This window comes from Vibrio sp. N418, assembly GCF_000222565.1.
Taxonomy (GTDB): Bacteria; Pseudomonadota; Gammaproteobacteria; order Enterobacterales; family Vibrionaceae; genus Vibrio; species Vibrio scophthalmi.
Genome location: NZ_AFWD01000099.1, coordinates 1 through 43,071, shown reverse-complemented (window position 1 = coordinate 43,071; position 43,071 = coordinate 1). Strand labels below are relative to the sequence as shown.

Sequence of the window (43,071 nt, the reverse complement as noted above, 5' to 3'; positions counted from 1 at the left end):
GCTCAGCCACGTTGATCGCCACCCCTCTTAATACTCTAATGGTATTGGACAACGGCAAGAATGATCGTCTAGGTGAACTAAAAGGCAAGAAGATTGGTATTGCCATTGCCGGCAATGAAGAAGCGACTATCGGTACCATGCTCGCGCAGGAAAACGTCAAACTTTCAGAGGTGGAAATCATCAATATAGGCTGGGCACTTTCTTCCTCGTTAGCCTCTGGAAAAGTCGATGCCATTTGGGGCGGTTTGCGTAATTTTGAAACCAATCAGCTTGCACTTGAGGGCTACCAAGCCAAAGCATTTTACCCCGAAGAGCACGGTGTACCGACTTATGATGAATTGGTGTTTGTCGCCAATGCCAACACCTACGACAAAGAGGCAATCAAGGCCTTCAACCAAGCGCTGGCAAAGGCAACCACCTACATTGTGAATCACCCAAAACAGTCATGGAATGAATTTGTCGCTTACGCCCCCGACACACTAAACAACGAGCTAAACCAGCGAGCTTGGAATGACACCTTGACGCGCTTTGCGTTGCGTCCGTCGGCAGTCGACTTAAAACGTTATGATGATTATGCCAAATTCATGTACTCACAAAACATCATTCAAACACTGCCTAAAGCCAAAGATTACGTACCGAGCTTTGACTAAACAGGGGATAAAAAATAATGAAGTATCAAGACTTAATCGCCGCAAGCCAGCAAGATTGGCAACAATACACCGAACATGAATTTGTGCAGCAACTGGCACAAGGAACCTTAGCTCACGAGTGCTTCCTTCACTATCTAAAGCAGGACTTTTTGTTTTTAAAACAATACGCTCGCGCCTATGCACTTGCGATATACAAGGCCCGTACTTTAGAGGATATGCGCCGCGCCCTACCCAGTATGCACGCCCTGCTTGACTCTGAGATCGCGCACCACGTGAGCTACTGTGCTCAGTGGGGATTAACGGAATCAGACCTCGAAAATGAAGCGGAAGATTCAGGTACGGTCGCGTACACCCGTTACGTTCTTGATGCTGGGATGACTGGCGATATCGTCGATCTTTACGCTGCGCTCGCGCCATGTTCAATCGGCTACGCTGCCATCGGTAAAAGATTGCTAGAAGATCATCAAACGGTAGTTGAAGGCAACCCTTACGCCAGTTGGCTCATGCTGTATGGCAGTGAAGAATTCCAATCCGGCGTCGCAAAGGGAACTGAGCACTTCAATCAACTGCTGGCAGACATCGATATCGAAAGCCAACGCGGGCAAAATTTGATTAAAGTATTCAAAACAGCGACACGAATGGAAGTGGCATTTTGGCAGCAAGGCTTCAGCGCACAATCAAACTAATAGGACAATAAAGATGGTCACAGAACTGGTCACTCAAGCACTCAGTACATTGCGTCAGCAAAAACCTTTGGTGGTGAACATCACCAATTATGTAGTGATGAATAATACCGCCAATGCGCTATTGGCGATTGGAGCGTCGCCGATTATGGCGCATTCAAAACAAGAAATGGCAGAGATGCTCTCTTTCGCAGGTGTGCTGGTGATCAATATTGGCACCCTAGATAGTGTATGGATATCACGCATGTTGTTTGCGGTTGAACAAGCCAACATTCATGGCAAGATCGTGGTGCTGGATCCTGTCGGATGTGGGGCTAGTGCGCTGCGTACCGATACCTCACGAAAGATCGCCCAGTTAGCAGACAAATTGATCATCCGTGGTAATGCATCAGAGATCATTGCGCTGGCTGGTGAGCAAGCACAAAGCAAAGGGGTCGATGCGCTTGACAGTAGTGAAGCAGCTTTAGGCGCGGCAAATTTCTTGGTTAAAGAGTATCAGGCCAACGTCGTTGTCTCGGGTGAAACTGACTACATAGTCAGTCAGAACCACACCGTTACTCTGAACAACGGGCATGCGATGATGCCTTACGTTACCGGTATGGGATGCACTCTGACCGCACTGACTGGCGCATTTGCCGCTATTGGTGAAGAAACCGGCATCGCGGCGGCGGCAGTGCTGGGCGTTGCCGGGGAAATCGCGGCAGAGAACGCGAATGGACCGGGCAGCTTACAATCAAACCTGTTGGATACGCTCTACCAACTGGATACGGCGACGCTAGCGCAACGTTTGAAAGCAAACATAACAACAGCCACAATCCTATAATAACTGCGTTCGTCCCTTATTTAGCCTGCACGTAGGTGGTAAGGGATTGAACCGAATGGAACGAACATGAACCCTTATCGCTTATATTTAGTCACCGATGATCAGCAAGACTTAGCTACACTCAAACACGTCGTCCAACAAGCCGTCGCGGGTGGCGTGACTATGGTACAAGTGCGTGAAAAGCATGGTGACATCCGCGCATTTATTGAACGAGCCCGCGCAGTGAAAGTACTTTTGGAAGGAACTAGCGTAGCGTTGATCATTAATGACCGCATTGATGTGGCGCTTGCGGTTGACGCCGATGGTGTTCATCTAGGTCAGTCAGATATGCCCGTCGAACTTGCTCGCCAACTCATTGGTAAGAATAAAATTTTGGGGCTATCGATTGAAGATGAGAATCAACTAATTATAGCGAACTCACTGCCTATTGATTACATTGGGTTGAGCGCAATTTTTCCGACGGCATCGAAAACGAACACCAAAAAGCATTGGGGGCTCGAGGGGCTGACAATGGCGCTTCGCTGTACATCGCTTCCCATTGTTGCGATTGGTGGCATCAATGAAAGTAACATTCCGGCGCTCTGTAAGACTGGCGTACAAGGGCTCGCAATAGTATCGGCTATTTGTCATGCTCAAGATCCTAAAGCCGCGTCAGCGAACTTGTTAAATTTAATCCAAACAGCGAGTAAAAGCGGCTAATAGCGATCAATATAAGCCCTACATCCTTCCACCAAGGATGATCAAACAAAAAAAAGCGAGTTCAAAAGAACTCGCCAAACAATTCAGAATGAATGTAACAAATATATGAGCCAATCTATTGAGACTATTTCAATCTCAGGTTTCATCAGAAAGGACAAAAGGTTGTCTATTCGCCTTCATCATAACGTGCAGTGTTGACGTTATGTCAGTGCTTTGTCAGTGGAATGTGCTAAAACTGTCTGTTTTTTCTACAATTCACTTCAAGTCTAAATCGCCACTTCATCCAAAGCACGGAATACGCTTTCATCCAAGTGACCATCCATCACTTGTTTACACACTTTACGGCGAACCGCTAAGCCGGCGATCAGACGCTCGATCGATAAATGTTTGTTCTCACTTTGTGCGTTATACAGTTCAATCATCTTACTCAATGTCTCGTAAGGGATCTTATCGTTACCAACACGAAGCCAGTCAAGCTTGTCTATGAGCTCCAGACACTCTTCTTTGATTGAGTTGTGTGAATGCCCTGTCATAGCCGCTAAAGCGCCTATACTGCGTTCTAGAGCCTCTGCTGAGGTATATTTGGATAAGGTTATGGTAATTTCATCCGCATTTATCTCTACTAGGTGCTTACGTTGCTTCACTCGACGACCTAAATGACCTTTTGGTGAACGCTCTTTGCGCTGTATAGGCTCAAATTCACCATCGATAATTTGCGACAGTTCATCCAATTGCTGGCGCGTGACCATTTCGTTGCGAAGTGGGTTCGGCAAGGTTGGTGCCATATTGCGTTTACCAGCGTTAGTGGTGCGAGCACGTGAGTAACGTAATACCTCTTCGACATCGCATTTAATATCGACGTGATAATCTTTGATCTTATCTTTATCGATCATCGCACTGATCGTTAAGTGGTAACCCCAAAGGTTAACCACAAAAAGATCCTCTTCCCCTTTACCATCGGATAGGCGTTTCAATTCACGGATCAGATCCATCGAGAAACGACGCCATTCAATGTTACGCGCCAGTTTTTGGTTGAGCTCACTTAACAACATTGCATCGGTATGGCGGCGAGACATACGACTACGGAAATAGCTGTACAACTGGAATACCAAGGTGTGTTGTTTCAAAATTTCTGGTGGAAAAAGGAAGAAATAGTCGCGTGTTAGCAGTTCCTCATAGAACGATGGTTCCCATACCAGGATATACAGGTTCGGTTTTATGCGTATTTCGCCGTCAGAGCCCTCTGTAGGGGCTTCTTCCGATGCAGTAATGGTACGGGCTATAAAACGGAAACGATCGCTCTTAAAGCCTTCTGGCATGTTCTCGCTGAGCCAACGTCCTGTCAATTCATGCAATTGAAAATCGGTAAATTCGATACGATCAATACTATCGCGAATTGAATCACGTGCCGGGCCACTATCCTTCTTGCCACGTAACGACAAAATATCAGTGATATAGAGCGGTGTTTTATTCGGAACGTGTTTTGCGTCTAACTGATATTGATGCTGATGGTGATCGTGGTATTGCACTGTCAGTGTAAACAACGCAAATAGGGTCATGAGATCATCAACCGTCATGATGTTTTTGGATGATCTTGTTTCGATCACTGCGCGTGTACCCGAGATCGAAACCATCGATTTTTGGTAGTTTTTACGTGTTCTTGGTGGCGCTAATGCTTGATCGATAATACCTGCCCAGTTGGTTGGTGAAACGATAAATTGATCCGCTTCATCTTTCATTGCTGGTGGGGTATTCAAGCCGTATTCATTTAGTAAGCGTTTATTCACTTGTGTTTGAGCAAGTGCTTTTGAACGTTTTTTCTTTTCCGATTGTTTTACGCTTTCAGTGACCAGGCTCGTTGCACCCAGTGCTGAGATAAGTTTATTGGGATTAACAAACTTATGTAGCATGGTTTTTCCTGCAAGGCCTTCTTCAAAACGAACTGGGATTTGATCGAATAATCCAACGGTAACAGCGGCTCTTAATCGTTGTTGAATGGCAGCACGAGTAATCTGACCATCTGTCGCGTCGATCAATTCTGTTGTGGAAACCAAACCATCTTTGCTTGAAAAGCCTCGTAAAGAAATGAGATTTAAAAGTTCTACGATGCTTTTTGTGACACCTTTGAAATGTTGGTATTGCTCAATCCAATCAACTGCAATTTCAGACACTTCAAATAAGTGCCCATCTTTGTGGCTGCGAGGGTTTTTGATCAGTATTTTTTGTTCAGAACTCATTTTTGATCCATGTCACAGAAGCCGTAATATCGCTATAGTTCCGAAAGAATAAAGAAAAAGAGATCATAAAGAAAGAAAAAACTTATTGCTCTTATAAACTGATCTTTATGATTAAACTGATCTTAAATGATTATATGATCTATTGATCTGAAGAGAAAATAGCGAGCAAGATACTGATAATAAACGTTATTTTTTTTTTGCTTTCTGAAAGCATGATCATGTACAACTCGAAACGATGATCATTGCTTTGCAGAAAGCATGATCAAAATTAGTTGAAACGATGATCATCTGAAGTTCGAACCAATGATCAAACAAACACTTGAAGCATGATCAACGTTAACGCACATGTTATCCACAGGCAATTTGTGTCACAAGCGGATCAGCAGCAAGTTATTATAAGCGCTATGAGTCAATTTTCCGTAACGATGATCAAGGCTGAATGATCTTTTTCTCTCTTTGCTCAATTTATCATCAGTTTAGCAATCGAAATACACTTATCTTAAAATTATCCACATAAGCGAATTGCCGTTATATCGGCCGAAAGCATGATCAAGTAAATCTCGGTTTCTGTGTCTAGTAGCCTGTTGTGACTATCGTTCGAGCTATATTCGGACTAATTTGGCGCTAAGCCTGAGTTCACCTGCATTCTTCCGTAATTTGACCGAGATTTTACATGCTTCCGAAAGCGCTATTACCTTGATCATCGATCCAATTTTGGATCTTACTTTGCGGCGATCAAAATTATTCATCTTTCCCACTCAATTCTCTTGATCATGCTTCCTATGAACGCAAAATGGTATGAAAGCATGATCATGATAGCTACCTTGATCATGCTTTCGAAAAAGGATGAATTACCATTCGCGGTTTTATTTTCTCGTGGATTTTTTCCTAGCGTATTTTCTAATTAAATAGAATTCACACCAATAAATTAGCAAGTAAATTGAGTTTACATTGACCGTAATTTGCCGACAGAAACTAATCGTTCCGAGAAATGAGCCTCATTTTAATAAAAACTTAATTTTTACATTGTAAATAAGTGACGGTGTAACACTTTTAATCTGCCTGTGTTTCATCGGCAATGCTGAATAGAAAATTGAACAAATTTTGAGTGGTTTTCTCAGTATTTCACTTAAATGATATATTGTTCTCGTTTTAATGTGATGGCTATCTATAAGTGAATGTTCACCTTTTTATTGTTAAACGAATATAGTGCTGTACAATATAGTCAGTTACTAATAACGGAATTTGGCAATGAAAAGAGAACAGACAATAGAGAATCTCATTCAGCTTGCGGAGAAAACTGCACAAGTTCAAGCAGACCGTATTGAGATTGTATTAGAAGAGCGTAGTGACGACCATTTCCCACCGATGTCAAAGGCATTGATGGAGACTCGCTCAGGTTTGACTCGCCGTAAACTAGACGATGCAATTAGTAAGCTTGAGGCAGAGGGCCACCAATTTACTAAAAACAATGCAAACCACTATTCAATATCGTTGCAAGAAGCACATATGTTGATGGATGCAGCTGGTGCACCTAAGTTTTATGAACGCAAAAAGAATGTTGAAAATAAGCCTTGGATTATCAACGTACAAAACCAAAAAGGTGGTACGGGTAAATCGATGACGGCTGTGCATCTAGCTGCGTGCATGGCATTGAATTTAGAAAAGCGTTACCGTATCTGCCTTATCGACCTTGATCCACAAGGTTCATTACGTCTATTCCTTAACCCTCAGATCAGTTTAACTGACCACGATAATATCTACTCAGCTGTTGATATCATGCTGGAAAATGTTCCTGAAGGGGTAGAGATTACTAACGAGTTTTTACATCGTAATGTGTTGCTGCCGACTCAATATCCGAACTTAAAAACAGTATCAGCATTCCCTGAAGATGCGATGTTTAACGCGGAAGCGTGGCAAAATCTTTCTCAGAATCAATCTTTAGACATCGTTAAACTGTTAAAAGAAAAGCTGATTGATAAGATTGCAGATGATTTTGACGTGATCATGATTGATACCGGCCCACACGTTGACCCATTGGTTTGGAATGCAATGTACGCGTCAAATGCACTATTGATTCCTTGTGCTGCAAAACGTTTAGACTGGGCATCGACAGTTAACTTCTTCCAGCATCTGCCAACGGTATACGAGATGTTCCCAGAAGATTGGGCTGGATTGGAATTTGTTCGTCTGATGCCAACCATGTTTGAAGACGATAATAAGAAGCAGGTTTCAGTACTAACAGAGATGAATTATCTGCTAGGCGATCAAGTGATGATGGCAACGATTCCACGTAGCCGTGCATTTGAAACTTGTGCTGATACATACAGCACCGTATTTGATTTAACGACCAGCGATTTCGAAGGGGGTAAAAAGACCCTTGCGACTGCTCAAGACGCGGTACAAAAGAGCGCATTAGAACTAGAACGAGTACTTCATAGTTACTGGTCATCACTAAACCAAGGGTAATTAACTCATGGCAATTAAAACGTCAGATTTAAACGCAAGACTGTTTGGCAAGACCAACAAACGTCGTGCGACTACGCCGCAAGAAGCGCAACAAGCAGCTAAAGCGCAAGCTCAAATCATTGAACTTGCGGTAGCTGGAGAAGATATGGTTGAGTTTGAGCTGCTTCGAATTGAAGCGGATCAGGTTGAGTCACAAACGGTTGTGTTTGCGGAAAATGCTCGCGAACAATCGTTTTTGAATGAACACGCATTATCGGACGTATTAGTAACGTTACGTGAACGTGGTCAACAATACCCGGCAGTCGGCCGTATGCGCGAAGACGGCAAGATTGAAGTGCTTGATGGCAGCCGCCGCCGCATGTCATGTATTTTGGCGGGTAAAGCGTTTCTTATTTATGTTGCTCAAAACATCAACTCGGAACACGCAAAATTCCTATCTGATGTAGCTAACGCTCACAAGCCGCTTTCTCTTTTTGAGAAAGGCAAAGAGATGCAAGCGAAGCTAGATAGCGGTGAAGCTGAAGATCAAAAAGCTCTAGCGAGAATCTTTCAATGCAGCGAAGCTTTGGTGAGTGGTGCGTTGAAAGCGGCAGATTTACCGCTAGAACTACTTCAAGCTTACCCAAATGTTGCGGATTTAGGGCGTCCAACGATCGTTAAGTTACATAAGCAGTTCACGCAGCTGAGTCATGCTGATAAAGGCATGTTGTTGAAGAAATGCCACGATGATAATAGTTTCGCTTGGCAACGCAGTGAAGCTCAAGGTGTAGCGCGCATCACAAAAGATGTCTCTGAGATGATTGAATCTTGGGTTGAAGAATTGATGCCAACGAAACGCCCTGTGAGCAATAAAGTAGACCTGGTTAAAGGTCGCGTGAGCTACAGCCGCAAAGGCAGCAATTTAGCCTTGAACTTGAAAAAAGTGGATGATGAAACACTAAAAGAAATCCTTAGTTTCATTGAAGACAAGTTCAAATAGTATTACTTAGTCTAATTTCTTCATTTTATTAAAGCCGCTTTAGCGGCTTTTTTTATCTCTGGAGTTCGGCATTTTATCGTGGGTAAATAGAGTTAATCGATCGGTAATAGCGAGAGTAGGGCATTAACAAGTATACTAATCGAAACTCTATCTGACTGTTCGCGACATGAATTCTATTGAGCAATATTTCCAAGCGTTGTCGTCGTTGGCAATGCACCGCAATCATCGATTTGGTATCACGGTTAAAGGTGATGCTGATTGGCAGCAATCGATCGTTCAACTGGCCACAGCGGCTTATCCTGACCAGATCTTCCAATTAGGGGGAGAGGCTCAAACGGGGGTTGAACGTTACCTGACTTACAATAAAGGACAACAATTTCTTGGCCAGGAGTGTCGTTTATTGTTGATTGATCTTCGTGATGGTTTTGACGCAAACAGTTTAACATCAGCACTGGGTACGGTGCGTGGTGGTGGATTGGTTTTGTTTTTACTTAATCAACGCGTTTGCGATGATTTGAGTTATGCGTGGCTGGCAAGAGCATGCAGCCAATTTACCAGTATTGAACAACATAAACCGCTGCCAGTTATTCCAATAGAAGAAATCCTCCTATCCCCGGAAACGTCAATAACAGATGCCTTGAATCAAACGGAACAACAAATCTTTGATACTCATCGTTTAGGTTTGAAAAATCTCGTCCAACAAGACGAAGCAATCGAACGTATCATCAAGGTGGTGAGTGGTCATCGTCGTCGACCTTTAGTATTAACTGCCGATCGTGGTCGGGGGAAAACAAGTGCCCTTGGCATTGCGGCGGCACGGCTAATACAACGTAGGTTCACGCAGAATAAAGCGATGCGTATCCTAGTCACTTCACCAGTTATTAAGAACCTTGCACCTTTGTTCGAACATGCACAGCGTTTGTTACCCGAATCACTGCGTACAAAGTTTGCCTTAACGTGGCATAACTCGGTTATCGAGTTTATCGCGCCCGATGAGCTGCTTCGTTGCAAGCCCAGTTGCGATTTATTGCTGGTCGATGAAGCTGCAGCTATTCCACTGCCACTGTTATTTTCAATTGTTGAACATTATCATCGAGTGGTGTTCTCCACGACGATTCACGGTTATGAAGGGTGCGGACGTGGCTTTACGCTGAAGTTCCAAACATGGCTTCGTCAGCATAGACCCGGGGCGCACTTCTATCATATGGATATGCCTATTCGCTGGGCAGCGCAAGATCCACTCGAGCAATGGCAATATCAAACATTTTTGCTAGATGCCGAGTTGAGTGAGGTTGATGATGTAAGCGACGCAAATAGCCGCTTACGACTTTATGATCAGCAAGCTCTATTTTCATCCCCTCGCTTACTGCGTGAATGTTTTGCATTGTTGGTTAATGCCCATTATCAGACGACGCCGAATGATTTGATGTTGCTGCTCAGTGACTCTTCTATGAAGTTGTGGGCTCGATTTGAAGGGGAGGTTTGTATTGGTTGCATCATTGGCGTTGAGGAAGGCGGATTATCAGCGGAATTGGTTGCACAGATTCGCCAAGGAAAACGCCGTCCTAAAGGGCATCTAATTGCCACAACATTGGCCAACCATCTTGGATTAGATATTGCTGCACAAGTGCCAAGTTTACGCATCATGCGTATCGCTGTGCATCCTGCATGGCAAAGTAGAGGTATTGGCTCATTGATGCTGACTAAGGTACAAAACAATCGTGATTACCAATTCTGTTCCACCAGCTATGGCGTTACTGATTCACTGCTTCATTTTTGGTTGTCGAATGGTTATGTTGCGGTAAAGCTGGGAAGCCAGCGCGATCAAGCCAGCGGTTGCCATTCTTTGGCGATGGTTAAAGGGGCAGCCGAATGGATTGTTCAAGCTGAGAGTTTGTTTAATTCAAGTTTTGCTTATCAATTGAAAGATGCATTTAAGGAAATAGAACCCTCCTTAGTGGCGAGTCTGCTTCTCCAAAGCAAAACCAATGATAGCTATCAGCAAAGTGAAGAGGTATCTCGTATTAAGTTAGCTTTGATCGGGAGCTACATCGCTGGCGGCACAAACTACGAAAACGTAGCCCCCTTTATTGAACAGGCATTATTAACCCAGGGAACGAAAGTGGATTCAGCATTGTTGATTCGTAAAGTTATTCAGCAGTGGGGTTGGGAAGCGTGTGCTCAAGAGTTCGGGTTGGTTGGCAGAAAGCAAATTGAACAAGCACTGCGTGATGAACTGCAACGGTGGGTCTCTAAGCTCTAGCGGTAGCGAAGTTTCCCTGCTCATCGACTTTCTTTCTCTCAATCCTTTCTTATTCTATTAATCTGTTTTTTACAGTGTAAATCATCCCCTCAAATTTACACTGTAAAATCCTGCTTTCATTCACATCATCGTATTGATGTCGATGGCCCTGTTTACAGTGTAAATTGACACTTAGTTTTACACTGTAAATCGCTTAGTCTCTAAAAATAGTTTTATCATTAGCACTATCAATCTGACTAGACAAGATTGAACGGCGTTTAGCTAATCCGTGATACGTCCCAATGCCATAAGGTTGTTTGTGATGAGAAATCTAAGCACGATACGCGCTCTAAACAGTTGAATCGTGACATGAGTTATTTGTTGTTCGACTGTTGGCGAATCGCTGAATCCTTCCTACACTCAACAATAAGCAATCAGTTTAATGTTGGCTAGACGAATCCAAACGACACAATTACGAGCTTCTCTTTGTTAAATCGAATTTATTTGATGACAACTTTCTTCCATCGTACGGCGTCTATGCCTCTTTGGTCGAGTGAGGACGGTGAATGAGTTTTGGATCCTCTATTTCGAAATGTCATTCAAACTCTCAATCTACTATCAAAACAATCGAGAGTGAGTCACGAGAGGCGAAAAGTTTCTTTGGGTGTCAGATTGGCAATGTCGTTAGCCAGTACTTGGTAACAGGTTAGGTCGTAAGGAGAGGGGCTTATGTCTGTAGAGACAGAGGTGAATCCGGATTCAAAGCATATTACAATTTTTGTTGAAGGGACGTTTGGATTTCACGTCATCCAAGAATTTAAGCGCTGCTATTCAGACAAACGCGATTATCGATTTACCGTGGACTTGCGTAAAGTCGATTACATTGATAGCGCTGGTTTGGGTATTTTGATCAACATGCATAACTATCTGGAGCAAAGTGACGGGGAGATCCAAATTACCAACACGCTGCCTCAAGTTAGAAAAGTTCTCGCTATCTCGCGATTCGATAGAAAATTTAGAATCACGTGAGGATAATAAGATGCGTATTATGATAGTCGATGATCATGCTACCAACCGTGAGTTGTGCCGATTAATGCTTAGTCATATCACCTCACGAATTGATACGTTCGAGAGTGGCGTGGGTGTTGTTGAGTCGATGCGTGAAATGTCACTGTTGCCTGACGTCATTTTGTTAGATGTGATGATGCCAGAAAAAGATGGATTCACGACGGCCCAAGAGATTCGTCAGGCATTTCCCGATCACCATATCGCGATCATATTTTTGACCGTCCTCGATGACCATGACTCTTTCGAGCGATGTTTAGCGCTTGGGGATGATTTTGTTTTGAAGCCGGTTGAGCGAAGTGTGTTACTTGCCAAAGTTCAAGCACACTTTCGTATTGTTCGGATGCACAATGAAGTGATTTCTCAGCGCGATGAATTGAGCCAGTTTCATGAACAGGTGCGCTATGATTATGCCATGGCGGAATCGATCTTCTCTAACCTCAAAGAAGAAATGAGTTCTCAGGTTAAACATATCTTTGGCATCGATTATATATCAACCCCATCAACTATTTTTAACGGTGACTTGATTGTCGTTGCTAATCGTCCCCATGGGGGAGTGTACGTGATGATAGCCGATGCTACCGGCCATGGTTTACCCGCTGCTATTTCGGCAATACCTGCAACTCGCGCCTTTTTCTCAATGGCTTTGAAAGGTATGTCTCTAGGAGAAATTGCCACTGAGTTGAATGAAGTATTAGGCCGTTTTCTACCGAGCGGAATGATGCTTGCTGCAAGTATTTTTGAAGTTCGGGCGAATGGCTTCGAAGTCTCAATGTGGGGAGGGGGGTTACCTGATGGTTACATTCTTTCTGAAGAAGGTAAAATCGTCAGAAGGTTGGTGTCTAAACATATGCCGTTAGGAGTGTTGCCGAACAGTGAATTCGAAACCGATCTGATTCATCTCAAGCTCGAGCCGAATCAAAAAATTATTGCCTACACTGATGGTTTAACCGAAGCGCTCAATGAGAAAGGTGAATTATTTGGCCAGGACCGTCTAGAAGCGGCACTACAGCGGGGTGATTCTGCTATCCCTAAATTGTATGAATCCGTCCGTCAGTTTTCTCACCGAACCACCGATGACGATTTATCGATCCTTTCAATGACTTTTCCTATTTCAACTAATCAAGAAGTGACGGCGACTATTAAAGCCAACCCCATTAGCCATATTACCACGCACTCGACATTACGCTTCTCTTCTGAAGTGATTAAGAGTGTCAGTTTGATGACTGACGTGCGTCGCTATCTTATGGGGTTAATTAATGATGGTACGCATTTGGATTTGGTCTGTTCGGTGTTGGCTGAGCTGTTATCGAATGCCATTGACCACGGTTTATTGAATCTTGATTCAAGCATTAAAGAACAACCGGATGGTTTCTTTCTCTTTTATCAGTTGAGAGAGGATAAGTTGGCCGAGCTCGATAAGGATGCATGGATTCGTCTTGACCTCGATTTCGATCCTGACAAAAGCCAATTATTGATGATGGTCGAGCACAATGGTGAAGGCTTCGAATTTCAAGGTGCGCAGACATTGAGTGATAACAGTCTGACTTATGGGCGGGGGATTGTACTAGCCTCAGAGCTATGCGACTCACTTGAATATACTAAACAAGGAAAAAAAGTGACGGCTTTGTATCAATTTACCTCACCGCATAATTTTCCGCGTAGTCACTAATCCCAGTAGCGTTTCAATTTACACTGTAAAATGAAAAGTGAGAGGCAAAAACCTCTCACTTTTTAGTTTAGCCGTTTGCAATGAAAGTGGCCGTTTAGTCACTATCACTCTCGCATCTAACTTATTAGGTTAGATTCGGTCGGTAAAAGTCCGGCTGATCACGTCTTGTTGCTGTTCACGAGTCAGAGAGTTGAATCGAACCGCATAGCCAGAAACACGAATAGTCAGTTGAGGGTATTTATCAGGGTTCTCAACCGCATCCAGTAACATCTCACGATTTAACACATTGACGTTTAGATGTTGTCCACCTTCAATGTTATTCACTCCTTCGTTGCTTTCATGATGGAAGTAACCATCCATGAGGGCGGCTAAGTTCACTTTCTGGCTTAGCTCATTTTTACCCAGTGCGCTAGGCACGATAGAGAAGGTGTAAGAGATACCATCTTTAGCGTAGGCAAAAGGCAGTTTAGCAACTGAAGCGAGTGAGGCCACTGCGCCTTTTTCATCTCGTCCATGCATAGGATTAGCGCCTGGCCCAAATGGCATGCCAGCACGACGTCCATCTGGGGTATTCCCGGTCTTTTTGCCATATACAACGTTTGATGTGATGGTCAAGATAGACTGGGTAGGTTCTGCTTCTCGATAGGTGTGTTTTTGTTGGACCTTTTTCATAAAGCGTTCAACAAGATCACAGGCGATATCGTCCACTCGCGAATCGTTGTTACCAAATTTAGGATAATCGCCCTCGATATTAAAATCGATCGCGATACCTTGTTCATTACGAACTGGTGTGACTTTTGCGTATTTGATGGCGGCTAACGAATCGGCGACAACCGATAACCCTGCAATACCACACGCCATTGTACGGTGAACGTCGCGATCCATTAATGCCATCAATGATGCTTCGTAGCTGTAGCGGTCATGTGAGTAATGAATAATGTTTAAAGCCGTCACATATTGAGTGGCCAGCCAATCTAACATCTCATCAAAGCGAGGCATGATGCGTGCGTAATCCAATACCGCATCATCGATGCGAGGCACTTGTGGTCCGACTTGGGTAATGGTTTTTTCGTCGACACCACCATTGATGGTATAAAGCAGTGCTTTGGCAAGGTTCGCGCGAGCACCAAAAAACTGCATATGCTTGCCAACAACTTGAGGACTAACACAACAGGCGATCGCGTAATCATCGTTATCGAAGTCCGGGCGCATTAAGTCATCATTTTCGTATTGAACCGAAGAGGTATCGATAGAGACTTTCGCTGCGTACTGTTTGAAAGCTGCCGGTAATTGCTCAGACCATAGAATGGTCATATTCGGCTCGGGAGCCGGCCCCATCGTATGCAGTGTATGTAGGTAACGGAAAGTTGTTTTGCTCACCAGAGTGCGGCCATCGACACCCATACCCGCCATTGCTTCTGTTGCCCAGATTGGGTCGCCAGAAAACAATGAATCGTATTCAGGTGTACGTAAAAAACGAACCATACGTAGCTTCATGATGAAGTGATCAATCAGCTCTTGTGCTTTTTTCTCATCAATTAGGCCCAGTTCGATATCTCGCTCAATATAAATATCGAGGAAGGTTGATGTGCGACCTAGAGACATCGCTGCGCCATTTTGAGACTTAACGGCAGCAAGGTAGCCAAAGTAGGTGAATTGAATCGCTTGTTGCGCTGTACGCGCAGGCGACGACATATCAATACCGTACTTTAAACCCATCTGACGAATGTCTTCCAATGCACGAATTTGGTCAGTAATTTCTTCACGTAGGCGCAGCGTCTTTTCAAGATCTTGCCCGTTTTCTAGTTGTGCTTGAGTTGAATCCAGTTGCAATTGTTTATCGGCTTTAAGGAAATTGATGCCATAAAGCGCAAGGCGGCGATAGTCGCCAATGATACGGCCACGGCCATACGCATCGGGTAGGCCAGTAATGATGCCAGATTTACGACAAGCTTTAATCTCTTTGGTATAAAGATCGAATGCCGCTTGGTTGTGGGTTTTTCGATATTCAGTGAATGTCTTTTCGATGGAGGGATCAAGCTCGCGGCCATACACTTCACACGATGTTTTCACCATGCGAATACCGCCGTTGGCGATAATACCGCGTTTTAAAGGTTTGTCAGTTTGGAGGCCGACGATGGTCTCAAGGTTTTGATCGATGTAACCGGCGTCATGGGAGATGATGGTTGAAACGACGTCAGTATCAAAGTCGACAGGAGCGTGAGTACGACTTTCTTGTTTAATACCTTCTAATACTTGTTCCCATAATTGCAGTGTTGAATCACTTGCTTCGGCAAGAAACGATTCATCACCTTCATAAGGGGTATAGTTTTTCTGAATGAAATCACGCGTATTAACATCGGTCTGCCAATCACCGGCTGTATAACCGTGCCAAGCTTCTATCATATCTGTCGTTGGGATAGTCATAGGACCTCCTAAAGTATTGACAATTATTAAGTATCGATTAATTGATCGAACTGTTGTTCGTTTAAAATCATCATAGGCGGCTAAGTGTGTGAGTAAAGTGCATTGTTTTTATAAATTCCATGCATTTTGTGCATATACATTAAGATCAATGAGTTATAGATGAAGTTAGCGAGAGTTACGCTAAATAAAGTTGATGTTGTTTTATAGAGGTGGTTCATTTGGTGTTGAAATAAATAATGAACCACTGCATTATGAACTAATACACTCAATGAGCCTGTTGTTCTTACTCAGTATGGAGAGGTTATGGCCAGTTATATCTACACTCGTTTCTCACCCAAAAATCGTGCATATCGAGATCAACTTGAGCAATTGACCCTGTTTGCTCCAAATGCTGTGCATATTGAGGATCGCGTTCATGGCTTTGTTCCTCCCCTTGAAAGGGCGGAGTTTAGTGCACTAGCGGCTGGTCTTCATTCTGGAGATACGTTGGTTATCTGGTGGTTAACGGTTTTTGGCCGTGATTTTAATCAAGCGTCGAATACCGTGACTCAGCTTCTTGAACAAGGAGTCACAATCAAACTGCTTTGCGAACCACTCTGTTTTGAACCCAATTCAGAACAAAGTCGAATTTTACTTTCGCTGCTTTCAGGTTATGACAAGGTGCAAACTCAGCATCGATTGTTTGCTGCTGAACAAGGAAGACAAGCGCTCAAGGACAACCCCGAGGTGTGGCAGCAGAAATTTCGCGGACGACCTGCCAATAAAGAGAAGCATAAACGTATTGCAATGAAGCTGTTACAGGGTCACTCAATTAGGCGTGTAGCGGAGCTTTGTTTAGTGAGTGAATCAACAGTCAAACGAGTCAAAGCAAAATTGCAGCAATTTGATGCTGAAGGCGGTTTAACTGCACGTGGAAATAATCCATGGACAGAGGGTGAAAAGAAATGAACCAACCTTTTTCATTTCGTTCTATTTTATTAGCGTGCTTGATCATCAGTATTGGTCAATTGAGCATGGGTCTCGTTTTTCCCTCGTTGCCGTGGATTGCAAAAGATTTCGCGATTTCACTTGAGCAAGCTCAGTTGTTGGTTAGTGTCTACTTATTGGGCTTTGGCCCTTCGCAATTTCTTTATGGACCAATTTCGGATGCACTGGGGCGCAAAAAAGTCTTATTGACAGGATTGCTCATTGCGATGTTGGGCCTGTTGATGATCATTTTCTTCAGCCATACTTTTACCGCGATGGTCGCAGGACGTTTTTTACAGGGGTTAGGCACGGGTTGTTGCGCGGTGTTAGCACGCGCCTCTACTCGAGATCGCTTTAATGGACCGGAGTTACCTGTCGCGATGTCTTATATCGCAATGGCGGCGTCGATAACGCCATTGTTTGCCCCTGTCATTGGTGGTTTTATCAATTTTCATTTTGGCTGGAGCATGGTGTTTATCTCCTTACTGGGGTATGTCTCTATCGCTTGGGTTATTATTGCTGTTCGCTTTAAAGAAACGGTGACCGAGTGTTCGAAAGTGCCTTCAGCGAAAAAAATGTTGCGCCAATATCGCGATCTGTTGGCATCACGTTATTTTGTTAGTTTTGCCAGTATCAGTTGGCTTAATTTCAGTTTGATGATCACGACCGTTTCGGTGATGCCATTTATCATGCAAAACCAAATTGGCATGACGTCCGATCAATATGCAATGTGGGCGATCATTCCTGCGCTTGGCATGCTAGCGGGTACCAGTATTTGTAATCGGGTCAGGCCACTTATCGGCAGCAAGAAAATGTTGCTCTGCACACCAGTACTGCATCTTAGCGCCGCATTGTGGCTATTCTTCTGCCCAGTAGAACCACTCTATCTGATGCTCGGACAGCTATTGATGATCTTGGGTAACGGTATTGCACTGCCGTGTGCTCAAGCGATGGTGATGCAACCGTTCAAGCGTCACGCGGGGGCCGCTGCTGCGATGTCTGGCGGCGGACAAATGGTTGTCTCGTCATTAGTGAGTATGCTGTTAGTCCAACTTGGCTTGAGTCATGCTTGGCACCTTTCGCTGGTTATTGTTCTATTTGCTCTAATTACATTCACCAATATTGTGCGGGGTTTCAATAGCCCCGAGCCCCAAATTGACTAACTAGCGATTTAGATTAAAACGTCGCGACTTAGATCCTCGCTATTCTTACAACGCTACTTCGATTCGTCGTGGTAGCGTTTTTTTATATTCTTTTCTGGTTAAAAATAGGCAAGACAGAGACTTAGATTGCTATTTTTGCTTGTTGATGGCGAAAAAATCAACAACATCACTTATATTTTCCTTAGTTGATAGAAATGGCGTATTCGCCGCTCATCAAGGATGAGTTCATATAAGGTGCAAGGAATGCAAATCGGTAACGAAGCGCTGGTTTTAGCGGCGGTAGGGGTTGTTGGTTTAGGTTGTCAGTGGCTTGCATGGCGGTTGCGTTTGCCTGCCATCTTGTTTTTGTTATTAGCGGGGATTGTTCTCGGCCCCATCTTACAGTTGTTCGATCCTGATGCCGTATTGGGTAATCTACTTTTTCCGTTAGTTTCACTCGCGGTAGCGGTGATCTTGTTTGAAGGTAGCTTGACGCTCAATTTCAAACAGATCAAAGCGGTGAGCGGCTCTGTTTGGAGCATTGTCTCGATTGGGGCATTGGTTTCTTGGCTATTGACCAGCGCCGCGACGCATTATCTTCTTGGCTTTGAATGGCAATTGGCTATTTTGTTTGCCAGCCTAACGGTAGTAACGGGGCCGACGGTTATCGTGCCGCTGTTAAGAACGGTGCGACCGAATGCCAAATTGGCCAATATTTTACGTTGGGAAGGGATTCTTATCGATCCCATCGGCGCACTGTTTGTGGTGATGGTATATGAGTTTATCGTCTCACATAGTGCGATTAACAGCGTTGAAGTCTTTGTTACCTTGATTACCGTTGGTGTTGGATTCGGGATTGCCTCAGGCGCAGCGGTAGCTTCGGCATTGCGCAGAGTTTGGTTACCGGAATACTTACAACCCTTTGCTGTTCTGATGGTGGTATTAGGTGTGTTTGCACTTTCCAATCATATTGAATCAGAAGCGGGCCTATTGACCGTTACTGTGATGGGCATGTGGTTGGCGAATGCAAAGGGAATCAATCTGCAACAAATCCTCCATTTCAAAGAACACCTTACGATCCTACTCATCACTGGATTATTTATTTTCTTAGCCGCTCGTATTCATTTAGATGATTTTGCCGCTCTAGGCGTTGCTTCAGTGCTGTTGTTTGTCTTTATGCAGCTTATCTCTCGTCCAGTCTCTATTTTCCTCTCTACGATGCGTAGCGGGCTTTCTTTACGTGAAAAGCTGTTTCTGTCTTGGGTTGCCCCGCGCGGGATTGTGGCTGCGTCTATTTCATCCCTGTTTGCTATTAAGTTGATGGAGTACGGGATAAGTGAAGCGGTGTTGCTGGTGCCATTAACGTTTATGGTGATCATTGGTACCGTTGTTCTGCAAAGTGCTACCGCACGACCAATGGCACTGGCGCTCGACGTAGCAGAAGCCAAGCCGCGTGGTTTTTTGTTGATTGGCGCTAACCGAGTTGCCCGGGAAATAGGCCAAGCATTGGCTCGTTATGATCGTCGTGTTTTATTGACTGATTCAAACTGGGATTACATCAGCCAGGTACGAATGCAGGGAATGGAGGGTTATTATGGCAATCCGATTTCGAGCCATGCTGAGGACAATCTCAACTTGATCGGTATTGGCCAAGTGGTCGCACTTACCTCAGATCAACATTTCAACATGATGGCTTGTATGCAGTTCGTGACGGATTTTGGTGAAGATAAGGTCCATTGCTTACAGAAAACCATACGCAGCGAGAAACCCTCCAGTGAGAAGCATACGGTGTCTGCACAATATCATGGGCAATTGCTGATGGGAGGGAACGTCAGTTACAGCCAATTGGCCAGTTTACTCAGCCAAGGCGCAGAAATTCGTCACACCAAGTTAAGTGATAGCTTCAGTTATGCTGACTATCTTGAATTTCACAAACATAACTTTGTGCAACCGCTATTTTATGTCGCTGATAATGATCAGATCCATTTTTGTGATGATCCTGAACACTTCTTGCCAGCCAATGGGTGTACGGTTATCGCGTTGATCCGCGAAAGTGACACGATCAGAGATCAAGACTAACGTGATCCTGTGCTTTTTTATTGGGTGTAACGTCTAGATCTTCAGTTTGAGTGGATGAAAAGTAAGTGGTGTCCCTCTGTTTTACTGATGATCTTGTAAATGTGGTGGTGATTTTGTCTACTATCGCCACCATATCCCAATGAGCCAATTTCCTCTTTTTCTTATCGGGTTTTGATTGTTTTTTCATGAGGTGGAGTAAAAGGTAAACGCATTTTGCCTTGAATTTGTACGCGTGTTGTTTCTTTAAACAAGGCTGATGGTGAGGTTGAGGCTTGCTGTTGGCTAATAGAGCGCCGTTCTAGCCCCTAATTTGCGTTGGTTAAACGTGAAAATTGAGAGTAGATTCCAAGCAGAAAGATCATTATTGCTTTGATCTTATTGAATTCTTTATTGAATTCTTTATTGAATGAAATCAGTCGATCATTTTGCTGCGATCTCAACACCGACCGATAAATCTAGCATTGTCTAAATTCAAAGATCGTGAAGTGGTTGAATCATTTTTTCGGTCCGCTGTAAGCTCATCGGAACGAAGCGGATTCCATTGAACTCTGCTTCTTCTCCGTTAGCCTCAAAACCTTGGGAGTGATAGAAGCTAACGGCATTCACTGACGATCGCAGTGTTATCGTTTCTGCCGCTGTTGAGTGAAGTAGGTGTGCAAGTAGCTGTCCACCAATGCCTTTACCTTGGGCTGATTTGGCAACGAAAAGGTGAGTTAAGTAGTTGCCATCTCTTAAAGCGGCAAAACCCACTAGGTGGCCATTGAGGATTGCTTTGATGGTGGTGAAGTTCTGGGTAGCAAAGGTTGCTTCAATCCCTGGTAGCACCACTCGTTGGTATTCATGTTGGCCTTGTGTGTTCAGCAAGGGTAAAACATCACTTTGAGATACATTTGATACCAGTGCTTTTACCGCAGTAAGATCATGCTTTGTGACGCGCTTAAATTCCATTTTCCACTATATCCTTGTTCAGTTGGCTTTAGGTTCTCGTCCAGCAAAGCTCGATGTTGATCATTGCTGAATCTAACCTAGCGGAGTGGATAGTTTGATGGCAAGCGATATTTACGACAATGTTGAAAGCTCAAATCACTCATTTTTAGTATTTGATTCCCCCGTTAAGTCTCTACTCTTAAGTACTTCTCCTTAAGCACCTATCCTTAAGCACGGATGGGAGTTATAAACACCAACCGAAGATACGAACTTTACAATGTAAATAGCGGCGAATAGGCAGACTAAAAGCGTGGTGGGTAGAGAGGTACAAGCGATTTGTTTTGTCTCGACGAAGCAATATCTTGCTAGCGTCATAGAATCGAACGTTACACGTTGTTATAAAAGAAATAAAAGCACATTATTGCTGCCAGATCGAGCATTTAGGATTCAGGTATGAACTTAGATAAAGCCAAGAAACGCATTGCCAAACAAGTGAATAAAGGCTTCAAAGGTTATCCTCAAATTACGTTGGCTTATTATGGCCAAGATAAAGACTGCGCGACGGAAGTTGAGATCCAATTTATCCAAGCTGAAGGTGATGCACCACAAGAGCAACGTTTTTGCAGTGACACTGACGTAAGGGAAAGCGAATTGATCCAAACCACTTTGTTGAAAATCATTGAGAGAGCTAACGTAAACTCGGTTATTGAAGTGGCAGGCGTCGCTATTCGTTAACTAGCGAGTGATATTCGCTTATTTAAAAGGAACAAAACCTGCTATGAAGTTTAAATTTATGCTTTGCGCATTGCTATTGCCCCTTAGTCTTCACGCGGCGGAAAATCGTTGTGGCTGGGTGCTAAATCCAACCCCACATAATGTCTGGTTACACGACCGTGATGGCACTTGGACAATCTCTATGATGGGTGATTACCTAGAAGAAACCCCGTCGCTATATCGGTTTTCTGAGGCCTTTGTAGATGAAAGCCAAGTGGTGAGAAATAATGGTGTTTATGGTTATGCTTGCGCTTGTATGAAGGTGGATATTGATCAAGAGCGTGAACGTATCACCAAGATCTACCAAGTGAATCAGCTAAGTCTAAAACGTTGCCAAGATGACCGTGCTATCGCGGGTTATGTCTTGGACTGACAGATCGCGATGTAATCGTGCTGATAAATAAGGATCGAGTACCGTAATGAAGAAGATAGCGATTGCGTTGGCGCTTTTTTTTAGTGCATTTTCGTATGCTGATGTATTAGAAACCCAAAACTACACCATCTCTATCGAGATCAACTGTGAGCAAGGGGAGATGCTGTGTAAGGATGTCTCTTACCTTGGTGTGTCAAAAAAATCGCAAAATCAGATCCAACTGAAAGGGGAAACCGTGCATACCATCTGTGCCGATGGCGTAACACCTTGTACCTTTTTAGGTTATCGATTCCAAAATGGCACAGTGGACTATTTTGTGAGTGTTCATGGTGATTTGAGAGTGACTAACACCAGCGGCGATACGCTTTTGCATGAATCTGGAGAGTGGCGCGATTGAGTGTGGAGCTTGCCAATAGCTATTAGTTAAACCTATTAGGAAATTCAGTGAAAAAAGTCGTTATGTGCCTTTCTGTGGCACTGCTTAGTATGCCAGCTTTGTGTACGGAATCCTCTTCCAATGAGATGGAAGATCCATGCACAGTGGCTGGTGGGGGTGCAATGGCCGGGTATTTATGCGTAGAGCAGAAAATGCAAGAAGCCGATAAAGCATTGAATGCTAGCTACCAACAAGCCATTAAAAGAATTACGGCGGAAGAGGAATGGGCTAACGCCGAGTTAGTTGCTCCATTTCGCGCCGCCCAAAGAGCGTGGCTAAAATTCCGTGATACTGAATGTGAATTTTATGGCCTCTCCACGGGAGCCAATGGTGGCTGGACTGGCGTACAAATTGAAGAGTGCAAACTGGCAATGACCGAAGAGCGCACGAAATACTTCAATAGCGTCTTTTACCTCTAAGTGTTGTTGCTGTAATTTCGCCACCTCTTGCCTGTAAGGGAAGTATTAATGGAAATAAGCCATCTCGATCATCTAGTGATCACCGTAAAAGATATCCCAACCACGATCAATTTCTATCAAAACGTATTGGGAATGAGTGTGGTGGAATTTGGCGCAGGCCGTTTTGCATTGGCTTTTGGTCAGCAAAAGATCAACTTGCACCAACACGGGCAAGAATTTGAACCGAAAGCTGAGTCAGTGCAAGTGGGCAGCAGCGATTTGTGCTTTATTACCAAAACCAGATTGATGGATGTAGTTACTCATATTGAGCAACAAGGTGTGGCGATTATCGAAGGGCCGATAGAGCGTACTGGTGCGATGGGCAAAATAGTGTCGATTTATATTCGCGATCCGGACGGTAATCTGATTGAGCTGTCTAATTATCTACACCACGGTAAGGATTCGCTTGATGGCAATAATGAGCCGTCAAAATAATCAACTTAAAGTAGTGAATTCATGAATACAATAATAAAAGTGTGCATGCCACTTGGTTTTGCGCTTCTACCGTTAACGACTGTGGCGGAAAGTTTATGTCCGGCAACCGAACAAGCGGTTTTTTCTTGTGAGATTGGTACAAAGGCAGTGGCTGCGTGTTTGGCTGAAGATGGCAAGGTGAGTTACCGCTATGGCACGCAAACCAAGCTTGAGTTGCAACTCGATGAGCCAGTGTTAAGCACAGGTGGTTGCTCTGGTGGTGGAACATCTCGGCTTCGTTTTGCTAACGGTGATTACAGCTATATCGTTTATGACGTGATGTGTAACGCAGAAAAAATTGGTCCTGCTCAATGGAGTAAAACCGATTATGCTGGTTTGATGGTAGTGAAAGGCAATAAGTTACTCGCCAATAAAGAATGCACTGACTATTCCGCCGGAATCCTTGGGGTCAATACCAGCAAATTGCGCCATGTGAAGAAAGAAGAATATAACTATGATTTGCTTTAGTCTTACGACGATGTGCACGATGATAGAAACAGTAACCTGGTAAAACAGAGTCAAAAGGATGGAGTAATGAGGGCTTGGGCTTTAGGTTTGGTTGTACTGGCTTCATGCCAAGTGGGTGCGGCAGAGATGCGTTGTGGTTGGTTTGATAATTCGACCCCGGGCAATATGTCATTATTGGATCGTGACGGTAGCTGGAACATTTCCGTGCAAGGTGGTGAAGCGGTTGATGATGACTCTATGGCGATTGTTAGCCAAGTCACCGAGAACCAAGATGAGTTTGTACGAACTAATCGCAATAATGGTTTTAGTTGCGCCTGTTTAACGGTGGATAGCGATATAGAGAGTTTTACGATTGTAAAAATTCATCAAGCGAAACAATTGTTGTTAAAGCAATGTTTGGAAGATATCCATATTACCCCACACATTCCATTACCGTTTAAATAGTGCAACAGCCGCCAAGAGCGATGAACGTTATCGATGCTCATCGATCTTGGCAACAAAGCTCATTTATTCAATTGCTTAGCTAGTTATAAACTGGGCTATTGATAAACTGAGCCATTTACAAATTTAGCTATTCACAAACATGTGATTGGCTTTGGTGACGCCCCGATCATAAGTACAAAATGTATCAGTTGCAGCTTCAGTTTTGCTGTGGATCTTGATGTTGGTGATCACCTCAAGTGCGCCCGCGTCATAACACGCTTGTTGAGCGTTTTTCACGATCTCAAGTAAATGGTTTAGCTCACCTTTCATGGTGGTTTCCATGGCGCCAACTTGGTATGGCACATTGGCGGCCTTGACCACCTCAATCGCTTTATCAACCACCTCAAAGTTATTGCCTTCTTTAAGGCGAGGGATCACTTGAAAAGCGACAAATACATCTTTGACGATAGGATTTTGAACGGACATGTCTCTTTATCTCACCTAGATTATTTGATGGTTACTTTGGAGATCGTAATGGTATCAAGTGGTACATCGTCATGGCCTTTCTTGGTGCCAGTGAGCACCTTGCCAATGTTATTTACAACGTCCATCCCAGCAGAGACTTTACCAAATACCGCGTAGCCCCAACCTTGATTGGTGGTACCAGTATGGTCAAGGAAATCGTTGTCATCTAGGTTGATGAAAAACTGAGCCGTAGCCGAATGCGGAGCATCAGTGCGAGCCATCGCAATTGAGCCGATGGTATTTTTTAGGCCGCGATTTGCTTCATTGACGATAGGATCACGGGTCTCTTTTTCACGCATATCTTCCGTATGACCGCCACCTTGGATCATAAACCCGTCGATAACACGGTGGAAAATCGTGCCTTCATAAAACCCATCTTCACAGTATTTTAGAAAGTTTTTTGAACTGACAGGGGCTCTCTCCATGTTTAGTTCAATCTCAATATCACCAAAATTAGTGGTAAAAACAATCATGTATTGGCTCTTATAGTGTTGGGGTAAATAATCTCATTCTGAAGTATACGCATTATCGAGCCGAGATACCCGTTCAGCGTAATACTCGCGCTGAATAACTTAGCTAAACCGCCAATAGATTGTTAAAATTCAAACCATTAAAATTCTTGTTGGGGTGACCTATGACGAAACTGATCGATAAATTGGCATGGTTCCATGTGTGTGATGGCAAAGTGCTTGCAGTGCGTTCACAAGGAAAAGAGTTGTTCTATCTTCCTGGTGGTAAGCGTGAGCAAGGCGAAAGCGATGAGCAAGCGCTGGTTCGTGAAATTAACGAAGAATTGGCGATCGATCTGCATCCAAGCAGTATCAAGTACGCAGAGACGTTTACCGCTCAAGCTGATGGTAAAGCGGAGGGGGTTTCAGTTCAGCTTACCTGTTATTTCGCCGATTTTAGCGGTGAGATGAGCCCTGAAGCGGAAATTGAAGAGCTGAAGTTTGTGGCGATGGAAGATAAATCTGTGTGCTCATTGGCTTTGCTCGTGGCAATGGATTGGCTGAAATCACAGCAATTAATTGATTAATATCGATAACGCGAATGAAAACCCACCGTGGTTTGGTTAGACGTAAATCAGCAACGAAAACCAAGTAATCAAATAGAGAGGAATGATGCATGTCGTGTGCTTGCTACCGAATCAGTCAATGGGCGGGGATGATCTCATTGGCTGCGGCTTTGTCCTGTATCAGTGTCAATGTGATTGCAGGATGCGATGAGATAAGCGCTCAGTGTTTGGTTATCGTACAGGGAGTAGAAAGCACAGAGGCTTGTGAGATAACGACTTGCGCTAACACCAGTGAATATATTACTCAGTGGACGCTAGCAAATGGAGGCGCGGTTTCTGAGCACTCTGATAGCCAATCCAACCTTATTAAGGTCAATGAGCAAGCGGGCATACTCTTGCCGTCGAGTATTTTGAAACCCAGCTTAACGTGTTACGCATCAAAGGATGGGCAGATCGTTTATTGTGCCAAGGATGCGTGGTTATAGCGGCTGCTTTTTCACATCTAATGCTTTTGCATCAGCGTTAAAAAATGCTTTTGTGCAAACAATTCACCTGCAACTCTAGCTATCTTGTTGTAATTGAATACTATTGTGGCCTCATTAAAGAATGTCCGTATGAATGATTTTGGAATCATGAAGAAACCTATAGCAATGATTGTGGCTTCGATGTTCTCATTAAGCAGTGTTTTTGCAGTAGCTCAGACCGGTGAGGTGCCCGTCGTTGCAAGTTCCGATGACGTCGTTAACCAGTGCGAGTTTTCTCCTGCCGCATGCGATGTGATGGCGGGTTACGATATCGCTGATGACAAGCTCAATGATGTTTATCAGAACATTGTAGGTAAAATTGAATCCAATCAATTTGACGGCTATTTGGTGGCTAAAGATGAGATTAAAACGTCGTTAGTGGTCGCTCAGCGAGCTTGGCTCAAATATCGGGATGCCCATTGCGACGCTTACTACACCTTATTTAGCGGAGGGACATCGAAAAATATTGATCGTATGATTTGCCTTACCGAGATGACTGAACAGCGTATTTTGGTGCTGCAACAGCTTTATCTCTAAGCTACCTCTCTTTTCCACACAGACAAAAAATTGTCTTTTCGACCATTGTTACCCATTTCGGAAGCTCGATAAATGAATAAGTGTTGTACTGCTATCTCAGTGTTGTTAGCCAGTGGTTTTACGTCGTTTTGTTACGCGCAATCAGATTCGGTTGTGTTCGAATTTTCGCCAATTAGCAGCGAGAAATACCAAGCTTTAGTTCAAAATAAAGTGCAATACGCTCAGCCAAAACTGGTCGAAATAAAAGATTCGAAGAGTGCTTATGCAATGCTCGGCAAGCGCATCAATGTTACCCAAGAGTCTGTTGAGAATGCGGATTGGATTCGAGAAACCCTGAATATTTACAACACGAAAGGTGAGAGTATCTATCAGCTTGAAGACTTTGAAACCTGTGGTTTTGAAGCTTTCTATCCGCAAGAGCAGTTACTTTCTTTTGTTTGTGGTCATGAATCTGATTGGCTGGTTTCAACTCTTACGGGTGAAGAGATAGAGGAAAACCCACAAGATCGTGAGACGTCGCCTGATGGTCGTCATCGCATCAGTGGTTACTATAACGGCCAAGAATCAAGGGCGTTTTTACAGAGCTATGATGAAGGTCAATGGCGTACGCCGGAAGTGACGATTCGCTTATCACCAACCGTTGAACTAAAGCCTGAACAAGAACCTTATCGCCAAGAATGGTTGTTTGCTTTGATGGGAGAAAAGCACTGGCTTAGCAATGATCGTTGGATCTTCTACAGTCACAGTTATGATCAGTATTTTGATATGCGAATGGTCAATACACAGCATGATTAGTCGTGGTTTGATTGCCGTGAAAAAGACGTTTGTAGTCGGTCTAATTTCTTTATCGGCGTTCGCAGCAAGTCCTTCAGTTTTCGCTAATACGTTGTTTTATTGCCAGACTCAAAGTGGTAAACAAGTCGAAGTGCAAGATTTTGGCAGTATTATCCATTATCGATTTGGTAAAAAGCTGGTGGAAGCCGAATTGCAACTGACGGTTTCTCGCGATTTAGCGTCTACCTATCAATGGATTGGAGCAGGTTCAAACGAGTATTACTCTGTTTCAATACCTAATCCATCAGCGCAAAACGCGATTGTTTATCGGGTATTTACGTCACGAGAGCGCAAGCCTGATGGCAAAATGGAATCGGGAATTGATGTGCTTTCTCAGGGTAAAATAATGGCGACGATTTTGTGCCAGAATGAGAGCCTTTACGAACAACTAATCGGTGTCGATCTGCCAGCGGAATAACCGTGCATATTAAACGAGAAAAGGGCGCGATTGGTTAATTCAATCGCGCTCTTTTTGTTAGCTTGCTGAACGTTTATTCTTCGTAGTGAGTCACAATGCACGCTTGTGCTAACTGCTGATACTCTGCTTGCATCGTCACCAGAAACTCATCCGCATCGATAAACTTCTCAATCGGTGCTCCCAATACCACATCACAGTTAAAGGGGACAAACATCGCTGTACCTTTGGGTAGCGCTCGGCCTAATCCGCGCATCACCACCGGAATGACAGGGCAGGCCTGATGTTCGTTAACCAAGTGATATATCCCTTTCTTTAGTCCGCTCATGGTTTCAGGTTCGCCACGGCTACCTTCCGGAAAGATGATCAAGATGTCGCCTTGATTAAGCGCTTTATGGCACTCATCAAACACTGCGTGACGATCACTTTTACTGGGTGAGCGATGGATGGGAATGATGCCCAATACATTGAGTGATAGCCACGCTGAGATTTTGTTTTTGAGAAAGTAATCCGCCGCCGCTACAGGGCGCACTTTGTGCACCATACTGATGGGAAACAGCGCCAACAGCACCAAGGTATCGAGATGACTGTTGTGATTGGCAGCCACCACCATTGGGCCATTGAGCGGCAGGTTCTGTCGATTAATGATGTTAAGGCCTAAGCCAACAAACACGAGTGGCTTTACAAACAATAGGACGAACAGAACTTTGAAAATTGTCATCTCGCCCCCTTAGTAGTAAAGGTAATAAATGAAGTGGAAGAACAACGGCGCGGTAAACATCAAGCTATCAATGCGATCCAAAATACCACCATGGCCGGGGATAAACTGGCTGGTATCTTTGATTTGTAAGTCGCGTTTGACCGACGAAATCACCAAATCACCAATAAAGCCACTAAAAGCAATGATCATCCCTGCCACCAGCCCCTGCGCAGAGGTAAGCGGTGTTAGATATGGGGCAACAAAATAGCTGGTGATGATGATGGTTGCCGCGCCGCCAATAAAGCCTTCCCAGGTTTTATTTGGGCTGACTTTCGGCACAATCTTGTGTTTGCCAAAGCTCTTACCCCATACGTATTGGCAAACATCATTAAATTGAGTGAAGACCAATAAGAACAGCAGCATGCCCATTGAACCCGCCTCTGGATTCTTGCTCGGTAATACCAATAGATAGGCCATGTGGCTGACACAAAATACCGTTAGCATCAGCGCCCAGTGAATGATGCCTGCCGAGCGGATAAAACCTTTGGTATCACCAATCAACACCGCGACCATCGGAAGATAGAGGAACATGTAGACTGGAATAAAGATGATGTACATGCCATACCAGCCGATCGATAACCAATAGTATTGGAATGGGATCGAGAGATAAGCCCAGAAGATCACGCGTCGATCTGTCATGCGAGTGGGTACGATGGAGAGGAACTCTTTTAGCGCCATAAAACTTAAGAAGGCGACAAAGATCAGCGTGTATTGGGTAGGTAGATAGAGCACGACAAAGACGATACCGATCATCCACCACCAAGAGCGAATACGCAGTTTTAGTTCGTGGTAATCCTTTGTTGGATTACGGCGTGATAAATAGAGATAAACCAAGGTGCCAATCACGAGTATGAGCGTGATGGCGGCCATCATATGCAGCGAATGAATTGGGATACTAGTCATGTGGTTTCTCGTTCAATGGTTCGCTTAACGGCTCACTGGCGGCGACTGACGCGGCTTGTGCTTGTTGCTCTTTGGTCGTGAAAATAAACGCCAGTCGACGCCAACAGGTAAAGGAACACCCGATCACCATGGTTGCCAGAGCGATGTCCATCAGATAAAGCCCAACATTTGGCAGCAAATCAAACCACTGGTTAATCGCCATCACTAATAGCGTCACGGTGAGGAGTGCCATTCGATGTTGTTTGGCCATTGGCCCGCGAAAATCGGCCGGGCAATCCATGCTGACTCCCAATACGCGAATATAAGCTGACAGTACCGCTAGGAGTGCTGCAACCCAAGCTAGTGGCATGGCAAACGTGGAGTAGGCCACCAGACCTGCCGCGACAATCAATAGTGGATCAGCGATGCGATCGGGCACATCGTTAAACAGCTCTCCTGCTGGGGTTTTCTTACCGCCTTCGATTGCGACCATGCCATCGAAAAGATTGCACAGTAAACGCATTTGAATCATGAGAGCGAACAGCACCAACCAAATTGGCGCCGGCCAGAAGTGATAACCAACTGAAAAAGCGAAACCAACCGCGGCAAAGACAATACTCATGAGCGAGATTTGGTTGGGGGTGATGTTTTTTTGGCTCAGCCAAACAGCAATACGTTTGGTGATAGAAATATTACGCACTGCGAGAGGGCGGCGATTAGACTCTTCTTGATTTTCCATGCAGCCAATGTCCTTGAATGAATTTGGTTGCATTATAACGACTCTGCGCCATTAATGAATAATGTAATAACAGTTTGATTTGTCACCATTCAAACTGCGTGTGACCTGTCAAATTCCCTCTACCTTGTCTGCTCTATTTGTGTAAAGTAATCAAAATAAACAATGAATACAGCTTAATTATTGGGCTGATAAATGCATTTCAAGTGTGGCAAGATTGTTTGTGTTCATCAAGAGTTCTATCGCAAGCGTTTGCAAAGCGTGCCTGCTCCACAACATTAAGAAAAACAAGCATTTTGCTTTAACAATATGGCGCGAGATGTATATCAAAAGAGTATGATTTATAGCGAGTGAGGTGAACCTTTTATGAGTGTATCCCTCAAACCAGTCGGCTTACGTTACGGTTATTTAACCAATAGGGTGAGCACAAGTTGTTATTGGTTTCAGGCTTATAGTGAATTGCGAGATAGGCCTTTTGCTCTAGGAAGTAGATTGATGAAAACGTCGCTTTTTTACCACTGCCCAAAATGTGCCGCAGACACTGTTCTGTCGGTAAAACATATCGATAAGATTGGCGGAGATGGTTGTTTTAATTGCCATTCCTGCAATGAGGTGTTGCACTTAAGTGATCAAGGCATGAAAGTGCTCAATGGTCGACGCGCGGAGCTAAAAACGTTGGTGCCTTATCAGGCTGGTGGTATTTTGATGTTAGTGGCTGCCACTGCGATTCATTTCTTGGATGGTATGGCCGCAGATACGTTATTGCTTTGCTATATCATTGCAGTGACGGCGATCTTGAAAGCACACTCTACTTTTTTCCTCGACTCTCACCTTGTATTTCATGAGAACGCCTAGCGCTTGCGCTCAAGGCCTTGAATCATAGTCGTGTTCTCTATTGAGAATAAATTAATTCGAATGATATGAAGTTTAAAATTGCCGATAAATTTGTAAAGCATAAATACCGAGGCCCGATTTTCATCGCCTTATTGTGGCCGGTACTGATTTTCGCTGGGTCTATATTACTTGGCGGAACCATACCTCTGGAACCTGTTTTCTACGCGTTCTGTTTTTCTGGCTTTGCCGCTTTGCTTAATTTTCGTGGTGGCCATGCCTTTAGAAAGTACGCTGCGCAACATAGCGTAGAGATCACCCCTGAAGGCATGACTTCTCATGAACCTGATACCACAGAAACGATGCCATGGGGTAACGTAAAAAGCGTTATCGTCAAAGGTTCTGCGCAAAGGGTCAAATCGTTAAAATTACTCACTAATAATGGCGCGAGTGCCGATCTATCTCGATACGCAGATCTGGAGTTATTATGCACAGAGCTAGAAAAATACGTCGCCGCTGAACAATGGCAATATCGTGGATACAAAAAATGAATAAGGTTGGATTAATCAGTTACTGGCTTGTTTGCCTATATGTTATTTCGCAACTGGCGTTGATGAATGAATGGCTCATCTTTGTTGATCTATTGTCATTGACCACGGTTTTAGCTCCGACTATTGCAGCTTGGTTTATCAGAAATAACAGCTCGGTAAGTGACCGCGTAACTTTGTGTGTTAAGGTTTGCTGGTTAAGTGGTGGTTTAATGTTCGTTTATGGCCTAATTTCACTGCTGAGTAATTTCCACAATGATGCCATTGCAATGGCTGCGGGCTTGAGCGTTGCGCTGATCCCTATTATTTACGCCATGATGATAAGTTTACTGTTGGCGCCATTCACGTTCTATTCTTGTCATTCTGTGGCGGGTAAACAGGTCGATTAAGGAAAATTGATGTCTGAATCTCAGGGGATAATTGAATTTTTCGCTATGTCAGGTCTCTTGCATATCTTGGCGATTCTCGTGCTGTTGGTTGTTATCGTCATTGTTGTGGTCATCGCCATTTATGCGTCGTCAAAATCCAGTAGTAAAAGAGAAATGGTCACGGATGGAGGTGTTAAGCAGAAGGTGATTGAGACGAATTCTATTAAAGGCCAAGAGTTCATGAGACTGGCTAGCTACTATGACCCTAAATTGCCACAACGAGCGTGTGTGAGTTGTGCCAGTACGATTAGCAAGGGCAAAGCCGTCTGTGCTCAATGTGGCGCTTTATCTGTCGCGCAGCGCTCATCATGAATAAATTTCTATCGCTAGCACTGTTTTTATTTTCTTGTGCCAGCCAAGCCAATGAGTTTGTCGAAAAGCCGATTGAGCATTTTCAGCCGTTAGCCGAATTTGCGAGTGTTGCTGATTATGAACGGCCAATTGCTGAGTACGTACAAACCTGCTTAGACAATAGCTTTGGCGGTTCACTGTCACTACGCTGTTTCGTGGCTGATGAGTTGTGGGATAAAGAGCTTAATTATTATTACCGATTACTTTATCGAAGTTTAGATTCAGAGGGTAAGGCAGAACTTAAAACCAGTCAGTTAGCTTGGTTAGCCTCACGCGATCAGAGTATCGAATTTAATCGTCATCTTATCCGTCAGCAATACCCGCAGGCGGGATCTATGTATGTCGCAATTCGTGCACAGGTCGCATCTGATCTATTGGCTCCGCTGATTAAGCAACGAGCCCTGTTACTCAAGCAATGGTTAGAAATATTAGAACAGCAGCCTTTCGAGCCGCTGTGACGTCATGGATATAATCAATTAAGTAGAGAATATGAAACCTTTTATCCCTCTGATCACTTTTCTTTTTGGATGTGTGAGTACCCCCTTACTTGCAAATAACGTGATGATGGACACTCGTTGCTTTTCATCACCTAACGGTAAGATTAACCTTGAGCTAAAAACCTATCTTGATCGAGATATCGGTTGGGTGGGGGGACAAATACGCTATAAGCAATCTGAAAGTCATATTCCATTGGTATACCAAGGAGAAGAGACGATCAATGAAGTCCCCGATAGACCATGGGAGTTCAAACATACTTGGTTGGAAGTTGTCGACGGTAAAATCAATGGGCGCTATGAGTTCCATAGCCAAGGCGCAGTGGTGTGGAATCTACATTACATCCATAACAGTGGTCGAAATGTTGATCTTTCTAGTCAGTCTTACAACCTTGATGATAACGGCCAGTGCATTTGGAACAGCAACTAGCAAGCAATGAGCAAAGCGCCGTGATATGAATAATAACCATCGACATTGAGTAGGTTAGGTTTTGAAAAATATAATAAAGTCACTTTTTAGTCGTTCAGCCGCCGTGAATGAAAATAGCCTAGAAGCTGGGCACTACATGCTGGAAAATAAAGAAATAGAGCCGCAATATCGTATTCAAACCCAGTGCTTGTATTACGGCGGTGTCGCGCAATTGCAAATTGTTAAGCAGAATGGTCTCAATTCCGAGTTACACAGCCAGTTTGAACTGCAAGGCTGCCAGCAGAATGTGGTATTAACCGAATGGTTGGATAGCACACGTTTTGTTGCGGTTGATAAGATGGGACAAGTTTATATTGCTGCGATTAACGCGCCAGGTAAATTCACGCTAGCGCCGATATTTTCATTCGAGGTGTATCCCACCAAAGACGTTTGCTTGCAGGACGGTAAATTGTACTTAGTGGGAGCAAAGAAAAGCGGACGTCGTCGAGATAGCCTCCTATTCTCGACTGAGCTCAGTATCGCGCTAACACAAACATCGGTAGAGCAATTGAGTGCTGCTCATTTCACTATTGAGCACTATGAAGTACCTTTTCGCTTTGTTGGCGGCAGTATGGTTTATATTGGTCGTGATGAATTTGTTTTCTACCAATTGGGCAAAAAACGCACTCATCAACTGATCAGTTTCAATCCGGTTACAGCGGCAGTAGAAAACTATGAGCTAGCAGGAAAACCGGCTCCAGATGAGATTCCCATTCGCCATATTTTCTTTCAAGATAAAAAGCATGCCACGCTAATATTGGCCAATGCGGAAACGGTGACATTAGCCAAAGGTGCTGATGACGAAGCTGATGACGTTGAACCATGTTTTGATTTTTCGGTGCAGTGTATCGATTTCAAGCAGAAGAAAACCGTGTGGAATCGCGTTGTACGCTCATTGAGCGCTGAACAAATTTGTGACAAATACGATCGAGAAGAATTGGTTGAATCATTAACTGCTATTGCAGGCGGGGATGTCAGTTCAAGCCACCATGATCAACTACAAACGTTTATTGAGTGTTTAACCTCGGCTACGCTAGCAGAAGATGGCCAGAGTATTTGGCTTGGCTGGCAAGATAACAAAATCCAACAGATATCGCTCAATGGAGAATGCTTAACGCCGCTCTATTCGTTGATACGAGCAGGCAGTGAACGTGGTTTAAGCCTATTTGAGCATGAACCTGTGGTGATCCAAGGTCAAATCGACCAACATTTTATGATTGCTGTTGGTATGGAAGACGATGAGTTTCTCTGGCAATGCGATCTTGCTCAGGCGGAGCTTGCTAATACCAATCAACTGCAATGTGCTCAATCACAATTAACACTGACCATACCCAACATGATTGGTGGTATTCCTGCCATAAGTGGTCAGGTAGATGTGCCTTGCCAAGACTTCAATGATGACAATGCGCGTGTAGAGTCGCTGAGAAATCTGCTGGCACTGATGCCAGCATGGCAATCTCACTATGAGCAGAACCTGCGAGATAGGCCGTATAGCACATCATTCTATGTCGCGTTTAACGGCCAGCAAACTTGTGATGTCACGATGAAAAGTGAATACGATGTTTTCCCTTATGCGGCTGGCCACGCAGAGGGCGCAGATCTTATTGCGCAAATTATTGCCCAGTATGCTACTTGGTTATGTGCCGGTGATCTTGTTGGAGCGAAAGGCCATCCCGCATTAGCTGATGCAGTGATGTCTTTGGCCGATAAGCGCCAATATTTACCCGTCATTGCCGACTATTTCTGTGCGATAGGTAGTCGAGAGCCTGTTAACCCTTATCATATACATCAAACGTTGCCTGTCATTCGTGAGGTGCATGCCGACACACCAGAGTTGACGGCCTTTATGGCGAAGGTCCCTTGGCCATGGAATGATGCGAGCTATAGCGTGCCCAATGTTGGTGATTATGACGATTAACCAACCAGTTGATAAATAGTAAACTATTGCTATAAAAGGACATGGTTTTTACCGTGTCCTTTTTACTTGTTAGTTTGCTTGTTACATTATTTGTAATTCAACTGCTTAAGATGGCGTTAAGCCCGGTTGGGTAAGAGTATAGCGATTTGGCGGCAAGTTTCAGTTTGCGTGTATAGCGGCTTGATTTAAGATGCAAGACATTGGCATAACTTAATGCCCCTAATGTTGTAATAATAGGAAGGTTAATCATGAAAAAATATCTCACCGCGCTGATGTTAGTTACTGCTTTAACTGGTTGTGATGACGCAAGCAAAGCGATTGAGCAAGCACAAGATGCCGCCAATGACGCCGTTGATAGCCTTCAAGAAAAAATCGAATCGGTGGATCTTGAGTCGCTGAACCTTGATCAATTTGGTGAAGCCGCTGAGTCAGCAGAAAAATTGGCCGAATCGGTGCAAGAAGCGTTGACGGTGGATTTTGCCGATCAAAACGCCCTCACTGAAGCGAAAGAGCACATCGCCAATGCGTATGCTTGTTTAGTTGATGTTTCGTCAGAATCGACCGCTGAAAAGCTGATGAACAAAGTAATGGAAACCATCAGTAATCAAGAAGCACAATCGTTGATTGAGCGCAGTATTGATAAGGCTAAAGAAGCACAAGAGTGTGTGATGTAAACACCCTGCATATTTGCTGCTTCAGCGTTGTTGACGACACTCTCTCACTCTAATCACACAGAGCTCTATGCTCATAGAGATTCGTTTGTTTGTCGCCTAGCTGTAGTAGCAACTACCGTCGATGTAAACTGCTCTGGCATAAGCTACACCGCTATTGTTGTTGATGATGTTAGGATGACGATGTCTTAACGCCGTTGGCAGGTAGTACATCCTCGGCAGGCTTGCCTTGTGTACTTATCTAAGCGTGAGCGCTGAATCTTACAGTAGGCATTTTTCAACGCTCGACGCGCGGCAAACCAATCTTCTGGTTTTTGCAAAATCAAATAGCCATTAAAGCGTTTCACCAATTGGGTGCCATATTCATTGATGAACTTGCTATCGTACTCAATATCAAAATGATCTAAAGCTTGCTCGATAGAAGTAAAGCTGGCGATGGTTTTTTGAATTTCCGTCTGGCTCATCATAGTATTTCATGCAAGAAGCGTTGTAGCTGGAAAATAGCATATCTTCTTTTTATCTGCTTTGATTTTATCCTCGTCCAGTCGAGTTTTGTTGGTGCTATTTTTGTCTAAAATTTGCACGAAAATCATAACTAGTGATTCGTTACTCAAACCTCTGTCACATCCTCTTACTTTTCTTTGTGTTATTTACCAGACTCAAGCCGGAAAATGCTAGCGCTTTCATACTTCTCACCGGTGAAGTTATATACACTGCAAGAGAGTATTTACCAAGGTAGACCGACCATGTGGAAAGATATCGTCTCACTGTCTGACGATAAGCAACAGGTCATTGCTCGCTTACCCAAAGAGATGGAGCTTAAGCGTGATTTTGACCAGAAAGGACTTGCCAACGTTTTATCCGATCTCAATGTCGGAGCCTACTTTGTTCTTGAAGAAGAAGTATTGCGTTTTCTCTCCCTTGCCAAAGAAGGAAAATCGGAAGCATTCCACGGTATCGTGGTTGCGGAGGTACGCAACGCGACGGTTGAAGTTTTGGTTACCGATAACGATATGCTCGCTAGCATGGTTGTGACGGGGGCTTACGGCGGTAAGCCGCTACAAGGTCCACAAGTGATCCACGCGCTTGCACGAGCATCTGTGACCAAAGGTATCAACAAACTCGCGCTAAAAAAGGTGATGGCGGTCAGCCACCAGCTTAAAGCTGGTAAACAGTTCACCCAACCGGTGGCCACCGGCAAAAAACCGATTGAAGGTAAAGATGCGAAGTTCGTTGCCTTGGTGAAGGATGTCTCTAAACAAGTTTTAGCGCCGATTGAAGATGAAACCGGTAAGGTGGATATGCTCAATTTGGGTGAGACTATCAACGTCGCCGCGGGCCAATCATTGATGCGCCGTGTCCCTCCAACGATGGGCACTCCCGGTTTAACCGTGCAAGGTAAAGTTCTTCCTGCTGGCGACGGTAAAGATGCTCCACTCAAAGAAGGCAAAGGCACGGTGATTTCCGATACCGATCCTAATGTGCTGGTGGCAGCGGTATCTGGTATGCCAATTTTGCATGCTGCGAGTGTGGATGTGGATGAAGTTCTGGTGGTGCAATCGATCGGTGTGGCAACAGGACACGTGAAGTTTAAAGGCAATGTGATTGTACGCGGTAATATCGAATCAGACATGATTGTGCGGGCTACGGGCAATATTACGGTGGCTGGCTTTGTGGAATCGGCTGACGTACAGGCGCAAGGTGATATCGAAGTGGCGAAAGGGATCATTGGCCATAATGTCTCTGATAACCAAGCGAAATCATGTCTGTTGAAAGCGGGCGGGTCAATCAAAGCCAACTATGCCCAGTTTAGTGAATTACAGGCGGGTCATGATATCAATTTGACCATTCACTGCATGAATAATGAAGTTCGCTGTGGCAATAACTTAACAGTCAGTGATGAGTCTGGCCGTCAAGGGACGTTAAGCGGTGGACGAACCAAAGTTGGCGGTAAAATTACCTGTGTCAATTTGGGGGTCGAAGGTGATACCCCAACTCACATCCATGCCTTTGCGCGCTATAAAATGCACAAAGAGCGCCAAAATAAATATAAAGAGCACTACCAATTGGCGCAAGAAACCACGATGGATGTAGTGCGCAAAGAATTAGAATTTAAAAAACGTCCAAAAGCGGATCGCAGCGAAGAAGAGCAAGATCAGATCGATAAACGTAAATTCTCCGCCAATGCGAACTTGGAAAAAATTAAATATGCTCGTGATAGCCACGAGGCTGAGTTTAATCGCTTGTTAGAAGAGAACGTGGTGAAGGTGACCAATAAAGTCTACTCTCATGTCACGATTCAATTTGGTGAGGATAAAGTGACGACTAAGCGCTCTCATGGGGCGAGTTTTTTCAGCTTTAACCAGTTTGAGATCCGTTGCTCTGCCACGTTAGATGAAGATGCCTTAGCGGAAGATTTTTAGACCACTGACTTGTTTGATTTATATTTGAAAGCTCTTGTGAATAACAAGAGCTTTTTTATTGTCAGGGGAGAAAGTATTAGGGAGTTAGTCAGGTGAAATCGCCGCGCAAATCAGCAAAATCGCCCCTTCACTCATCGTAATATCGAGTGATTCTCGGTCTTGATTGCACTTCATTGCCAAGGCAAATCCATGTAGATAATCCACTAAGAGCCCTAATGCATTATTGGTAGTGGTTTCATTGAGCTGTAAAGGCTCTAAGACCATCTCAAAGCGCTGAGTGAACAGTTGGGCTGGGCCAAGCGCTTTCATCGACAGCAGTGTTTCTAGCAAGCCATTATAGCGTTGTAGCAATCGTAAATAACTGTGAGATAAGCGTATCAGTTCATTTTGCCACGCTTGGTCTTCTTGAGGCAGGTAAATGTCGTTTATCAAGGAGATGGTTATGGCTTCTAATAGCGCATTCTTATTGTCAAAGTAGTGGTAAATCGCCATCGCATCGACGTTAAGCGCGCTAGCTAAACGGCGAATACTGGGGACTTTCTCATCCTCTCTCATTAAGCTTTTTGCCTGATCAATGATACTGACACGGCTAAGTGCGACAGAATCTTTGGCCGGACGACCACGCTTACTACTCTTGACACTCATTTGGATGACTCGCTAAACTCAATTAATTCTACGCTGTAGATTTAATTTTAATTTCAATCCAAACAATTAACAAGTATTGGAGATCCTGATGACCAACATCGTCTACATAGCGACCAGCCTTGATGGTTATATTGCAGATAAAGAGAATAAAATCGACTGGCTACATGAGATCCCAAACCCTGACGGCAATGATTTTGGTTTCGCACAGTTCATGACAGAAATTGATGCTTTAGTGATGGGGCGGAATACGGTGGATATGGTGCTCAGTTTTGACTGTGATTGGCCTTATACAAAACCGGTTTTTGTTTTGAGCCGTACCATGAACTGTGTTCCAGAAGGGTATGAAGATAAGATTTTTCTCATCAACGGGGAATTGAAAGATGTCGTCGCTGGGCTAAATGGAAAGGGCTACCACAACCTCTACATTGATGGTGGTTTGACGATCCAAAGCTTCTTGCGTGAAGATTTGATTGATGAATTGATCATTACCACGATTCCGATTGTGCTGGGAGGGGGGATTCCTCTGTTTGGTGAGTTACCACGGCCACTGCAATTTAAACATGTGAAATCTGAGCGCTATTTAGATTGTTTGGTGAAAAATCACTTCGTTCGCCAACGTTAAGTGGTTTTGCAGGGAAAGGCGAGTATCAGCTAACTATCTATTAGCAAAGTGGCAATGCTATCAGTAAAGCGACAATGCTATCAGCCAAGCGACGATGTTTAATCGCAGCCAATGATCACTCATTGGCTGTTTTTTTCGTTTAAGGTTTATTTCAAACGATGAGAATCTGCTGACGCTATTCTTATTGAAAAAGAAATGATGTCGATAAATTATCATTGAACGATAATCGACGTATACACCACGATAAAACACTAAAAATTGCTATTTGTGGCCAGTTAAATGGCTTAATTGACAGTTTTTCTGCAATTTCTCTCTTGTTTTTGTTCAATATTCGATAGTTTACCGCATGCTTGCTCTCATTTTGTATTATTTGGTCATTCTCACTAGTTAAGAAAGTGTGAGCTTTATTGTTTATAGTTTCTCACCATTTAGGAATACAATTTGCGCAACTCTTCTATGAAAAGATAAAACATAAGTGTGAACTCGATGAAGCAGAATTCAGGACAGGTTAACGAGAAGCTATTGCAGCTTTTGATGCAAGTCGCGGTTAACGAAGAACCAGTAACAGCCAAAACGCTGAGTGAGCAGTTAGGAACGCCGATTAGTAGTTTATATCGTCACCTTAAGCTACTTAAAGAGTGGAACTTGATTGAGGAAAGTCCGAGTGACAAAACCTTGATCATCGGTCCGGCTGCGTTGTTACTTATGCGTAGCTATGAAACCAGCCAGCATGATTTGGATTCTGTTGATGCAGTGCTTAACCGACTGCAAAAGCAGACAAGTGAGATGGCCGCTTACATGGTTCCCGTTGGTTACCGAGCGTTGTGTGTGAGCCGTAAAGAGAGCATGCAAGCATTGCGTTGTAGTTATGTGCAAGGTCAAAGCCAGCCGTTGCTAAGAGGTGCGTCCTCAAAAGTGATGTTGGCGTTTATGCCGGCGCAACGCCGTGAAAAAATCTTACGCTATTTTGGTGAAGCTCATCGAATTAACGAATGGCAACAGGAGCTTGATGCTATACGTTCGCAAGGTTATGCGATCAGTACATCAGAAATTGATCCCGGCGTATCCGGTATTAGTGCTCCTGTAATGAAAGGATCGAAGTTAATTGGAGCGATCTCCGTGATGGCGCCAGCGCATCGTGTGCTGCAAAACCAACAACGGATCATCCTTCATGTACTTCAAGCGGCAAGGGCACTCCCTCCAGAAAGGTGATTTGTATGTTTGGTCTATTTCGACGTAATAAAAACCACGATCCCGTAGGTGTTTCGACTCATTCAATGGCTTTGATTAGTGCAGCTCAGTTACTTAAGCCAATGAAAACCGTCGAATTTGAAATGGCCGAACAAAGTCTATCTGATGTATTTGAGTGGATGACAGAGCAAAATCATAGCCGCTGGAGTAATGGCGGTCATTTTTTGCTCTCTGATCAAATGGTTGGCCGTTATCAACTCAATCTAAGTCGCTATTTAGGCTCCAACAGTTTACCTGTCGTCTTTACCAATAGTACCGAAACCATACTGCATGCTTTGCCGCTTTTGCATGTACCCAATAAAGAACTCGGTATTATTCATGTTGGTAATCAATTCGAGAACAAAGCAACGTTAGAACCAGAAATGGGTTCTGCTTATCATTTTGCGTTGGCTCGTTTTAATCAATGTCGTTTATTTTATATCGGCATTGATTCGCGGTTACAGAATGAAAAAACGTTTGAATATGCGGAAGATCTTGGATGTGACTGGCTGACATTGCCTGAATGTGAGTTTAGTCACCGCCTCCAACTCAAGCAACAAGTGAGCAGTTACCTCTCCTATTGCGATGAAGTGGTGCTCAATATTGATTTAGAATCGCTGTGCGCTAAATCTCGTTTGGAAGTTGACCGTAATTTAGATGTGCAAATCGTTACGCGTATTATTCGCCAATGCTTGATTTCGGGTAAGGTCAAGATGGTGCAGCTTGTGGGTTGGAAAGATAAGCATGTTTTTGCTAAATCTACGCAAATCATCTTGCAGGAGTTGGCGGGCATGGTGCCAAGCACCGATCAAGTGGCATAGCCATTAACGAGTTATGTAAGTTAGAACGCTTATAAATTCGATTGTTTTTTATACGAGAGAATTGATAGGGGTTATAGAAATGCAAAAGCTGGCTAATGAGCCAGCTTCGAGGTCGTTTTAACACACATTACGCAGTTTTGTTTACTGCTTTATTCGTATCTTTCCAATATTGGATACGAACGCGGTGTAATTGTGCTTTTCTCATTTTCTTCATGATATTTCCTCACGAAAGCGCGTTCTCATATGAACGCTTTTGAATACAGTTCTTCATGAACCTTTTGAATGTAGCCGTGATTGCTTCACATAGCTAGGACTTTGATCACATTTCATACTGAAATCTAGTCGGTAAAAGCGGTTAATGTGGATGACATATCACCTTAATATATCTGACAACAAAACGTCAGAAAAATGCCATCAAAACTAAATTCAATAAAAACAAAAGTTTAACATTTTTATTGCCGCTCATTAATATTAAGCATAATTGGTGCCAGTTATTTCTTGAAAGTTTAATGATAGTGAGGCTGATGAAGTGTGACTAAGGCCAAGTTAACACAAGGGTTTGTGATGAGTTTCTAATCTGAATTAATCCGATCTCCCATCATCCCAGTAAAAAATATTATTTGGCATAAATTTTGTGATGTTGTGTATAATTTGTTATTCACTTGATTGACTAATCGCTTGGTAGGGCATAAATTAATAACATATGTCCCACCCAAGAGAGGTAATCCTATGTTTACATTCGCAATTTTATCCGTCGCAATTTGCGTGTTTTTAGTCTCTTGGGTCTGTCATCATGGATTGCCTATGATGGGCTTACATGTTGATACTGATGATGGACTACTGTTCTCTGAAGTGATTGGAGAAGACGTGCTAGAAGCATAAATTCTTCGATAAGATTTTTTCAGCAAGATAACAAAAAAGAGCCT

At 43.9% G+C, this 43,071-nt stretch carries 47 protein-coding genes; 37 read left to right on the top strand and 10 right to left on the bottom strand.

The window, feature by feature from the left end; genetic code table 11:
• The 4 genes from RH86_RS19635 to thiE form a co-directional block, all read left to right on the top strand.
• A partial coding sequence (locus tag RH86_RS19635; RefSeq protein WP_009388166.1) for an ABC transporter substrate-binding protein occupies nucleotides 1-650 on the top strand: 650 nt, incomplete at its 5' end.
• Between the two features lie 17 nt (nucleotides 651-667).
• Entirely contained in the window at nucleotides 668-1,336 is a 669-nt protein-coding gene (gene tenA, locus RH86_RS19630) for a thiaminase II (RefSeq protein ID WP_009388165.1), read from the top strand.
• A 13-nt stretch (nucleotides 1,337-1,349) separates the two neighbouring features.
• Nucleotides 1,350-2,156 (top strand): hydroxyethylthiazole kinase, encoded by an 807-nt coding sequence (gene thiM / locus RH86_RS19625; protein WP_009388163.1) that lies wholly within the window; start codon nucleotides 1,350-1,352, stop codon nucleotides 2,154-2,156.
• Between the two features lie 66 nt (nucleotides 2,157-2,222).
• Complete coding sequence (gene thiE, locus RH86_RS19620; RefSeq protein ID WP_009388161.1) at nucleotides 2,223-2,855, top strand: thiamine phosphate synthase; 633 nt, start codon at nucleotides 2,223-2,225, stop codon at nucleotides 2,853-2,855.
• A gap of 266 nt (nucleotides 2,856-3,121) precedes the next feature.
• Here the strand turns inward: thiE and RH86_RS19615 are convergent, their stop codons facing one another.
• The gene (locus RH86_RS19615) at nucleotides 3,122-5,092 is read right to left on the bottom strand and encodes a replication initiator protein RctB domain-containing protein (protein WP_009388158.1); all 1,971 of its coding nucleotides are present in this window, start codon (nucleotides 5,090-5,092) and stop codon (nucleotides 3,122-3,124) included.
• Between the two features lie 1,251 nt (nucleotides 5,093-6,343).
• On the opposite strand from RH86_RS19615, the gene RH86_RS19610 reads away from it, so the two are divergent.
• The 5 genes from RH86_RS19610 to RH86_RS19590 all read left to right on the top strand — a co-directional run bounded on the left by RH86_RS19610 (nucleotide 6,344) and on the right by RH86_RS19590 (nucleotide 13,519).
• Complete coding sequence (locus RH86_RS19610) at nucleotides 6,344-7,561, top strand: ParA family protein (RefSeq protein ID WP_006711109.1); 1,218 nt, start codon at nucleotides 6,344-6,346, stop codon at nucleotides 7,559-7,561.
• A gap of 7 nt (nucleotides 7,562-7,568) precedes the next feature.
• The gene (locus RH86_RS19605) at nucleotides 7,569-8,540 is read left to right on the top strand and encodes a ParB/RepB/Spo0J family partition protein (RefSeq protein WP_009388157.1); all 972 of its coding nucleotides are present in this window, start codon (nucleotides 7,569-7,571) and stop codon (nucleotides 8,538-8,540) included.
• 166 nt (nucleotides 8,541-8,706) lie between these two features.
• Nucleotides 8,707-10,803 carry a tRNA(Met) cytidine acetyltransferase TmcA gene (locus RH86_RS19600; protein ID WP_009388156.1) on the top strand — a complete coding sequence of 699 codons (2,097 nt, stop codon included), beginning with the start codon at nucleotides 8,707-8,709 and terminating at the stop codon, nucleotides 10,801-10,803.
• Between the two features lie 708 nt (nucleotides 10,804-11,511).
• Nucleotides 11,512-11,811: an STAS domain-containing protein gene (locus RH86_RS19595; protein WP_005600328.1), complete on the top strand. Its 300-nt coding sequence runs from the start codon at nucleotides 11,512-11,514 to the stop codon at nucleotides 11,809-11,811.
• 10 nt (nucleotides 11,812-11,821) lie between these two features.
• Nucleotides 11,822-13,519 carry a fused response regulator/phosphatase gene (locus RH86_RS19590; RefSeq protein WP_009388155.1) on the top strand — a complete coding sequence of 566 codons (1,698 nt, stop codon included), beginning with the start codon at nucleotides 11,822-11,824 and terminating at the stop codon, nucleotides 13,517-13,519.
• A gap of 129 nt (nucleotides 13,520-13,648) precedes the next feature.
• On the opposite strand, the gene pflB is transcribed toward RH86_RS19590, so the two are convergent.
• Nucleotides 13,649-15,946: a formate C-acetyltransferase gene (pflB, locus tag RH86_RS19585; protein ID WP_009388154.1), complete on the bottom strand. Its 2,298-nt coding sequence runs from the start codon at nucleotides 15,944-15,946 to the stop codon at nucleotides 13,649-13,651.
• Nucleotides 15,947-16,249: 303 nt separating this feature from the next.
• Here pflB and RH86_RS19580 point away from each other — a divergent pair, with 303 nt between their 5' ends.
• From RH86_RS19580 to RH86_RS19570, 3 genes are all read left to right on the top strand, one after another.
• Complete coding sequence (locus tag RH86_RS19580; RefSeq protein ID WP_009388153.1) at nucleotides 16,250-16,894, top strand: recombinase family protein; 645 nt, start codon at nucleotides 16,250-16,252, stop codon at nucleotides 16,892-16,894.
• Nucleotides 16,891-18,075, top strand: coding sequence for a multidrug effflux MFS transporter (locus RH86_RS19575; RefSeq protein ID WP_009388149.1), 1,185 nt, complete (start codon nucleotides 16,891-16,893; stop codon nucleotides 18,073-18,075). Before RH86_RS19580 ends, RH86_RS19575 begins: the two co-directional genes overlap by 4 nt.
• 243 nt (nucleotides 18,076-18,318) lie before the next feature.
• A complete protein-coding gene (locus RH86_RS19570; protein WP_009388148.1) occupies nucleotides 18,319-20,133 on the top strand; it encodes a cation:proton antiporter in 1,815 nt (604 codons plus the stop codon).
• Between the two features lie 471 nt (nucleotides 20,134-20,604).
• Here the strand turns inward: RH86_RS19570 and RH86_RS19560 are convergent, their stop codons facing one another.
• Entirely contained in the window at nucleotides 20,605-21,081 is a 477-nt protein-coding gene (locus tag RH86_RS19560; protein ID WP_009388147.1) for a GNAT family N-acetyltransferase, read from the bottom strand.
• Nucleotides 21,082-21,513: 432 nt separating this feature from the next.
• On the opposite strand from RH86_RS19560, the gene RH86_RS19555 reads away from it, so the two are divergent.
• The 7 genes from RH86_RS19555 (at nucleotide 21,514) to RH86_RS19525 (ending at nucleotide 24,487) form a co-directional block, all read left to right on the top strand.
• Nucleotides 21,514-21,795, top strand: coding sequence for a hypothetical protein (locus RH86_RS19555; protein ID WP_009388146.1), 282 nt, complete (start codon nucleotides 21,514-21,516; stop codon nucleotides 21,793-21,795).
• 43 nt (nucleotides 21,796-21,838) lie between these two features.
• A complete protein-coding gene (locus RH86_RS19550; protein WP_009388145.1) occupies nucleotides 21,839-22,207 on the top strand; it encodes a DUF4087 domain-containing protein in 369 nt (122 codons plus the stop codon).
• A 46-nt stretch (nucleotides 22,208-22,253) separates the two neighbouring features.
• Entirely contained in the window at nucleotides 22,254-22,604 is a 351-nt protein-coding gene (locus RH86_RS19545) for a hypothetical protein (RefSeq protein ID WP_009388144.1), read from the top strand.
• A gap of 47 nt (nucleotides 22,605-22,651) precedes the next feature.
• The gene (locus RH86_RS19540; RefSeq protein WP_223296376.1) at nucleotides 22,652-23,062 is read left to right on the top strand and encodes a lysozyme inhibitor LprI family protein; all 411 of its coding nucleotides are present in this window, start codon (nucleotides 22,652-22,654) and stop codon (nucleotides 23,060-23,062) included.
• A 48-nt stretch (nucleotides 23,063-23,110) separates the two neighbouring features.
• Nucleotides 23,111-23,536, top strand: coding sequence for a VOC family protein (locus RH86_RS19535; RefSeq protein ID WP_009388142.1), 426 nt, complete (start codon nucleotides 23,111-23,113; stop codon nucleotides 23,534-23,536).
• Between the two features lie 21 nt (nucleotides 23,537-23,557).
• Nucleotides 23,558-24,043 carry a hypothetical protein gene (locus RH86_RS19530; protein ID WP_223296373.1) on the top strand — a complete coding sequence of 162 codons (486 nt, stop codon included), beginning with the start codon at nucleotides 23,558-23,560 and terminating at the stop codon, nucleotides 24,041-24,043.
• A gap of 66 nt (nucleotides 24,044-24,109) precedes the next feature.
• Nucleotides 24,110-24,487 carry a DUF4087 domain-containing protein gene (locus RH86_RS19525; RefSeq protein WP_009388140.1) on the top strand — a complete coding sequence of 126 codons (378 nt, stop codon included), beginning with the start codon at nucleotides 24,110-24,112 and terminating at the stop codon, nucleotides 24,485-24,487.
• Between the two features lie 123 nt (nucleotides 24,488-24,610).
• On the opposite strand, the gene RH86_RS19520 is transcribed toward RH86_RS19525, so the two are convergent.
• The gene (locus RH86_RS19520; RefSeq protein ID WP_005600356.1) at nucleotides 24,611-24,952 is read right to left on the bottom strand and encodes an MTH1187 family thiamine-binding protein; all 342 of its coding nucleotides are present in this window, start codon (nucleotides 24,950-24,952) and stop codon (nucleotides 24,611-24,613) included.
• Between the two features lie 20 nt (nucleotides 24,953-24,972).
• Nucleotides 24,973-25,464 (bottom strand): peptidylprolyl isomerase, encoded by a 492-nt coding sequence (locus RH86_RS19515; protein WP_009388139.1) that lies wholly within the window; start codon nucleotides 25,462-25,464, stop codon nucleotides 24,973-24,975.
• Nucleotides 25,465-25,625: 161 nt separating this feature from the next.
• Between RH86_RS19515 and RH86_RS19510 the strand changes: the two genes are divergently transcribed.
• The 5 genes from RH86_RS19510 to RH86_RS19490 all read left to right on the top strand — a co-directional run bounded on the left by RH86_RS19510 (nucleotide 25,626) and on the right by RH86_RS19490 (nucleotide 28,319).
• Nucleotides 25,626-26,027 carry an NUDIX hydrolase gene (locus tag RH86_RS19510; RefSeq protein ID WP_009388138.1) on the top strand — a complete coding sequence of 134 codons (402 nt, stop codon included), beginning with the start codon at nucleotides 25,626-25,628 and terminating at the stop codon, nucleotides 26,025-26,027.
• Nucleotides 26,028-26,116: 89 nt separating this feature from the next.
• Nucleotides 26,117-26,491: a hypothetical protein gene (locus tag RH86_RS19505; RefSeq protein ID WP_009388137.1), complete on the top strand. Its 375-nt coding sequence runs from the start codon at nucleotides 26,117-26,119 to the stop codon at nucleotides 26,489-26,491.
• 147 nt (nucleotides 26,492-26,638) lie between these two features.
• Nucleotides 26,639-27,067, top strand: coding sequence for a lysozyme inhibitor LprI family protein (locus RH86_RS19500; protein ID WP_223296372.1), 429 nt, complete (start codon nucleotides 26,639-26,641; stop codon nucleotides 27,065-27,067).
• Between the two features lie 72 nt (nucleotides 27,068-27,139).
• Nucleotides 27,140-27,862: a hypothetical protein gene (locus RH86_RS19495; protein WP_009388135.1), complete on the top strand. Its 723-nt coding sequence runs from the start codon at nucleotides 27,140-27,142 to the stop codon at nucleotides 27,860-27,862.
• Nucleotides 27,855-28,319, top strand: coding sequence for a hypothetical protein (locus RH86_RS19490; protein WP_009388134.1), 465 nt, complete (start codon nucleotides 27,855-27,857; stop codon nucleotides 28,317-28,319). Before RH86_RS19495 ends, RH86_RS19490 begins: the two co-directional genes overlap by 8 nt.
• A 73-nt stretch (nucleotides 28,320-28,392) precedes the next feature.
• Here RH86_RS19490 and RH86_RS19485 read toward each other — a convergent pair whose 3' ends face one another.
• Genes RH86_RS19485 through RH86_RS19475 form a run of 3 tightly spaced genes read right to left on the bottom strand, consistent with a single transcriptional unit; the run spans nucleotide 28,393 to nucleotide 30,697 of the window.
• Entirely contained in the window at nucleotides 28,393-29,037 is a 645-nt protein-coding gene (locus RH86_RS19485; RefSeq protein ID WP_009388133.1) for a lysophospholipid acyltransferase family protein, read from the bottom strand.
• Between the two features lie 9 nt (nucleotides 29,038-29,046).
• The gene (locus RH86_RS19480) at nucleotides 29,047-29,979 is read right to left on the bottom strand and encodes a phosphatidate cytidylyltransferase (protein ID WP_009388132.1); all 933 of its coding nucleotides are present in this window, start codon (nucleotides 29,977-29,979) and stop codon (nucleotides 29,047-29,049) included.
• Entirely contained in the window at nucleotides 29,972-30,697 is a 726-nt protein-coding gene (locus RH86_RS19475) for a CDP-alcohol phosphatidyltransferase family protein (RefSeq protein ID WP_009388131.1), read from the bottom strand. The genes RH86_RS19480 and RH86_RS19475 overlap by 8 nt, the downstream gene beginning before the upstream one ends.
• Nucleotides 30,698-31,189: 492 nt before the next feature.
• On the opposite strand from RH86_RS19475, the gene RH86_RS19470 reads away from it, so the two are divergent.
• From RH86_RS19470 to RH86_RS19435, 8 genes are all read left to right on the top strand, one after another.
• Nucleotides 31,190-31,549 (top strand): hypothetical protein, encoded by a 360-nt coding sequence (locus RH86_RS19470; protein ID WP_009388130.1) that lies wholly within the window; start codon nucleotides 31,190-31,192, stop codon nucleotides 31,547-31,549.
• A gap of 65 nt (nucleotides 31,550-31,614) precedes the next feature.
• The gene (locus RH86_RS19465; RefSeq protein ID WP_009388129.1) at nucleotides 31,615-32,076 is read left to right on the top strand and encodes a hypothetical protein; all 462 of its coding nucleotides are present in this window, start codon (nucleotides 31,615-31,617) and stop codon (nucleotides 32,074-32,076) included.
• Nucleotides 32,073-32,462, top strand: a complete 390-nt coding sequence (locus tag RH86_RS19460; RefSeq protein WP_009388128.1) for a hypothetical protein — start codon at nucleotides 32,073-32,075, stop codon at nucleotides 32,460-32,462. Before RH86_RS19465 ends, RH86_RS19460 begins: the two co-directional genes overlap by 4 nt.
• A 9-nt stretch (nucleotides 32,463-32,471) precedes the next feature.
• Complete coding sequence (locus RH86_RS19455) at nucleotides 32,472-32,813, top strand: hypothetical protein (RefSeq protein ID WP_009388127.1); 342 nt, start codon at nucleotides 32,472-32,474, stop codon at nucleotides 32,811-32,813.
• Complete coding sequence (locus RH86_RS19450; protein WP_009388126.1) at nucleotides 32,810-33,310, top strand: lysozyme inhibitor LprI family protein; 501 nt, start codon at nucleotides 32,810-32,812, stop codon at nucleotides 33,308-33,310. Before RH86_RS19455 ends, RH86_RS19450 begins: the two co-directional genes overlap by 4 nt.
• Nucleotides 33,311-33,341: 31 nt before the next feature.
• Nucleotides 33,342-33,776, top strand: coding sequence for a hypothetical protein (locus RH86_RS19445; protein ID WP_009388125.1), 435 nt, complete (start codon nucleotides 33,342-33,344; stop codon nucleotides 33,774-33,776).
• A 61-nt stretch (nucleotides 33,777-33,837) separates the two neighbouring features.
• The gene (locus tag RH86_RS19440; RefSeq protein ID WP_139047683.1) at nucleotides 33,838-35,733 is read left to right on the top strand and encodes a hypothetical protein; all 1,896 of its coding nucleotides are present in this window, start codon (nucleotides 33,838-33,840) and stop codon (nucleotides 35,731-35,733) included.
• Nucleotides 35,734-35,981: 248 nt separating this feature from the next.
• Nucleotides 35,982-36,407 carry a hypothetical protein gene (locus RH86_RS19435; RefSeq protein WP_009388123.1) on the top strand — a complete coding sequence of 142 codons (426 nt, stop codon included), beginning with the start codon at nucleotides 35,982-35,984 and terminating at the stop codon, nucleotides 36,405-36,407.
• Between the two features lie 185 nt (nucleotides 36,408-36,592).
• On the opposite strand, the gene RH86_RS19430 is transcribed toward RH86_RS19435, so the two are convergent.
• A complete protein-coding gene (locus RH86_RS19430) occupies nucleotides 36,593-36,868 on the bottom strand; it encodes a nitrogenase-stabilizing/protective protein NifW (RefSeq protein ID WP_009388122.1) in 276 nt (91 codons plus the stop codon).
• 282 nt (nucleotides 36,869-37,150) lie between these two features.
• Between RH86_RS19430 and RH86_RS19425 the strand changes: the two genes are divergently transcribed.
• Entirely contained in the window at nucleotides 37,151-38,827 is a 1,677-nt protein-coding gene (locus RH86_RS19425; RefSeq protein ID WP_009388120.1) for a DUF342 domain-containing protein, read from the top strand.
• A gap of 84 nt (nucleotides 38,828-38,911) precedes the next feature.
• On the opposite strand, the gene RH86_RS19420 is transcribed toward RH86_RS19425, so the two are convergent.
• Nucleotides 38,912-39,472: a TetR/AcrR family transcriptional regulator gene (locus tag RH86_RS19420; RefSeq protein ID WP_009388119.1), complete on the bottom strand. Its 561-nt coding sequence runs from the start codon at nucleotides 39,470-39,472 to the stop codon at nucleotides 38,912-38,914.
• An 88-nt stretch (nucleotides 39,473-39,560) separates the two neighbouring features.
• Here RH86_RS19420 and RH86_RS19415 point away from each other — a divergent pair, with 88 nt between their 5' ends.
• From RH86_RS19415 to RH86_RS20610, 4 genes are all read left to right on the top strand, one after another.
• The gene (locus RH86_RS19415; protein WP_009388118.1) at nucleotides 39,561-40,094 is read left to right on the top strand and encodes a dihydrofolate reductase family protein; all 534 of its coding nucleotides are present in this window, start codon (nucleotides 39,561-39,563) and stop codon (nucleotides 40,092-40,094) included.
• Nucleotides 40,095-40,580: 486 nt separating this feature from the next.
• Nucleotides 40,581-41,306, top strand: coding sequence for an IclR family transcriptional regulator (locus RH86_RS19410; RefSeq protein WP_005600395.1), 726 nt, complete (start codon nucleotides 40,581-40,583; stop codon nucleotides 41,304-41,306).
• A 5-nt stretch (nucleotides 41,307-41,311) separates the two neighbouring features.
• Nucleotides 41,312-42,145, top strand: coding sequence for an arginase (locus RH86_RS19405; RefSeq protein ID WP_009388117.1), 834 nt, complete (start codon nucleotides 41,312-41,314; stop codon nucleotides 42,143-42,145).
• 729 nt (nucleotides 42,146-42,874) lie between these two features.
• Nucleotides 42,875-43,027 (top strand): hypothetical protein, encoded by a 153-nt coding sequence (locus tag RH86_RS20610; RefSeq protein WP_190275927.1) that lies wholly within the window; start codon nucleotides 42,875-42,877, stop codon nucleotides 43,025-43,027.
• Nucleotides 43,028-43,071 lie beyond the last annotated feature (44 nt).

Excerpts from the sequence above, each read along its gene's own strand:
- RH86_RS19525 (WP_009388140.1), top strand. The coding sequence starts at position 24,110 with ATGAGGGCTTGGGCTTTAGGTTTGGTTGTACTGGCTTCATGCCAAGTG.
- RH86_RS19595 (WP_005600328.1), top strand. The coding sequence starts at position 11,512 with ATGTCTGTAGAGACAGAGGTGAATCCGGATTCAAAGCATATTACAATT.
- RH86_RS19475 (WP_009388131.1), bottom strand. The coding sequence starts at position 30,697 with ATGGAAAATCAAGAAGAGTCTAATCGCCGCCCTCTCGCAGTGCGTAAT.
- RH86_RS19580 (WP_009388153.1), top strand. The coding sequence starts at position 16,250 with ATGGCCAGTTATATCTACACTCGTTTCTCACCCAAAAATCGTGCATAT.
- tenA (WP_009388165.1), top strand. The coding sequence starts at position 668 with ATGAAGTATCAAGACTTAATCGCCGCAAGCCAGCAAGATTGGCAACAA.
- RH86_RS19515 (WP_009388139.1), bottom strand. The coding sequence starts at position 25,464 with ATGATTGTTTTTACCACTAATTTTGGTGATATTGAGATTGAACTAAAC.
- RH86_RS19545 (WP_009388144.1), top strand. The coding sequence starts at position 22,254 with ATGAAGAAGATAGCGATTGCGTTGGCGCTTTTTTTTAGTGCATTTTCG.
- RH86_RS19575 (WP_009388149.1), top strand. The coding sequence starts at position 16,891 with ATGAACCAACCTTTTTCATTTCGTTCTATTTTATTAGCGTGCTTGATC.
- RH86_RS19520 (WP_005600356.1), bottom strand. The coding sequence starts at position 24,952 with ATGTCCGTTCAAAATCCTATCGTCAAAGATGTATTTGTCGCTTTTCAA.
- RH86_RS19420 (WP_009388119.1), bottom strand. The coding sequence starts at position 39,472 with ATGAGTGTCAAGAGTAGTAAGCGTGGTCGTCCGGCCAAAGATTCTGTC.
- RH86_RS19445 (WP_009388125.1), top strand. The coding sequence starts at position 33,342 with ATGAAACCTTTTATCCCTCTGATCACTTTTCTTTTTGGATGTGTGAGT.
- RH86_RS19415 (WP_009388118.1), top strand. The coding sequence starts at position 39,561 with ATGACCAACATCGTCTACATAGCGACCAGCCTTGATGGTTATATTGCA.
- RH86_RS19610 (WP_006711109.1), top strand. The coding sequence starts at position 6,344 with ATGAAAAGAGAACAGACAATAGAGAATCTCATTCAGCTTGCGGAGAAA.
- RH86_RS19600 (WP_009388156.1), top strand. The coding sequence starts at position 8,707 with ATGAATTCTATTGAGCAATATTTCCAAGCGTTGTCGTCGTTGGCAATG.
- RH86_RS19455 (WP_009388127.1), top strand. The coding sequence starts at position 32,472 with ATGTCTGAATCTCAGGGGATAATTGAATTTTTCGCTATGTCAGGTCTC.
- RH86_RS19535 (WP_009388142.1), top strand. The coding sequence starts at position 23,111 with ATGGAAATAAGCCATCTCGATCATCTAGTGATCACCGTAAAAGATATC.
- RH86_RS19435 (WP_009388123.1), top strand. The coding sequence starts at position 35,982 with ATGAAAAAATATCTCACCGCGCTGATGTTAGTTACTGCTTTAACTGGT.
- RH86_RS19495 (WP_009388135.1), top strand. The coding sequence starts at position 27,140 with ATGAATAAGTGTTGTACTGCTATCTCAGTGTTGTTAGCCAGTGGTTTT.
- RH86_RS19450 (WP_009388126.1), top strand. The coding sequence starts at position 32,810 with ATGAATAAATTTCTATCGCTAGCACTGTTTTTATTTTCTTGTGCCAGC.
- RH86_RS19555 (WP_009388146.1), top strand. The coding sequence starts at position 21,514 with ATGAACTTAGATAAAGCCAAGAAACGCATTGCCAAACAAGTGAATAAA.
- RH86_RS19550 (WP_009388145.1), top strand. The coding sequence starts at position 21,839 with ATGAAGTTTAAATTTATGCTTTGCGCATTGCTATTGCCCCTTAGTCTT.
- RH86_RS19480 (WP_009388132.1), bottom strand. The coding sequence starts at position 29,979 with ATGACTAGTATCCCAATTCATTCGCTGCATATGATGGCCGCCATCACG.
- RH86_RS19410 (WP_005600395.1), top strand. The coding sequence starts at position 40,581 with ATGAAGCAGAATTCAGGACAGGTTAACGAGAAGCTATTGCAGCTTTTG.
- RH86_RS19560 (WP_009388147.1), bottom strand. The coding sequence starts at position 21,081 with ATGGAATTTAAGCGCGTCACAAAGCATGATCTTACTGCGGTAAAAGCA.
- RH86_RS19570 (WP_009388148.1), top strand. The coding sequence starts at position 18,319 with ATGCAAATCGGTAACGAAGCGCTGGTTTTAGCGGCGGTAGGGGTTGTT.
- RH86_RS20610 (WP_190275927.1), top strand. The coding sequence starts at position 42,875 with ATGTTTACATTCGCAATTTTATCCGTCGCAATTTGCGTGTTTTTAGTC.
- RH86_RS19530 (WP_223296373.1), top strand. The coding sequence starts at position 23,558 with ATGAATACAATAATAAAAGTGTGCATGCCACTTGGTTTTGCGCTTCTA.
- RH86_RS19500 (WP_223296372.1), top strand. The coding sequence starts at position 26,639 with ATGAAGAAACCTATAGCAATGATTGTGGCTTCGATGTTCTCATTAAGC.
- RH86_RS19470 (WP_009388130.1), top strand. The coding sequence starts at position 31,190 with ATGAAAACGTCGCTTTTTTACCACTGCCCAAAATGTGCCGCAGACACT.
- RH86_RS19510 (WP_009388138.1), top strand. The coding sequence starts at position 25,626 with ATGACGAAACTGATCGATAAATTGGCATGGTTCCATGTGTGTGATGGC.
- RH86_RS19425 (WP_009388120.1), top strand. The coding sequence starts at position 37,151 with ATGTGGAAAGATATCGTCTCACTGTCTGACGATAAGCAACAGGTCATT.
- RH86_RS19460 (WP_009388128.1), top strand. The coding sequence starts at position 32,073 with ATGAATAAGGTTGGATTAATCAGTTACTGGCTTGTTTGCCTATATGTT.
- RH86_RS19490 (WP_009388134.1), top strand. The coding sequence starts at position 27,855 with ATGATTAGTCGTGGTTTGATTGCCGTGAAAAAGACGTTTGTAGTCGGT.
- RH86_RS19405 (WP_009388117.1), top strand. The coding sequence starts at position 41,312 with ATGTTTGGTCTATTTCGACGTAATAAAAACCACGATCCCGTAGGTGTT.
- RH86_RS19505 (WP_009388137.1), top strand. The coding sequence starts at position 26,117 with ATGTCGTGTGCTTGCTACCGAATCAGTCAATGGGCGGGGATGATCTCA.
- RH86_RS19605 (WP_009388157.1), top strand. The coding sequence starts at position 7,569 with ATGGCAATTAAAACGTCAGATTTAAACGCAAGACTGTTTGGCAAGACC.
- RH86_RS19465 (WP_009388129.1), top strand. The coding sequence starts at position 31,615 with ATGAAGTTTAAAATTGCCGATAAATTTGTAAAGCATAAATACCGAGGC.
- RH86_RS19590 (WP_009388155.1), top strand. The coding sequence starts at position 11,822 with ATGCGTATTATGATAGTCGATGATCATGCTACCAACCGTGAGTTGTGC.
- RH86_RS19615 (WP_009388158.1), bottom strand. The coding sequence starts at position 5,092 with ATGAGTTCTGAACAAAAAATACTGATCAAAAACCCTCGCAGCCACAAA.
- thiE (WP_009388161.1), top strand. The coding sequence starts at position 2,223 with ATGAACCCTTATCGCTTATATTTAGTCACCGATGATCAGCAAGACTTA.
- RH86_RS19485 (WP_009388133.1), bottom strand. The coding sequence starts at position 29,037 with ATGACAATTTTCAAAGTTCTGTTCGTCCTATTGTTTGTAAAGCCACTC.
- pflB (WP_009388154.1), bottom strand. The coding sequence starts at position 15,946 with ATGACTATCCCAACGACAGATATGATAGAAGCTTGGCACGGTTATACA.
- thiM (WP_009388163.1), top strand. The coding sequence starts at position 1,350 with ATGGTCACAGAACTGGTCACTCAAGCACTCAGTACATTGCGTCAGCAA.
- RH86_RS19430 (WP_009388122.1), bottom strand. The coding sequence starts at position 36,868 with ATGAGCCAGACGGAAATTCAAAAAACCATCGCCAGCTTTACTTCTATC.